We start from the raw sequence: 55,133 nt of genomic DNA on the forward strand, positions 1-55,133 counted from the left end.
CGAATTGCTCGACGATGGCTCCATCGAAATCACGTTTGCCTATCACAACGGCGATGAGGTCATCCTCAAGGCCGCGCGACATACTTCTTCAACAGCCTGCTAGCGCCAGATACGCACGTTCGCTCCGAAATGGCTCCCGGCTGCCGCCTTGCTAGTTGATGAAGTCGTAGTCAATCGTGGAAAGAGGGCATGATAGGACAGTCGAATTGTCGGTTGCTAACCCACGAATCCACATGTCGAACCGTCCGTTGTCTATTTTGAACTCATCATCCTCGTTCAGTAAGCCAACGCCATTCCGGGAATTACACAAAGTAAGGCAAGAGCTGAGATGAAACATTAGCTAGTTGTCACAGATCTTGCAATCTCGGAGTCGAGAAAAGTAAACGCACCCTGCCACGGATGCTTCGCGCATCGAGTAGAGCAGAAATATTCGCACGGCATCCCTCAGCCTTGTATCAGCCAACAGAAATCGCGCGCCGCCCACACGCGAACCGAGCATTCCGTCACTCTGAATCCCAGATGGAGGAAATTACCCGTGGCAGGTCATACCTCGTCGTGAGATGATCCTTAAACCTGCTCGGCGGACATCAAAGCAGCTGCCGTCGTCCGATACTCGGCTGAGAGGGCTCCGTTTTGGTGCTATTGGTCGACAGACCCATGGAAATATTTCAAGTCATCGCACAAGCAAGTTTCTTCATGATGACGCTGGCAATATATCGCAGTAAACTCCGGAGTCCAGGGATCATTGGGAGTTTGGCGAGAGACACGTGTGTAGCTAATTTGGTCGAAATTTCCAAGCGGAAGCGCACACCAGGAAGGGTTATTCTTTGTATCACAGACGCAATTGACTGTAACAGTGGGAAGTTCGGAGACAGTCAAAAAGGTCACTTCTGGTTCTCCTGCCATTGCAGGTTCCATAGCTGACGCCGGAGCTGGTGCTGGTGGTTCGAGAAGTTTGGCTCGGTAGGCTTCAATGATGCCAGAATTGACGCAGCCCCAGCGTGCCTGCTGGGCTCCGTCGCATCGTATATCATTTGTTCTCTTCAGCCATTTGGCGATGCGCGCGTTAATAGCATCGATGCGCAACGCTTCGCGTTGAGGTCCCAGCCGCGAAGTCAAAATCCTGATCTCTTTTTTACATGCTTCCGGATTAAAAGGACACGGCTTTGCCTTCGCCGCGGCAAGCCTCCGTTCCGTGGTGTTAAGAGTTTTCCAAGCTGGAACTTCGTCCTTCCTAACGGGCAGTAGAAGGCGAGCGTCGAGATCGTCCTTCCACAAATTTGTAATGTCGCATTTGCCGGGCTCAGCACTACAGGCTGCCCGCCGATTCCGTATCAAATTTAACTCAGACTGAATTGTAGATTCTGATTTTCTGAGGGTCTCCTCACTAACTCGCTCGTCCAGTATCTGGACATTCGAGCTGTCAATTACATCTCTCGTGATATGAATTAAGTCATCCAGCGCGGCTTCCTCTTGAGCGAGAAATACACTGTTGCCCCACTCAGATGGAAATATTTTTCCTTCCGGCCAATTAGAAAGCATATCATAACGTCGAAGGCTTACAAATATCGGAGTTTTGTCACCTGCAAGATAGGTTGCGACTTCAGTCGGGAAGCTTTTGAACCGCTGCTCCAGTTCCTCCAAAGTTATCGCCGATGCCGTGCGATCTGCACCAGTACGAGACTCAAGAATACTAAGCTTCTTCTTCTCAGAGTATTTTCGGATTGTTGAATTCACCGTCAACGACGCGCTCCCACCCACTACTCCCCCGTCAAAACCTCCTCCTATACTTCCAGAAACCGAGTTAAATTCATCCCGAGTTTTTATATCGAGTACAAGCCCGACCGATTGCACGCCTCCGAAAAGCACCGATGTTACATAACTGTCACCGCACGTTTCTAGAAATGACGACGGGTCTCTATTCAATAGGTCTAATGCGCTCTGCTTTAATCCGACATTTGGAATTTTGGCGTTGAGGTCGGTCGAAAAGGCCTCGGTGATCGGTTCAGGAGAGGGTAGTTCTGTATCAATGCTGGAGGCTGAATTTGTTAAGACGTTAGAGGCTACAATTACAAAATGGTTACCAACCACGTAAATCTTATCTTCGGACAACTTTAGTGTTTGCGACATGTTGTATGATGCGTTCCCGCTCGCACCATAATATTTTCCGCTAGCTGACGCCGAAATTCCTAACGTTTTCTCCAACGTGTTTTTTGTGCTGACGCGGAGAAATTCAGACTGTTGTGATGAATAGGGCTGCAACTTAGCTTGTGCCTCGACGCACTTCGCTATGAGCGCAGTTTCGCTAGAGGTAAGCCACCCGTTCGTAGGCTCTATCTGAGAAGATGGATCTGGATGGGTTATTCGCTCAATTGGTATGAAGGGACGGCTGTCCGCTTCATCTACTTTGTCCTGCGCATTTGTCGCAAACGGCGATATGCATGCAGCAACTATGAGCGACAATCTACAAACACTACGCATATCCGCGCCCCTCGATACGAGCAAAAGTAAATGTAAGTTCTTCCTAGGTAGGAACAATGTAATCGGCTTGCGCCCGACTTTGGCCGGAGCACATTCTATGCCACTTCGGGATGCATCGTTTGTAAATTAGCAGTTTCTGCTCGACATCTCCCGGTGTCAAGTGACTGTTGCGGAATCTTAATTCCGCTCAGCCGAACGCAAATACAAAGGCTATACGAGAAATCAGACTAGCGACTATGCGCGTCGGCTTCGTCTTCCTTGGATGGGCCGTTGGCTAAGCGTATGCGAAAGCCGGAGGTCCGCCTACACGTGTTTTTCTATTGGAAGGCCGCAATGTGAGAGCTTCTCGCGAGGTTGCTGGACGAAAAGAAGCCTCCACATTCGTCACGCAGGGTGCAGCTGCTGCACTCATCAACATACTCATTCTTCCAGTCGCTGATTGACCGTTTTGCGTACTGACGGATCGAACCGTCGAGTAAACAGAGCTGGTGATTATAGACCGAAACATTGATTCTGGCCGCAGCCAGATATTGCACCCCCGCCCGTAGCTCGCTTCGATAGTCGTATGGGTCCATCCAGAGCTTATCCATGTTTGCTCTAGTATACCCGGTGATCTCAAGCCCCATGAACGTCACGTGGTCGACGAAGGTCAGATTTCTGAAAATGAAGTCCGATAGGTCAGCAAGACCCTGATAGGTCTGCTTGTGAACGACAACTCGAATCTCAACCTCAGCCCCGACGGACTTCAGATTCATAATCCCGCGGATAGTCTCGTCAAAAGCGCCCTTGGACTGAACCACGTAATCGTGAACTTCAGGGTCGGCGGAATAGATCGGTATGCCAACGGACAGACGAGGATGCCCGATTGCTTGATAACGATGCGAGAAGGCCTTGTCCTTAAATGTTCGGCCGTTGGAAAGAATATGAACTGGCGTAGAAGGAAGGTGGTCACGTGCCGAGGACAAAATGTCAAAAAAGTCCTCCCCCACCAGCGTTGGCTCACCGCCGGTGATCCCAAGAAACGGGGTCGTTGCTGGCAGCAGGGGCAGCACTTCCAGGATTTCTCGCGCCAGCCACCGGTCATCAACGTCTTTGGGCGGCTGGGAGCACATCAAGCACAGGTGATTACACCGCTCCGTTACGAGGAAATAGTTCGCGTTGGCATTCTTTCTGAACAGGACGCGCACTGCCTTCCGATCCGGCACAAAGCGGATAACGTCTCCCTCGCTGAGGTAGTCGAACTCGTGGGGCAGAACGACTAGTCGTCGGTCTGAAAACAGTCGCTCAGCCTCCGGCCGATGCTCCTCAAAGGTGACAACCCACTGGCATTCAGAATGAAACCCCTGCCCCTTGAAAAGATACGCATCATGCTCCGGGTTAGGCGCTTGATCCGCTTGGCCCGCAACCAGCCTAAGAGCCACCCGATGCGCGAAGTCACCGACGTTTGCTGACGAGGCGAACCCACTCAGACGCAGCATACTAGTTCGCCCAGCTTAGAAACAGTTCCCGAGCGGTCACGTCGCTCTCCATCAGGCTGATTAGCCTCTTGAAGATCGACATGTTGCGATTGCAGAAACCAGATCGCGTTTTGAGGCCGACAAAATCGCCCTGTGTCGCCGTGTGGAATACTGGATCGGAACCACAGAACGGTTCGTAAGCGCACTCGGCGCACATTGGCACGGAGCCTGCAAAAGACTGCTCGATAGGATCTAGGAGAGCGTCGGACCCGAAAATCTCAGCGTAGGTGTTTTCGTGGACATTCCCGAGCAGAAATGTCTTGTCGCCCATTTCAGCCAACATTCGCGCTTCGTCGGATGCGTAGACGCTGGCGTCATAGTTGTAGACAACGCCGGAGATGCCGATACCTGCCGGGCTCATCAGGTCCACGTATCCCGGCTCGAAAGGCGTGAGCATCTTTGTAAGGATGGTGGCTGCGTAAAATTCCTTGAAAGGAGTGCCGTTCCGATTCAGTTCCAGGATGTAGTTCAGCCCGTCAAAATAGAAGTCGAGCCAGCGGTCTACATCATAGGCAGCGTATGACTTCGTCTTTACCGCAAAACCGTATGGAGAAAGTGGCCGAAGAAATATTCCGGGGAAATTTAGCCGGACGTATTCGTCAATGATCTCGCGCACAAGTGAAAGGCTGGCCTTCGTGGTCGTCATAAGTGCGCTCACGCGCTCATTGCCAAGAGCCAGTCTGCCCTTATTGATGCCTGCCACAGCCAACTCGTAGCTGTTCTTTCCCGGGCGTGGTCGATTGGCATTGTGAAGAGTGGCCGGTCCGTCGAGCGACGTGGAAATTAGAATGCTGTGCTCGCGACAGAACTCCAAGATTTCGTCCGTAATGACGGCGAGGTTCGTCGTGATGACGAACTGCAGCGACCGCCCGGCAACCTCGTTGATCTTTTCAGCCCGATGCACGACGTGTTGGATCAACGGGAAATTCAGAAGCGGCTCACCACCCTGGAACTCAATCTTAATAGCCGGGCTTGGAGATTGAAAAATGAGTCCCAAAGCCTTTTCGGCAGTCTCTTCGGACATATCGAACGCTGAACGATCTTCGCTTTGGCGGGATACCTGACAGTAAGGGCAGGAGTGCTCGCAACGCAGCGACACGACCATTATGTGGAGCGATGTGAAGTTCTCCAGTCTTTTTGCCTTGGTCCGGACCTTCAGCGCCAGCAGCTCCTTGCCGATATTGGAAGATGCATCAAAGAGGAACTGCCTGCTGCGCAGGCGGGAGTAGGCAGGGTGTGTGCTGGGGAGCTCGTGCTTGACAAACGAAGCCAGCACGGCGCGCGGCAATACCAGATATTCGCCCGCTTGGTTGGTTAGCACATACCGGTCGTCGTCCAATTGGGAAAAACGGAAGTATGCGAGCTGGTATGTGTCGTCCAACGGTCGTTGGAACTCAGTTGCCGGAGCAAACTTAGTCATCAGACTGCAGGCCCGATCTGGAAAATGCCAATGCCAGGATCGCGTTTCTAACCGTGGCGGTTTCGGCGGCGATGCTGCTACGCAAGTCCTGATCCAAGACCTCCAAGCGCAGCCGTTCTATGGCTGTCTCGGCCGCAGCTCGCGTTACTGCTTTGGTGAAGATAAGCGCGCAGACCGCAAAGCCATCCTCAAGTGTGATCTCGACCGCAGCGTTTCCCGTCACCCGGTAGGCAGCCCGCTTCACGCAGTCCAGGTCAAAGACTGAAAGATCAAACTTGGCTTGGGCGGCGGGGACGAGCTCGCTCTCGCCAGAACCGTCGGCCATCAGCAGTAGCTATAACCGGAGCAGTGAGACCCGTGGCTTGAATGGCTCGAATGGCTGGTGTGATAGGCCATAAGAACATCCGCACCCTGCGAACGGTCGAGGACCTCGCCGTAGCCAAGGCTAGCAGAAGCCGTTCCGGCTTGAGAAACGCCACTGGAGACCTGATCTAGTGGCTCAACAAGCACTGCGGCCTGAACTTGGGTGCCAAGAATCATAGTGGCCGACAAAGCCATCGGCGACAGAAAACTGCGCTTTGACATTTTGAATTCCCCCCTTTGCACTCGCATCATAGCAGAACTTACTTCTTGCAACAAGGATAGTAGCGAGCACGTATTGCGCCGTTGTGAAGGGAGCGAGCCTGAAGAAAACGGCAGATTGCCCCACAGGGGCAGAGGACTACCGAATATTTCTGACAGCGTGTATCGTCTCGCCATGACGACTCAGTTGCGCGGCCTTACTCCTGTAATTACCCAAACAAGGGGTCATTTCGGCCGAATATTATCGGAGGTTCTCTCTCCTTCACGGCCGCTTCATTCTCCGGAATTCTTAAGGGGCAGGCAGGAGCAACTTGATGGCATCGAGAAGGCGCTTTACTCGGCTGGCCGCCACGTCTTCATTCATGGATTCCGAGGTGTCGGAAAATCCTCTCTAGCCCAGACAGCCGCCTATGGAATGTCAACCGGCGGCATGGATCCGATTGTTATCGGATGCGACAAGAATTCAACCTTTGGCAGCGCCATGCGCGATATGTTCGATGAAGCTGTCAGCAAGAACCCAAGGATTGCTGCGACCATCACCGAGAACGGACTGGCATTTGGTAATCTAGGCGCCACTATCGGCAGAAAGATTACGACGCACGAAGGTCGCATCGCCGAACCGGGGTCGATCAACGAAGCGGTCCGTCTTACCAAATTTCTTTGCGAGAATTTCACGTCGAACCCCGTCGTTGTTATCGATGAGTTCGACCAGTTGCAGAGCCGAGAAGAGCAAGGGAATTTCGCCAATTTTATCAAGCAGATATCCGATAGACACATTCCGGCGCGCTTTATCTTCTGTGGGATCGGCGAAAGCGTCGATGCAATTATGGCGGCGCACGGCAGTGCAGATCGATACTTCCATACCGTCAAACTTGGTCAACTACCTTACGACGCCAGAAATGAAATTATCAGGATAGCAGCCCAGCGGCTGGGCATAGAGATCGATGACACGACCGTATATCGGATCGCGAAGATCTCTGATGGATTTCCACACTATGTGCACTTGCTGTCCGAAAAGCTCTTCTGGCGGGTGTATGAGGCCGAAAACGAGGGCAGGGTGACAGGGGACCTTTTCCAACTGGCGATGTCCGACGCAAGCGATGCGATGGAGATGAAGCTTAAACAGCCTTATGAGACCGCCACACGCAAGTACACGAACGATTACGAGAGCTTGCTATGGGCAGTCGCAGATGGACATGAGTTGCAACGTAGTAGCAGAGACATCTACGCCTCGTATGTTAGGATAATGAAGTCCCAAGAACTTGAGCCACTTCAGCGCGAAAAATTCAATGCGCGCATTAACAATCTAAAGAAGCCGAGTTATGCCGCTATCCTGTCGGCCACGCGGCAGGGGTGGTACGAGTTTTCGGAGAAAGTGATCCGTGGTTACGCAAGATTGCGTGCGGAGCAGAAGGATGTTCAGCTTGAAGTCGATCATCCGGCGTTGAAGAGCAAGCTCCGCTCGACGGCGGGCGCTCCTAGCATTTTTCGCGAATCTGGTTTTTGAAGCGGCTCGAACGTCCGCCTTCGCCAACCGCTCCATAATGCGCTTGGTTTCGTCCCGGTCTTTATCTTTGGGGTGCCGTGCATGGAGCGTGAACCGTCCTATAGGGACTTCCTATTCGAACACGAGACAGACGTGCATCTCGCATTCTACTCAGCAATAGGACGCGTATGCGTAGTGTGGTCGAACATTGAATTCCAAGTCGATATCAACACTCAGTCCCTGTACGATGTTCTTGGCGGAAATCGGTTAGCTAGCAGCCCACCATTTTCGTTCGACAAGAAGATGGATTTTTGGAAAGATTGCTTCAAAAAGCTGGCTTCCCTTTCCGACATGACCACCGCTACGATGCCGGAATCAATCACCCGATTAGTTGCCGATCTTAAGAAGGCTAGCAACGACCGAAACACCTTAATGCATACGCATTGGGGTAGCCTGCATGGTTCCAAGCCGCCACAAACGCTCTCAGGTAATTCTATCTCGCCCAAAAAAGGCACATATTTCATGAGAGGCTCAAAATCGAGTTCGGAAGGATCATGGACTTTACCGGCCATATCGACAATCTGAACGGAAGGGTTCTTGGCGTTACACTGATACTCTCTCAGGTCCGAAATCGCACAATATCCGAAAAATCTCAGCGATCTCCCGCTTCGGACTGAAACTGTCTGATTGTGCCCACTCGCTCTGCTCTATCGAAGGCGCTGCGTTCGAAGCGATAGCCGTAAGTCGATTGCGCAGGCTAACGAGGTGGTTGCGCTGCCTGTTGGTATAAATGTTGGTATGTTCTTGGAGGCGACTTCCACTACCTTTGATATAATTGGCAAATTTGCGATATATATGGGTTACTCCGGGCCCACCATTGGCTCCTGCTGCCATTGATTTAACTGCTGTTTTTGGTCTTTTTTGTCCCACCTTCTTCAACCCCGTCAAAAAGTGGGACATTTTCGTTCTCGTTTCGATCGTATACCAGCAGGGTTCGGGCTGACTGAGCCACTATCCGGCGGCGCGCCTTGCGGATGTAGTGGTCAGGCTGCTGATAGGTTGTCCAGCCATATATCGCTTTCAGCTGCTCGTGCGTGGCACCGTTTTCTGCAGCGACGGTGGCACCTGCCTTGCGCACTCCATGGGCGCTGCAGTTGGGAAGTCCGGCTTCATCGCACCATTGGCGCATTTTGTTCCCAAGGCCATTTTCCGAAAAGGGCCGGCCATACTCGGTAACGAGGAATGTGAGGTTGCCCACCGGTGCGCAGGAAAGCTCGGCCTCGAGTTCCGGCAGCAACGGCAATTCGACGATCACCGACTGGCTGCGCACCTTGCTTTTATCTGTCTTGCCCGGCTTGATCCGGATCCACTTCTCCCAGTTACCTGTATTCTTGTTGTGAACCTCTGTGATGTGTTGCCTGCCGAAGATTGCCGCATCGGACAGCCGCAGCCCCGTGAACATGAAAATTGCCAGTGCCATGCGAGCCATCGTCCCGCGCGGATGCCGGTTCTCATACTCGACGATCTCGGACACTTCCCAAGTGTGAAAACCTTCACCGTCGCCCGTGGTGAGGCGCTTTATCCCGTTTGCAGGGTTGACGTCGATAATCTCGGCATCCTTCGCCCATGCAAACATTGCGCTGATGGCCTTCGTTATGTTGTTCGCAGCTCCCGGAGCATCGGCCCGTGTGTCCCGGAGCTCTTTGACGTGAGCCCGTTTTATTGCTGCAAAGGGCAGGGTGCCCTTAGTCGGAAATTCGCGGTCGACAGGCCCGTGAAGCGGGTGTGGAAGCTTGCAAACAGCTTCCAGAATCGCCCGTCGGCGAAGCATGGTAGCTTCGCCAACTTCAGTGCCGCCCCGTCGGAAATACTCCTGGCACAGCCACAACAAGGTACCTCGCGATGCCGCCGGGCGCGGGGCAGGCGCGGGTAGGGTTCGTGTCCGGAGGTAAGGAATACCTTCCCGCGCACAGCGAACCTCCTCGTGAAACTCCGCGGATCCCGGCGCCTCGCGGAGACGGACCTTCTTTCTGCCTGGTGCACGGAAGTAGAGCCGGACATTGCCGTGTCGATCACGGTCTTCAACGACGCCTTTGAGATTGAATTTCACAGCGATGCTCGCAACATCCATTATTTGCGATCCCAAGGATTGTCGCTGAGGGACTCCCCGTCAAGCCTGCTGTTGCGATGGGGCAGACGCCGGAACGCCTCTGCCAGTTCCTCAACGTCCCAGACATAGCGCTCTTTGCTGGGCATTCGCGGCTGTGGCATGCGGCCGTCCGCTACCATCTGGTCGAACGTCGTCGGGCTAACGCCAATGGCCCCCGCTGCCTGTTCCCGATTGATGCCGAACAATGGTGGGGTAAGAACGCCGAGCGTACTTTTCACGCCTTTTCTCGCTGCACATCGCCTCGCGGGCCATACTTCGCTGTGGTGGCCAATTCGCTGAAAGGTCTCACGCTACCTCATACAAGGGATGCCGGGAACGGGTCGGACCGCTCGGTGCGGCAAAGGACGGCTGCGGCGTAAAAATAGGACAGGAGAGAGGCCGATCTCGTCCGCCTACTGCGCAGAGATCGCCTCGAAGGTCGATCTCAATCTTCCCGTCTGCTGCAGTAAGGATGATCTGCTGGAGGGGGGCCGGACCTGGCCAGAGTGAAAGTGTGGACTTGGTTTGCCGTGACGGGTTGAGGCTGGAGAAGAGGTCTCCCGCGCCCGTCGCGGAGAATCGCGATGTCCAGACATGAACGCAGCCGGCGCAGTGCGGACCGGGTGAGCCTTTATGACGAAATCACCGACAAGATCATCGCCGATCTGGAAGTTGGCCGCGTGCCATGGGTTCAGCCCTGGCGAGGGCCGACGGCGGAGACACCGCTGTGCCTTCCGACGAACGCCACTACTGGCCGCCGCTATTCCGGGATCAATGTGCTGCTTCTGTGGGGTGCCGTGATCGAGCACGCCTTTCCCTCCCAGAGCTGGCTCACCTTCCGCCAAGCCCTCACGCTCGGGGGCAATGTCCGCAAGGGCGAACACGGCACGACGGTCGTCTATGCCGATCGTTTCGTGTCCGAAGAGGAAAAGCAGCGCGCCCGGGAGACCGAAGAGGAAGCCCAAGCAATACCGTTCCTGAAGCGCTTCACGGTTTTCAATGTCGCTCAGTGCGAAGATCTGCCGGATGAGGTCGCGATCGTGGCGCCGCCCCCGGATCTCCACCTGGTCGAGCCGAGGGTCGAGGCCCTGATCCGCGCGACCGGAATCGACTTCCGCATCGGCGGCAACAGCGCTTTCTATATGCCGGCGCTCGACTATGTGCAGGTCCCGCCACCCCAGGATTTTTTCGAGCCTATCAACTGGCACCGCACGGCGCTGCACGAGCTTGGCCATGCTACCGGCCATGTGTCTCGTCTGGGCCGCGACTTGACCGGCAGCTTCGGGACAAAGAAGTACGCCTTCGAAGAGCTGGTCGCCGAGATCAACGCCGCCTTCTGCTGCGCGTCATTCGGCATCGCGCCCACTGTCAGGCACGCGGATTACATCGGGTCGTGGCTGGAGGTGCTGCGCGAGGACAATCGCGCCATCGTGCGCGCTGCCTCGCAGGCGAGCAAGGCGGCGGATTGGCTGCTCTCGTTCGTGCCCGATGGGGAAGCCGCCGCCAGCCACGATCAGACACGGGAGGCAGCATAGGCCGACGCGAGCATCGACATCGGGATTTTGGGAAACCAGCACAGCGCGCCCATCCGTTTGTGCTCGCCCACTTTTTCCAGGCTATGGCGTCGCCCTCCTAGAGTGAGAGGGCGGCGCTTTCATTTCGTGACGGGTTGGAGGTCGAGAGAGAGGCTTTCGGCCGCCCGTCGCGGAGTAGAATCCCATGGCAAGCGCCGTTCAGAAAATCACCCTTTCGCCCTCGCGCGACATCCCCTTCAACAAGCTCGTGCTCAGCCAGTCAAACGTCCGGCGCGTGAAGGCCGGCGTCTCGATCGAGGAACTGGCCGAGGACATTGTTCGCCGCGGTCTGTTGCAGGGCCTCAGCGTGCGCCCGGTCGTCGATCAGGCTGGCGCGGAGACCGGCATGTTCGAGATCCCCGCCGGCGGCCGGCGCTACCGGGCGCTGGAGCTGCTCGTGAAGCAGAAACGCTTCGCCAAGACGGCGCCGGTGCCCTGCATCGTTCGCGACAGCGGCATCGCCGAGGAGGATTCGCTGGCCGAGAACGTCCAGCGCGCGCCGCTGCACCCGCTCGATCAGTTCCGGGCGTTCCTGGCGCTGCGCGAGAAGGGGCAGTCCGAGGAAGAGATCGCGGCCGCCTTCTTCGTCTCAGTCAATGTCGTCAAGCAGCGGCTGAAGCTCGCCTCGGTCTCGCCGATGCTGCTCGACGTCTATGCCAAGGACGGTATGACGCTCGACCAGCTCATGGCCTTCACCGTGTCGAGCGACCATGGGCGGCAGGAACAGGTGTTCGAGCGACTGAAGGTCTCCTACGACAAGCAGCCCTACACCATCCGCCGGATGCTCACCGAAGGTGCCGTTCGCGCTACGGACAAGCGGGCGCAGTTCATCGGCCTGGACGCTTATGTCGCGGCCGGCGGAACGGTGCTGCGCGACCTGTTTCAAGGCGATGACGGCGGCTGGCTGCAGGATGTGTCTCTGGTAGACCAGATTGTGGCCGACAAGCTGAAGGTCGAATCCCAAACGATCGCCGCCGAAGGCTGGAAGTGGATCGAGGTCGCCCCCGATTTCCCCTACGGCCATGCTTTCGGCCTGCGCCAGCTCCGCGGCGAGACCGTCGCGCTCACGGCCGAGGAGGAAGCGACCCGCGATGCGCTCCAGGTCGAGTTCGATCGGCTATCCGATCAATATCAGAACGCCGGGGAATTGCCCGACGAGGTGGACGAGCGCCTGTCGGAGCTGGAAACCGGCCTGGAAGCTTTCGAGACCCGCCCTGTGGTGTTTGACGCGGCCGAGATCGCCCGCGCCGGCGCCTTCGTCAGCATAGGCCCTGATGGCCAGCTTCGTGTCGAGCGTGGCTACGTCCGGCCGGAAGACGAACTGCCGGTCGAGCCAGAGTCCAACTCGGCCGACGTCAGCGAAACCGAATGCGCCATGGCGGCCGGCTCTGGAGACGGGATTGTCACGGCCGAGCCCCCAGCCGAACCGGAGGAGGATGAGGGCCTTTCGCCCATCTCCGATCGGCTGATGACTGAGCTGACCTCGCATCGCACGCTGGGCCTGCGCCAAGCGCTGGGCGAGCGGCCGGACGTGGCCTTCCTCGCGGCACTGCACGTTCTCACACTGAAAGCCTTCTACCACTACGGCTCGGATAGTTGCCTCGAGCTTGACCTGAAGAGCGTCAGCTTCGGGACGCAAGCACCAGGGCTGAACGACAGCGCGTTGGCCGAGGCGATCCGCGCGCGGCACGAAAGCTGGGCCAAGGCTCTCCCGAAGGAGTCGGCCGACCTCTGGGACGCCCTGCGGGAGTGGGACGGCGACAGCCAGGCGGGGCTGTTCGCTCACATCGTCAGCCTCTCGGTCAATGCCGTGTATGAGCCTTGGAACCGACGGCCGCGAGCGTTCGCCCATGCCGATCAGCTCGTTCAGGCGGTCGATCTCGACATGGCGGCAGCAGGATGGAAGCCGAGCGTGGACAACTATCTCGGCCGGGTGACGAAGGCTCGTATTCTACAGGCTGTGGCGGAGGCAAAGGGCCAGCGCGCCGCTGATCGGATCGAGCATCTGAAGAAGGGCGACATGGCCAAGGAGGCGGAGACGCTCCTAGCCGACACGGCCTGGCTGCCCGAGCCGTTGCGCGCGCCAGGCAAGACATCGCCTGATGCTTCAGAAGCCGAAGCCGCGCCCACCGGCGAACAGACGACGGCGGACGGCGGCGAAACGGCCATGGCCGAATGCATCACATCGAACGACAATGATGCCGCTCACGATGCTCCTCCCGACGTCGCGGCCGAATGAAGGTCAACGACCTGCGAAACTGGCCCACCGGCAACGGTGGGCCTTTTTGTTTGAAGGAGCCCATCATGGCGGAAAGCCCACATGATCTGGCCCGTCGTCTCGCCGATCAAGCAGAGGCGGTATGCCATCATTACCTCTCCAGCGGTCGCCGCGAGGGCCGCTATTGGCTGGTAGGGGACGCGCGCAACACGCCCGGGCGCTCCTTGTATGTCCGGCTGAAGGATTCACCCAAGGCCCCGGCCGGCAAATGGACTGATGCCGCCACCGGCGAACATGGCGATCTCCTTGACGTGATCCGGGAGAGCTGCGGCCTGATCGAGTTCAAGGATGTCGCCGATGAAGCGCGGGCCTTTCTCAGCACGCCGCCCGAACCGAGGCCAAGGCGGACACCGCAAACTCCTGTACCGCATGGGTCGCCGGACGCAGCCCGGCGACTGTTCGGCATGTCAAAGCCGATCGCGGGCACGCTGGCAGCGTTGTACCTGCGCAAACGCGGCATCACGGATTTACGCGGGACCGGACACCTGCGCTTTCACCCGCGCTGCTACTATCGGCCCGATGAGCTTTCGCCCACCGAGACCTGGCCGGCGATGATCGCAGCCGTCACCGACCTTGGCGGCAAGATCACCGGGGCGCATCGGACCTGGCTCGATCCGCGACGCCTCGACAAGGCGCCGCTAGATACACCGCGCCGAGCGATGGGCGATCTGCTCGGCAACGCCGTCCGCTTCGGCACAGGCGGCGAAGTCATGGCGGCCGGCGAAGGCATCGAGACCGTTCTTTCGGTGCGACAGGTCTTGCCCTGCATGCCGATGCTGGCGGCGCTCTCGGCGGCCCATCTCGCCGCCGTCCTCTTCCCGGACACACTGCGCCGGCTCTATATCCTCCGCGACGACGATCCGGCGGGGACAAGCGCACGTGACAGCCTGGTCGAAAGAGCGAGTGCGGCCGGGATCGAGGCGATCGTCATCTCACCGCGGTGCGGCGACTTCAACGAAGATCTTCGAACCCTTGGCCTGGATGCACTCCGCAGCCGGAGCCGAATGCAAGTCAGCTCCCAGGACGTCGCCCGCTTCATGGCATTGACGGCATAGCCGGCAGGAGAACCGGGGGTGCGGGACGCCGCCCTACGTGGCAGATGCGTCAAACCGTCGAAGGGACCGCGCCTCGGCCTTGGAGGGCGATCGGCCCACAAGCCGACCAGCCAGGCAATGGCGGCGGCCGACTATTTTCCGGCGCGGCCGTAGGCCGCTTTCCATCGCGAGACAAAATAGCCGGCCTTAGTCATCAAGCCCTTCGCTCGCGCTCAGGGTGCCCGGCCGTCCGGCCCGTGTGGTTCGTCGCCATGAAGGCCGCGGCGGTCGCGGTCCAACCGACGGAGCATCCCATGCGCGAGCACGACGACTACGAACCGCATCACGAGTCCTCACCCACCGACCACCTCCTCAACGAACTTCAGCTCTACGGCTATCGCCCCTTCGCTGACGAGCCCGACCAGCGCCTGCTGCCGGACGGCAACGAGGTCGCAGGTGCGGTCGCGGACATCTTCGACGCCCTGATCGCAGCGCTGGCAGATACCCGCCTCGAACCTGACCTCGACGATCTCCTCTGGTCGACCGTCAATGTCTTTCACCGGGCAGCCGAGCGGATCGTGCGCGATTTGGACGGCAACGAGCAGGCACAGAAGCGCTCGCAAAGGGAGCAAGACGGCAGCGAGGTGAAATCCGTCGAGCTCGAGCGCCTCATCACCGAGGGCAAGACCCTCATCGAACGCCAGAACGCTTTCGAACTGATGCGAGACCAGGCCGCAGAGCACTTCGAGCGTCACACAGGTTCAAGCTGGCGTCCGCGCACCGGCTCCATGGTCAGCCATCGCAACCTGACCGCCGCGATGATCGACAGTCGTGACTTCCTCGCCGCGAAGAAGCGCGCAGAGACCGAAGTGATGCTGCCCGTCGGGCCCAAGATCGTCTTCTCGGGCGGTGATGCGCTGGACCACAAACTGATCTGGGCAAAGCTCGACCAGGTCCACGCCAAGCACCCGGACATGGTTCTCTTGCATGGCGGCTCACCCAAAGGGGCGGAACTGATCGCCGCCAAATGGGCTGACAGTCGCAAGGTGCCCCAGATCGCCTTCAAGCCCGACTGGACAAGGCACGCCAAGGCCGCACCCTTCAAGCGCAACGACCAGATGCTTGCCGTCATGCCGATCGGTGTCATCGTATTCCAAGGGAGTGGCATCCAGGACAATCTTGCAGACAAGGCCCGCAAACTGGGGATCCCGGTCTATCGCCTAGGGTCGGGTGGCGCGTGAGCGCCGCCCTCTGGGGACCGTTCCCGCTAATCGGCCGCACTTCGCGCCGCTGGAATTTGCAGCAAACTTGCATTTGCTGTATATTCCAACAATGTATGATTTCCAAGAGGAGCACCCATGCCCCGATCCGACAGCTTCTACTCGACGAGCGATCTGTCCCGTAAGTCTGGCGACATCATCGCCGAAGCGCTCCGGCATCCTGTTACGATCACCCAGCGCAATAAGCCGCGCCTGGTGCTGCTCAATATCGAAGACTATGAGCGGCTGCTGCGCCAATCCGACAATCGCATGTCCGGAACAATCGAGACGATGCCGGACGGCCTGTTCAGCGAATTCGAGGCCGCGGTCGACACGTATGCGAAAGATGACGAAGGCAGCCGGTCGTGAGTTACGACCTGATCCAGACGGCGAGCGTCATCCGCTATCCGTATCTGTGGGCACGGCAGGCGAATACGGGCGAAACCGAAGGGCGCAAGCAACGCCCCGTCGCCGTCGGCGTGCGCCTAAAACGACCCAATGGCGACCTGGTCGTGTTCTTTCCCATCACGACCAAGCAGCCCGAGCCGAGCCGTTTCAGCGCTGAGATTCCCGCAATAGAGAAGCGGCGAGCCGGCCTTGATCAGGATCTCCGGCTCTGGATCATTCTCGACGAGTTCAACACCGACATCGTCGGCCACTCGTTCTACCTCGAGCCCGATCCTCCGATTGGCCGCTTCAGCAAGGCATTCTTCCTCCCGCTGCTGCACGATTTCATTGCTCGCCGGAAATCCTTCACTGAAGTTAGCCGCTTCCGATAGCCCTTGCCCGGAACGAGCGGCTAGGCACTGCGCATCGCTGTTCAGCGTCGCTGGACAGGGGCGGACAAATCACGACGCAAACCACAACCGTTGTCGGCAAAATTCAGCAAAGCACACGTTGAGCGGCGCGTCGCCGGCAGGGGTTAACTCTGGATGCTGACGTCGGAACGATAACCGAGCGCCTGCCAGACATCGTCATACGACCGGGCGCGTCACGGCTTGGCGCTGCATGGTTCAGCGAGACGCGAGCGCCTGGGAGCAGCACCTGGGCGCAGGGCGATCGGCGTTGAGCTGGTTGCCGGTTGGCAGTCAGCAGTCAGTTCACAGGTCGCCATTGCGGATCGCCCTGATCCTGAGTTGGCCACCCCGAGCGCACCGAAGCGGTCTCATCGATGGGTGTATCTGGCCGAAGGTCGGCTGACGCCTCGATCGCCTTGAACGCAACGGCGCGTCACGACTTTCTTCCCCTGCCGGCTGCGCCGGCATTCCTCGCGAAACAACAAAGTCGCTCCCGCGCCATCCTTCGCTTCGCTCCGGCCCAAGGGTGCGCCGGCGATCGCCTCCGGCCTGTCGATCACCATCGAGACCGCAATGGTGCGGGCTCGAAAACAGACAGGATCAAGGAGAACCACCATGGCGACCATCGGCACCTTCAAGAAGTCCGGCAACAACGAGTTCACCGGGGAGATCGTCACCCTCGGCGTCCAGGCCAGGAACGTCCGCATCACTCCTGAAACCCGCGCCACCGGCGAGAACGCTCCGAGCCACCGGGTCTTTGTCGGTCGAGCCGAGATCGGCGCCGCCTGGGCCAAGCGCTCCAACGAGGGCCGCGAGTATCTGGGCCTCAAGCTCGATGATCCGAGCTTCAACACCCCGATCTTCGCCAACCTCTTCGACGACGAGGACGGCGAAGCCTACAGCCTGATCTGGTCCCGCCCGAGCCGCCGCAACGGCGAGTAGGCCGTCAATGAGCCCCGCCCGGTCGATCCGGGCGGGGCTCATTCTAATGGTTTGCAACAGACCAACTTTCGTCGGCGGTCGCAAATCGCCTGGGAGGCGCCGAAGCAATCTTTCGACGTACCTCCGAACGGGACAAAGGGTGCTGCTTGCTGACGGTCGTGGATACAGCCAAAGGTGATGCCGAGGCCGCATCGTGTGATGCCTGCAGCGGTGCTCTGCCAAGATAAGAACATCTGTAAAATGCGAGCCTTCCTCCATGCTGTCTTTGACGGGAGCAAGCCATGATCGAGCCGTTTGACGACATCGCTCCGACCGGTGATGAACTCACCGAATACGATCGAACACACGTCAAGCTCTACATGCGCCTGTTCGATGCCGACGCCGATGGCGCGGACTGGCGCGAGGTGGTCAAGGTGCTCTTCGGGATTGATCCAGCGCGCGAACCGCAGCGCGCAAAGAGCGTCTACGACAGCCACCTTGCGCGAGCCCGCTGGATGACACGGACGGGCTACCGCCATCTCTTGCGCCAAACCGATTAATCCGCAGTGATCGTATTTTCTATCCGGGGTGATGCCCAAAGAGCATCATGCGATGCCTCGAGAAGGTCTTCCGCCCACTGCCGCAACCGGGAATTGTCGCCGGCTCAACTTGCGCGTTAATGCAAGGAGTTGTTGCATGAAGCCCGACACGTCGCGTTGGCGAGACAGTCACAGTTACGACTTCTTCGATGAATTGCCGACCGAAGGTCTCGCCTGGGAATGCCTGCGTCGTTCTGAACCCTATCAGCAGCACTATGAGGCACTTACGAGCGCCGGCACCGAGACAGCGCCTTGCCGGCCAGAGGCCGAGCTGCTTTGGGGGTTGCGATTTCCCGGCGAGACCAGACCTGTCCGCCATGGCACAGGAAGTTCTATGGTCGCCTTGCGTCGATCCGGCCGTCGTGACCCTGATGCCCGCGCCGGATTTCCTGTCATCCATGGCGTCCGCGCCGCTCACTGGCCTCCGCGCGCACCGTGATAGTCCGGAAGGACGTCACACCGTCCACGACGGCGCGATCAGCTCTCAACTCGTCTTTCTTCCCAACACCGAACCGGGCGGGCCTGTTGCGGCCGTGATCCCGCTCGACGACCAAACGCTCGGGCGGATCGAAGCCCTTGTTCGTTTCTGGCGCGCCTGGCAAAGCCGGCCAGTGCCTCCAGACACTCGGATCACCGTGCAGCAACGCCGCCGCCTGCGTCTCATGATGCAAACCGCCGATGGCCGTGCGAGCGGCGCGAGCTACCGCGAAATCGCCATAGCGCTTTACGGCCAGACGCGCGTCGCCTCCCATCCATGGAAGACCTCTCCGTTGCGCGACGCGGTTGTCGGCCTCGTCAAAAACGGGACCGCCATGATTGGTGGCGGCTATCTGCAGCTCCTGCGTCATCGCCGCCGATTGTAGTTGTTCCGACGTCGCTCGGGGGGTGGGGATTTCAGCCCTCCCTATCTTCCCCATCCCCCGCGAAGGTTTCTCTCCGCCACCCTGGTTGCAGTCCGCCGCTGAAACCCAGCGGCCGCCAGCAAACCCACGGAGGCCCGATTCATGCGACCCGATCTCACCGTTTTGCCGCCGCGCTTCCTACGCACCAAGGAAGCCGCGGAGTTCCTCAGCCTGTCTGCCCGAACACTCGAGAAACACAGAACCTACGGAACCGGTCCCGCTTACCGCAAGCTGGGTGGCCGCGTTGTGTATGCCGTCGATGATCTTCAAGCATGGGCCGAGCGTGGCGCCGTCACCTCAACGTCCGACCCACGCGGCTCCGTCCTGCCGGCCAAGCGCCATTCGCCGACGCCGCCGGCACACGCCGGACGATATGCGCGCTGAGGATGCGCCTTCCCCGATGACAACGCGACACCAGACAATCTCGGAGCGCGGGCAACTGGCGCTTTTCAGGGCGCTCCCCGGCGATTTCGCGCCACGAGACGCACAGGACCTCATGGCCTACCCGTTCTTTTCCCTTTCGAAATCCCATCGCGTCACACCGATCGACTTTGCTGCCGGCAACATCTCGATCCGCGTCGAGGCCGTGGCGGATCACGGCATGGCGACCATATGGGATGCCTACATCCTCATTTGGGCGGCAAGCCAGATTATCGAGGCGCGGGACGCGGGGCTTCGCACCTCGCGCCTCATGGCGGCGACCCCATATGAAATCCTCACTTTCGTCGGCCGTGGCACCTCGCTGCGCGACTATCAGCGCCTCAAGGCCGCGCTGGACCGTCTCCAGTCGACGACCGTAAGCACTTCGATCCGCCAAGCGGCGGAAGGGCGTCGCCACCGCTTCTCCTGGATCAACGAATGGCAGGAGCGGACGGATCGACAAGGCAACCCTGCCGGGATCGAGCTCATCGTCCCGGACTGGTTTTACCGCGCCGTCGTGGACGACGCGCTCATCCTGAGCATCGATCGGGCCTATTTCGATCTGACCGGGGGGATCGAGCGCTGGCTCTACCGACTCGTACGCAAGCATGGCGGGCGCCAACGCGACGGCTGGCGCTTCGACTTCCGCCATCTTCATCTGAAGTCTGGCAGCCTGTCGCCTTTCAAGCGCTTCGCCTTCGATCTGCGCGACATCGTCCGACGCCAGCCGCTTCCCGGCTACGTCCTGTCATTGGAGATCGAAAGCGGCGGACGCGTCCTGCTCGCCTTCGAACCGTTGGCGGGGGGCGGACGGGCTGTGGATCCTCTCGTGCTATCGGGAACCCGAACTGTCGTGCCATCGGGAACCGGAGGCTCGTGCTATCAGGAACCGAAACACAGTCTAAGTCTGGGGATTCGAACGCGGAATCGCCCCCTTAACTTAGACTCTAACCAAGAATCTAACTTTGAAGCGCGCGCGGGCGATGTGCAAAAGCATGTTGGCAACGTGCATAGCGGCTTCGGGTTAACCTCGCCCCAGAACGCATCGGCGCCGGTCCCGAAACGTGACGGCAATTCCCAGCACGACGTCCCGCCACCGCGAAACCCGCTCGATGACAGATCGGGAGGCGCCGGATGATTGCGGCGCTTCCAAATAAGAAAAGCGCAGTCTTGCAAACGACAGGCGCGCTGCATCTCGCCAGCCGAGCGGTCGGAGCAGGGGAGCGGGTGATGCTCATCGATGCACAGCCCCACACCTCGGCGCTCGATTCGTCGCAGCAACGAACCCACGAAGGAGACTCCGCATGACCGGCCAAGCGACAGACCACATGCGCGGCCGTCCGTTGCCTAGCGGGCCAGCGCCCTTCACAGCGCTCGTGGATCTCATCTGGCGACAGAAACAAATCGAGCACTGGATCAGGTTCGGCCGCAAGAGCTACGAACAGCTCCTCGACCGCCACCGCAGCGTCGTCGGCTTTGCTCCGAACAGCATTTTCGGCTTCGTCCGCTGGGCCGCGAACGAGCACGGAACGATCATCTCGCGCATCGACATCGTGCGCGCGGTTTGCCGTGGAGAGCCGTTCCAGACGCTGCCGTTCGTGCGCCCCGGAGGCGAGATTCTGGTGAAGGCCGAAACCTGGCCGATGGTCGAGCGCGTGCTTCAACATATCGATTCGATCGAGACAGCTGGCATCGATCCAGCCGACGCCGATCCGGATCACTGGCGCCATGTCCACAACCGCCTGCGCGCCGGCGAGACCCCGTCCACCTACACGCCGTCGCGGCATGAAGCGTGGCTGATGCGCCGCAGGACGCAGCAATGATGCGATCCGGTCTCATCCTTTGCACCGCACTCGCGTTTGTGGCCGTAGCCTATCCGGCGATTGCCCCAACTCCCGCCAAGCTGATCTGGAACGCATCCGCGAGCGCACCAATCGGCTTCTATGCTGTCGACTTCAACCGCGCCTTCGAAGTCAGCGATCTTGTCGTCGTCAACGCACCCGAGCCGCTCGCCACCTTCCTGGCCGAGCGCGGTTACCTGCCAGAAGGCGTGCCGCTGGTTAAACACGTCCTCGCCGTCTCTGGTCAAACTGTCTGTCGAACTGGCCTGAAGATCACCGTCGATGGCATCGAGGCTGGCGTGGCGCTCGAACGCGATCGCGCCGGCCGGGAGCTGCCCGCCTGGCAGCGCTGCCAGCGTGTCACGACCGGCGAGCTCTTCCTCATGAATTGGCAGGTCCGCGACAGCCTCGATGGTCGCTATTTTGGCCTGACTTCCACCAACAGCATCATCGGCCGCGCCGTCCCATTGTGGACCGATGAGGACGGAGGCGGCCACTTCCAATGGCGCGCGCCTATGCGGTGAGCGCGCGCCCGCCGCGCGTCGTCCGCCGGCGCGCTTCATCTCCCACCGCATCACAAAGGAGCCGCCCATGGCACAGATCGGTCACTTCTCGCGCACTCCATCCGGCTACACCGGACGCGTCCGCACCCTCTCGCTCGACCTCGAACTGACCTTTGTTCCGGCCGAGAACGCCGATGTCGAAAACGCACCCGCCTACCGCATCCATCTCGGCGATGAAGACGGGCCTGAGATCGGCGCGGGCTGGAAGCACACGGGCGAGCGCGCCGGCGCGTTCATTTCCGTTGTGCTCGACGATCCTGTTCTTCCACAGCCCATTCGCGCGCGTTTATTCCAGTCGGACGAAGGCGGTCGTGATTGGGGCCTGCACTGGACGCGCCAGAAGAAGCGCGACGAGCAGGATTGAGCATGACCGATTCCTGCATCTGTCGTGCGCCAAAGCGGTGCGGCGTTGGTCGCCGCATCCCGCTCTTTCTTCTTGTCGGCCTGGCTTTCGGTGGCGCGCCGGATGTCGTTGTCACGGCGCTCGCACAGTCGACTGTGAGCACGCCGGCGCGCGGTGCCGTCGCCAGTCATATCGCCGAGGCATCGCAGCGCTTCGGCATTCCGCAGCGCTGGATTGTCGCCGTGCTCCAGGCAGAGAGCGCGGGCGATGTGCGCGCCGTCTCGTCCGCGGGCGCCATGGGGCTGATGCAGGTGATGCCCGGCACTTGGGCCGAGCTTCGCGTGCGTCACAGCCTCGGTCGCGATGCTTACGATCCGCACGACAACATCCTCGCAGGTACCGCCTATCTGCGCGAGCTGTGGGACCGCTACGGCAATGTTGCCGCCATGCTCGCCGCCTACAATGCCGGCCCTGCGCGCTACGATGAGCACCGCGCAACGGGCCGTCCGCTCCCGGCCGAAACGCGCACCTATGTCGCCAAGCTTGTGCCGGCGCTCGGTACCGGACGTCCAACAAAGGACTCGTCTGCCGTAGCCCCGGCGTCTGACTGGCGCAGCGCTTCCGTCTTTGCCGCACGCGGGCGCAATACCTCTCGCGCCGACCTACTGCAGCCTACCGGCCCAGCGGACGGTGATCGCTTTCCCGTTCCGTCGTCATCCGAAACCCTTGCTGGCGTGCAGTCAAACGGCCTGTTCGTGTTACGTACCGCCGTCGGAGGGCAGCCATGACCGGTAGGTGGTCAGTTCGCGCTTCGTCGTGGTCTGGCGCATCATGGAGCGCACACAGGGGAGGGGTGGGGCCATCAACCGGCCGAGGGCAAGATAAAAGCGCGCACATTGCGCCTCGGTTGGGTAGTTGTTTCTGCTCGATCTTCTGGCGCCTTGTGCACATTGTCCACATTCGGGGCAATGTGTGCGGCAACATCAAATCATTGTATTTGCCTGCTCTTTTCAACGTTGCGGAATATCGCCATGGACAATGAGCGCGAGTTCCGCATCCGCCCTGGCCGGATGCGCTCGACGCGCGCCCAGCAGGCCAGGCCGTTCATCGCCCAGGCGCTGGCCGCGGCGAAAAAGGCCGGCGGCGGCATCTCGCGCTCGGGCAGGATTGTGCCCAGCAACCGCTCCCGTTTTGGTCACGGTCAGCGTGCGAGCATCCAGGCCAATCGCTTCATCACATCGCGGTCGCGCGGCGCGGTGGTCAAAGCCCGCGTTGTCCGCCATTCCGTGCGCGCTGGCGTGCTTGGCGCACACCTCAGCTACCTGCGACGCGAGGGGGTAAGCCGGGACGGCGAGAAGGGTCGGCTGTTTGGGCCGAGGACGGAAGATGCAGATGCTGCGGCCTTCGCCGCGCGCACCGCGGAGGATCGGCACCATTTCCGCTTCATCGTTTCGCCCGACGACGCTCTCGACATGACGGACCTCAAGTCCTTTGCCCGCGATCTTGTCGGGCAGATGGAGAAGGATCTTGCCACACGGCTCGAATGGGTTGGGGTCGATCACTGGAACACCGCGCATCCGCATGTCCACCTGATCGTGCGTGGGGTTCGTGACGATGGCCAGGATCTGGTCATCTCGCGGGATTACATTAGGCAAGGGATGCGCGACCGGGCGCGCGACCTCATCACCCAGGAATTGGGGCTGCGCACTGATCTCGAGATCAGCCGCGCGCTCGAACATCAGGTCGAGTCCGAGCGGTGGACGCAACTTGACCGTCAACTCGCTCGCGATGCCCGCCACACCGGCTTCATCGATCTTGCCCCACAGGCCGACAGGCAACCGGACGCTTTCCATGCGATGAAGGTCGGCCGCCTGCGCAAGCTTGAAACACTCGGTCTCGCCGATCAGCTTGGCCCCGGCCAATGGCTGATCGACGACAAGGCCGAGGCGACATTGCGCGAACTCGGAGAGCGCGGCGACATCATCAAGCGCATGCACCGCGCGCTCAGCGCGCAATACATCGAGCGCGGTCCGGCCAGTTACGTCCTGGCAGCAGAACGCCTCGACACGCCCGTTGTCGGCCGGCTGGTCGACCGTGGGCTTGACGACGAGCTGATCGGCACAGCCTATGCCGTGGTTGACGGCGTCGACGGACGCACCCATCACATCAAACTGTCCGACCTGGAATCTGCTGGCGACAGCGCGCCGGGATCCATCGTCGAGCTGCGCCATTTCGATGATGCGCGCGGCCTGCGTCGGGCAGCGCTCGCCGTGCGCTCCGATCTTGCCGTCGATGAACAAATTGTTGCGTCAGGTGCGACCTGGCTCGACCGCCAGGCCATCGCTCGCGAGCCTGTGGCCCTAGCCGAGACCGGTTTCGGTGCCGAGGTCCGCGATGCCTTGACCCGGCGCGCCGAACACCTTGTCAGTCAGGGGCTGGCAGAGCGGCAGGGAAGGCGGGTCGTCTTCACGAGCAACCTGCTCGACACGCTCCGCCGCAAGGAACTGGAGACGATCGGCGACAAGCTCGCGATCGACACAGGGAAGCCCTTCAACCCAGTCACAGGCGGTGGCTATGTGGCTGGCACCTATCGCCAACGTTTCACGCTCGCCTCCGGCCGCTTCGCCATGATCGATGATGGTCTCGGTTTCCAGCTGGTTCCCTGGACACCCTCTCTCGAAAAGCATCTCGGCCAACATGTCTCCGGCGTTGCCCGCGATGGTGGAGGGGTCGAGTGGAGCTTTGGCCGCAAGCGGGCTCTCGGCCTGTGATAGTTAAAGAAAGGATCAAGCGATGTCGGCCACCAAAATACTCTGGGGTCAGATCCTCACTGTCTTCCTGATCGTCCTGCTAACAGTATGGGCTGCGACGCAATGGACCGCATGGAAGCTTGGGTTCCAGGCGCAGCTTGGCCCGCCCTGGTTCGATGTCGGCGGGCTGCCGGTCTATTATCCACCGGCGCTGTTGTGGTGGTGGTATTTTTATGACGCCTACGCTCCGGATATCTTCCTGGAGGGCGGCTTGATTGCCGTGTCCGGCGGGTTCCTTTCGATCATCGTCGCGATCGGCATGTCGGTGTGGCGGGCGCGCGAAGTCAAGAACGTGCAGACCTATGGCTCGGCGCGCTGGGCCGACCGGCGGGAGGTGGAGGCTGCGGGTCTCCTCGGCAGCGATGGGGTGGTGCTGGGTCGCTATGACCGCCACTATCTGCGCCACGATGGTCCTGAGCATGTGCTGTGCTTCGCCCCAACCCGATCGGGGAAAGGCGTCGGCCTGGTGGTGCCCTCCCTGCTTGCCTGGCCGGGCTCGGCAATCGTTCACGACATCAAGGGAGAAAACTGGCAACTCACCGCCGGCTTCCGCGCTCTGCACGGCCGCGTGCTGCTCTTCGATCCGACCAACTCGCAATCGTCCGCCTACAACCCGCTTCTGGAAGTCCGCCGCGGCGAATGGGAGGTCCGAGACGCCCAGAACATCGCCGACATTCTGGTCGACCCGGAAGGCAGCCTGGAGAAGCGCAATCATTGGGAAAAGACAAGTCACGCGCTGCTGGTCGGAGCGATCCTCCATGTTCTCTATGCAGAGCAGGACAAGACGCTCGCCGGCGTCGCCGCCTTCCTCTCCGATCCAAAGCGCCCGATCGAATCGACGCTTGCGGCCATGATGAAGACCGCGCATCTCGGAGGGGCTGGGCCGCATCCGGTCATCGCCAGTGCGGCGCGCGAACTGCTCAACAAATCCGACAACGAACGCTCAGGCGTCCTTTCCACAGCGATGTCCTTCCTCGGTCTCTATCGCGATCCGGTCGTCGCCGAGGCGACCCGCCATTGCGACTGGCGCATCGCCGACATCGTCGGCGGGAAGCGACCGGCAACGCTGTATCTCGTCGTTCCGCCTTCGGACATCAGTCGCACCAAACCGCTCATTCGCCTTATCCTCAATCAGATCGGCCGTCGTCTCACTGAGGATCTCCACACAAAGTCAAACCGCCACCGGCTGCTGTTGATGCTGGACGAGTTTCCCGCCCTTGGCCGCCTCGACTTCTTCGAGAGCGCGCTTGCCTTCATGGCCGGGTATGGACTGAAGGGCTTTCTCATCGCGCAGTCGCTCAATCAGATCGAGAAGGCTTACGGTCCAAACAACTCCATCCTCGACAACTGTCACGTGCGCGTCAGCTTTGCCACCAACGATGAAAGGACCGCCAAGCGGGTCTCGGACGCGCTCGGCACGGCAACCGAAATGCGTGCAATGAAGAACTATGCCGGCCATCGGCTCTCGCCCTGGCTCGGACATCTCATGGTGTCGCGCCAGGAGACCGCACGCCAGCTCCTCACCCCCGGCGAGATCATGCAGCTTCCGCCAGCCGATGAGATCGTAATGGTGGCGGGGGCGCCGCCAATCAGGGCGAAAAAGGTGCGCTACTACGAAGATGCGCGCTTTCGCGAGCGCATCCTGCCGACGCCAGAGTTGGATAGGGCTGCAGCAACCGATCGTGGCGACTGGAGCCAGCTGCCGCCACCGACCCGGCCTGAGCTCGCCGATGCTTCCGCTGTGAGCGGAAACAGCTATGGCGATCCATCGGAATCAGAGCGACGCCTGCAACCCGAGCTCGAGCGGGCAGGGGCCGTGGAAAAAGCAGTCTCAATCGACAATGAGTTCGAGATCGAGCCCGCCGACGACGGGGACGATGATGCCATCCGCAATCGACGCCTGACCCGGCTCATGCAGGGCATGGCGCGGCAGGTCTCACTCGACCCCGATGATGGAATGGAGCTGTAAGCGCATGACGGCTCGCAAAAGGAAAGTGCAGATCTCCGTTTATCTCGACCAGAGGATCATGGCGATGCTTGGCGACTATGCGGCGCGGCGCGATCAGCCCCAATCCATGATCGCAGAGGCCGCGATCGCCTCGTTCCTCTCGCCGGATGCTGATGAGCGTCGCGAGGCGGCAATTGCCAAACGCCTCGACCAGGTCGATCGGCGCCTGGCACGGCAGGAACGCGATATCGGCATCGCAGTCGAGACCCTGGCCGTGTTCGTCCGCTTCTGGCTCGCGACAACGCCGGCTTTGCCGGAGCCCGCCGCGCAAGCTGCGCGCGCCAAGGCCGCCGACCGGTACGATTCCTTCGTCACGGCCCTGGGCAGGCGCCTGGCGAAGGGACCGAAACTGCTGCACGAGACTTCCGAAGACGTGAATCCCGGTGACGACGTTGCAACGCAGTCTTAGCGTTTGGCATTCGCCCTGCCGCCTCTCGCCAGGGCTGGTGCAGGTATTCAAATGCGAGAGAGGGGTCGTCAGCCGTCGAGCCCGCCGGCTTGCGGGACCTCAAATGATGGCCAGAAGGTCAGCTGCGAACTCGTGCAGGAAACGCTCCGGAACGACGTCAGCCGGCGCTCTTCGAGTGATCTAGTCGCCCCAGGCTTCCCTATCCGTTCCACATCGTCGAGCGGAGAAGAGCCTGCACATGCTCAGGCAGGTCAAGCTCACCACGCGCCTCGATCTCTAGAAGATATCCGGCTTTGGACAAGCGATCGCTTTCCCTGACTGCAGCATAGGCACAGATAGCCAGCAGCGCCGTTTCCTCAGTTCGGCTAGCTCTGTCACGATCCTGGCTGTTGCCGCCCGTTTCGCGGACGGCCTTGCCGAAGGCTGTGTATGCTTTCTTGTGCGCCTCAATCAGCGCTCCCAGCTGGTTGGACGGCTCTCTGTCCCCACGTGGCGGGTCTGCGGCGAGGCCCTTTGTCCCAACAGTCGAGGCCAAGACGGCGCTGCCCGAACGGGTGAGCAGGACGCGGCGGTTGATCGTGGTCGTGGCGAACCTCCTCTTCCATCCGGGCAGGCTAGCTCAGGTCTCCTAAGCACCATGGCACCGTAACACAACGGTTCGCGCATTCATGTCAGGATGGATGACCTCACAGCGGCCTTACAGCCATTATGGTTGAAGCGATCGCGGTTGGTCCGACTTTGTCCAACTGCTTCCAGACCTCGGCCATGCTGCTTCGCCCATCGCACATCGGCACCTGCGATTCCCTAGGACGATCACCGGGTCGTTGCCGAATGAGGCAGGGAGCCCGCCGTTCTCCTGTATTTACACGCCATACTACGACGCGCCGATATACTTGTTGCAGCGGCGCAAAATACCACTCTCTTAATCATCCCCGACCGGGGACCGTCTGAATTGTTCCCGACCGAAACGGGGACAAAATGGCTGCTTCGCACAACGAGACCGAAGGACGAGCGCGCAGCTCGCGTATGCTGCGAACGGCGCTAGGGCCTGCCATCGGCCAATTCCTGGACGATCCCAAAATCGTCGAAGTGATGTTGAATCCGGACGGCCGGATCTGGGTCGATCGGTTCGCGGAAGGCCTGGCCGAGACTGACGAGATGATCTCAGTCGCCGACGGCGAGCGCATTGTGCGACTGGTCGCCCATCATGTCGGCGCGGAAGTGCACGGCCGCTCGCCACGGGTGTCGGCGGAGTTACCAGAAACTGGAGAGCGGTTCGAAGGGCTGCTGCCGCCCGTCGTCGCCGCGCCAGCCTTCGCAATCCGGAAACCTGCCGTCGCCGTCTTCACGCTCGCGAACTACGTGGCGGCAGGCATCATGACGACGGAACAGGCAGCGACCTTGCGCGCCGCCGTCGCCAGCCGTGCCAACATCCTCGTCGCCGGCGGGACATCCACGGGCAAGACGACGCTGACCAACGCCTTGCTCGCCGAGGTCGCGAAAGGATCTGATCGCGTCGTCATCATCGAGGACACGCGCGAACTGCAATGCGCGGCACCCAACCTCGTCGCCATGCGGACCAAGGACGGCGTCGCCACGCTCTCGGATCTGGTCCGCTCCTCGCTGCGCCTGCGGCCCGATCGCATCCCGATCGGCGAAGTCCGCGGCCCGGAGGCTCTCGACCTGCTCAAGGCTTGGGGCACAGGCCACCCCGGCGGCATCGGCACCATCCATGCCGGTTCCGCCCTTGGTGCGCTACGCCGTCTCGAGCAACTCATCCAGGAAGCCGTCATCACCGTACCGCGCGCGCTGATTGCCGAAACCATCGACCTCATCGCGGTGCTCGCCGGACGCGGCTCAGCCCGGCGGCTTGCCGAACTCGCGCGCGTCGAGGGGCTCGGCCCCGACGGCGATTATCGCATCATTCAAGCCGAACCTACCGTCACAGGAGACAATTCATGACCGCCGTCATTTCACGCGCCTACCGCAATGCCGTTGCCGCCGCCACAACCCTGGCCATCAGTGTCATCGTCGCTCCGGCCGCCCATGCGTCTGGCTCATCGATGCCGTGGGAACAGCCACTCGAGAAGATCCTGCAATCAATCGAGGGTCCTGTCTCCAAGATCATAGCCGTCATCATCATCATCGTGACGGGCCTCACGCTTGCCTTCGGCGATACTTCGGGCGGTTTTCGGCGGTTGATCCAGATTGTCTTTGGTTTGTCGATCGCCTTCGCGGCGTCCAGCTTCTTCCTGTCGTTCTTCTCGTTCGGCGGCGGAGCATTGATCTGATGGCAACCGCTTTCGAACAGCTCGACGCAATTCCGGGATGGGCCGTGCCCGTGCACAAGGCGCTAACCGAGCACATTCTGCTCGGGGGCGCACCGCGCTCCATTGCGATCCTGAACGGCACCCTCGCCGGCGCGGTCGGCCTCGGCCTGCGCCTCTGGCTGGTCGGTCTCGTCATCTGGGCGCTTGGCCACGCCACTGCGGTATGGGCCGCCAGACGCGATCCACTCTTTTTCGAAGTTGGCCGCCGGCATCTGCGCATGCCCGGTCACCTGTCGGTTTGAGGACGCCGCGATGATGAATCTTGCCGAATTTCGCCGCAGCGCCAGCCGCCTCGCCGACTATCTACCCTGGGCTGCCCTTGTCGCACCGGGCGTCGTGCTCAACAAGGATGGCAGCTTGCAGCGGACTGCGAAGTTTCGCGGGCCTGATCTCGACTCCGCCGTCGCGGCCGAACTGGTCGCGGTCGCCTCGCGCATCAACAACGCCTTCCGTCGCCTTGGCTCGGGCTGGTGCATCTTCGTCGAGGCTCAACGGCACGAGGCGGCAACCTATCCTGAAAGCCAGTTTCCGGATCCGGCGTCAGGTCTGGTCGACGCTGAGCGTAAGGCCGACTTCGAGGAGGGCGGCATCCATTTCGTGTCGAGCTACTTCCTCACCCTCCTCTATCTGCCGCCTGCCGAGGAAGCAGCGCGCACGGAAGGGTGGCTTTACGAGGGGCGCGAACAGTCCGGCGTGGATCCGCAGGAAGTCCTGCGCGCCTTTGTCGACCGCAGCGAGCGCGTGCTCCAGCTGCTCGATGGCTTCATGCCGGAATGCCATTGGCTCGACGACAGCCAGACGCTGACATATCTGCATTCGACCGTTTCAACGAAGCGTCATCGCGTGCGCATCCCCGAGACTCCGGTCTATCTCGATGCAGTGCTCGCGGACACGCCCCTGACAGGTGGGCTCGAACCACGCCTAGGTGACCAGCATCTTCGGGTGCTGACCATTGTCGGCTTTCCGACTGCGACGACGCCAGGCCTGCTCGACGATCTCAACCGACTGGCTTTTCCCTATCGGTGGACCACACGCGCCATCCTTCTCGACAAGGTCGACGCCGCGAAGCTGCTGACCAAGATCCGGCGGCAATGGTTCGCCAAGCGCAAGAGCATCGCGGCGATCCTGAAGGAGGTGATGACCAACGAGGCGTCCGTGCTTATGGACACGGACGCCTCCAACAAGGCTGCCGACGCCGACATGGCCTTGCAGGAACTCGGCGCCGATATGTCGGGCATGGCCTATGTGACCGCCACCATCGTGGCCTGGGATGCCGATCCGCGAGCAGCCGACGAGAAACTGCGGCTTGCCGAAAAGGTCATCCAGGGTCGCGACTTCACGGCCGTGGTCGAAACTGTCAACGCCGTCGACGCCTGGTTGGGCTCATTGCCTGGACATGCCTATGCCAACGTCCGCCAGCCGCCCCTGTCGACGCTCAATCTCGCCCACATGATTCCCCTCTCTGCCATGTGGGCGGGGCCGGAACGGGACGAGCATTTCGGTGGCCCGCCCTTGCTCTATGGCAAGACCGAAGGCTCGACCCCGTTCCGGTTGTCTCTGCACGTCGGCGACGTCGGCCACACTTTGGTGGTCGGCCCCACCGGCGCCGGCAAGTCCGTGCTGCTCGCGCTGATGGCCTTGCAGTTCCGCCGCTACCCGCAAAGCCAGGTCTTCACCTTCGACTTTGGCGGCTCGATCCGCGCCGCGACACTGGCCATGGGCGGTGACTGGCACGATCTCGGTGGGGGGCTCACCGAAGGCGCGCAGGCCTCCGTCTCCCTGCAGCCGCTCGCCCGCATCCACGATACCTATGAGCGCGCCTGGGCGGCTGACTGGATTGTTGCGATCCTGGCGCGCGAAGCCGTTCCCATTACCCCCGATGCCAAGGAGCATATCTGGACCGCGCTGACATCGCTTGCCTCGGCGCCGATCGCCGAGCGTACCATCACCGGCCTGAGCGTGCTGTTGCAGGCGAGGGCCTTAAAGCAGGCTCTGCGCTCATACTGCATTGGTGGCCCCTATGGCCGACTGCTCGACGCGGAAACCGAACATCTTGGCGCGGCATCCGTCCAGGCGTTCGAAATTGAGGGCCTGATCGGCACGGGAGCCGCGCCAGCCGTGCTGTCCTATCTGTTCCATCGCTTCGGTGACCGCCTCGACGGACGGCCGACGCTGCTCATCATCGACGAAGGTTGGCTGGCGCTCGATGATGAGGGCTTCGCGGGCCAGCTGCGCGAGTGGCTGAAGACGCTGCGCAAGAAGAATGCCAGCGTTGTCTTTGCGACCCAGTCCTTGTCCGATATCGACAATTCGGCAATCGCACCTGCGATCATCGAGAGCTGCCCAACCCGGCTGCTGTTGCCGAACGAGCGCGCGATCGAGCCGCAGATCACGGCCATCTATCGCCGCTTCGGCCTCAACGACCGCCAGATAGAAATCCTGGCACGCGCGACCCCCAAGCGCGACTATTACTGCCAGTCTCGGCGCGGCAACCGCCTCTTCGAACTTGGCCTGTCCGAGATCGGCCTCGCGCTCTGCGCCGCGTCGTCCAAGACGGACCAGGCCCTCATCGCCAGCATCGATGCCGAATACCGTCGCGACGACTTTCTCGCCGCTTGGTTGCGTGCGCGAAACGTTGGCTGGGCCGCCGATCTCATTCCAAACTTCATCCCCGGAGCCGAAAAGGAACCTCGATCATGAACACCTGTCTTTATCGCTCGCGCGCCCTTCTGCTTGCCGCCGTCATGGTTGCGTCGCCGCTGATGGTCGCGCCGTTGGTGGCGACTCCAGCGCATGCCTTGATCGTGTTTGATCCATCGAACTTCACGCAGAATGTGCTGACGGCAGCTAGATCGCTCCAGCAGATCACCAACCAGATCACTTCGTTGCAAAATCAGGCGCAGATGCTGATCAACCAGGGCCGCAACCTCGCAAGCCTACCGTTCTCATCGCTTCAGCAATTGCAGCAGTCGGTGCAGCGCACTCAGCAGCTACTCAACCAGGCGCAGAACATCGCCTTCGACGTCCAGAAGGTCGACCAGATGTTCCAGCAGAAATACGGCAGCGTCTCGCTCTCGGCCTCGGATGAGGCGCTCGTTGCCGATGCGCGCTCGCGCTGGCGCAACACGGTTGGCGGTCTTCAGGATGCGATGCGCGTCCAGGCAGGGGTCGTCGGAAACATCGAGACCAATCGCACGCAAATGGCGGCCCTGGTCAGTTCAAGCCAATCCGCCACAGGAGCGCTGCAGGCGGCGCAAGCCGGCAACCAACTCCTCGCGCTGCAGGCCCAGCAGCTCGCCGACCTCACGGCCGTTGTCGCCGCAAACGGCCGCGCTCAGGCATTGACCGATGCGGAACGTGCCGCGGCCGCCGAACAGGGTCGCGAACAGCGCCGCCGCTTCCTGACCCCAGGCTCCGGCTACCAGGCCGGCAATGCCCAGATGTTCAACCGCTGAGGCTTGGGACCATGGACGGCAAGATTGTGGCGCGCATCGTCGCCGTCATCTTCGTCACGATCGCCGTAACGGCGACCGCGCTGGAGATGACCCGGAAGCAGGAAAGTCCGGTCGGCACGGCAGCTGCCGTGCCGGCTCTGAAAGCGCCGGATCCACTGCGTGAGAGTCTTCGCCACTGCCAGGGGCTCGGGGAGGCTGCCTTGCGTGACAACGATTGCATGCGCTTGTGGGCAGAGCAGCGCGATCGCTTCCTCGGGTTCAAGGCACGATCTGGGAGCTTGACCTCCGAGTCGCTCACGCCGCAGTCGCCAGAGACGACTAAGCCGGAGACGCGATAGGCATGGGCAGCACCGGCATCATCGACCAATTCCTTGGTACTTTCACCCGCTATATCGACAGCGGTTTCGGCCTGCTTGGCGGCGAGGTCGCCTTCATCGCCACCACCTTGATCGTAATCGACGTGACGCTCGCCGCTCTCTTCTGGAGTTGGGGGGCCGATGACGACATCCTGGCGCGCCTCGTCAAGAAGACGCTGTTCGTTGGCGTCTTCGCCTACCTGATTTCCAACTGGAACAGCCTTGCCCGCATCGTCTTCGAAAGTTTTTCCGGTCTCGGCCTCAAGGCGAGCGGTACGGGTTTTTCAACTCAGGATCTGCTGCGCCCTGGCAAGGTCGCGCAAACCGGGCTCGACGCAGGACGACCGTTGCTTGAATCCATCTCCGGTCTGATGGGTTGGGTCTCCTTCTTCGAAAACTTCATTCAGATTGTCTGTCTGCTCTTTGCCTGGGCCCTGGTCCTGCTCGCCTTCTTCATCCTGGCGGTGCAGCTCTTCGTCACCCTGATCGAATTCAAACTTTCGACGCTGGCCGGCTTTGTGCTGATCCCCTTCGGCCTCTTCGGCAAGACAGCCTTCATGGCCGAGCGCGTGCTCGGCAACGTCATCTCGTCGGGCATCAAGGTGCTGGTGCTGGCTGTGGTGATCGGGATCGGCTCGACGCTGTTCGGCGAGTTCACTCAAGGCTTTGGTGGCGAAAACCCCACCATCGATCAGGCCATGGCGATCGTGCTGGCTGCATTGTCGCTTCTCGGTCTCGGCATCTTCGGCCCGGGCATTGCCAACGGCATCGTCTCCGGCGGGCCGCAGCTCGGTGCGGGTGCCGCCGTCGGCACAGGCCTGGCCGCAGGCGGCATGGTGCTTGCCACTGGCGGCGCCGCGGGCCTGGCAGCACGGGGCGGGTCCGCAGCTTTGTCCGCAGGGACCTCGATCGCGCGTGGTGGCTCGCATGTAGGCCTGTCTGGCCAAGGTGGTGCCACAGCTGCCGCTTCCGGCTTGGGCGGCGTGGCAAGCGCAGGTGTTTCGCAAAATGAATCGCCGCTCAGGCGCGCCGCCGCACGTGCCAGTGAATCTGTGCAATCGACCTTTGCCGCTGGTCCACGGTCCGCCACCGTGGGGATCGGTGAAATGGTGACAACGGAGACAGTCGCGGGCAATGCCGAACGCGCAAGCGGCCATTCCGTCTCTCGCGCCGCCGGGCTGGGCGAGCCGGCACACAATACCCCTGACTGGGCCAAACGCATGCAGCGGTCCCAGCGCCTGTCGCACGGCGTCCAGACCGCCGCCCACGCCGTCCGCGCTGGCGATGCCCACGGCAGCGGCAGTTCCGTTTCTCTCTCCGAAGGCAATTGACCCCATGAACATTTTTCGACGGCCGGCCGTCCATTACGGCAAGACACCTCAACCCGAGACCCCGTACCAGAAGGCCGCGCAGGTCTGGGACGAACGCATCGGCGCGGCTCGCGTGCAGGCCAGAAACTGGCGCTATATGGCCTTCGGATCGCTGATCCTATCGGCCGGCATGGCCGCCGCGCTTGTGTCGCAGTTATTGCGAGGGACCGTAGTCCCTTGGGTGGTGCAGGTCGACACGCTCGGACAGGCGCAGGCACTCGCGCCCGCCAATTCGGACTATAAACCAACCGACCCGCAAGTGGCCTGGCATCTCGCTCGCTTCATCGAACAGGTCCGCTCAATCCCGGCCGATCCAATCGTCGTGCGCCAAAACTGGCTGCGCGCTTATGAGTGGACCACTGACGAGGGCGCCGCGGCGCTCAACGAGTATGCCCGCATCAATGACCCCTTCTCGAGGGTCGGCAAGCAGCAAGTCTCGGTCGACGTCTCGTCGGTCATTCGCGCCTCTGCGGATTCCTTTCGCGTCGCCTGGGCGGAGCGCCACTATGAAAACGGCCAGCTCTCCACCACCGAACGATGGACCGCGATCCTGACAACCGTGATCCAGCCGCCTCGCGACGTCGACCGACTTCGGGCAAATCCGCTTGGCATCTACGTCAACGCCATCAACTGGTCGCGGGAGATGAACCAATGAATGGGCCTTCGCATGGTGTCGCAACATGTCCGTCTGGGTGGTCCGCCCTTGTTGCGGTGTTGCTTTCTGGTTCCGTGCTCGGCGGCTGCGCCACACCTCAGAAACCGCCGCAGATCCGCTACGATGCCTCCGTGCCGCCTTTGCCAGCTGCTCCGGTTGCCACTCCCGATGAGAAGCCCAAACCGTTGCACGTTCCACCGGGCTGGGTCCCGGCACATGGTGGCGCGGCCGGGGGCACCCCGGCGGCACGCATCGAGAACGCCAACGCGGCCGCGCGGGTCCAGCCACGGCGAGAAGGCTATTACAACGCCATTCAGATATACCCCTGGAGTGACGGAGCACTTTATCAGGTCTATGCCGCCCCCGGACAGATAACGGACATTGCGCTCGAGCCTGGCGAAAGCCTGACTGGTGAAGGTCCGATCGCGGCTGGCGACACCGCGCGCTGGATCATCGGCGACACTGAAAGCGGAGCGGGGGTCACCCGGCGCGTTCATGTGCTGGTCAAGCCTTCGCGCGCAGACATCAGCACCAATCTCGTCATCACCACCGACCGGCGTAGCTACATGATCGAGCTGCGATCGGGCGAGAAGCCGTATATGCCCGCCGTGGCCTGGGCCTATCCCGCGCCGCCGGCCGGACAATCGCGGCCGATCCCCGCGACGCCGGTTATTCCCGACGTTAGGGCACGCAATTACCGCTACGGCCTTACAGGCGACACGCCGCCTTGGAGGCCGGTCAGCGTCTATGACGACGGCAGGCGCGTCTATGTCGAGTTTCCACGCGGGATCGTGCAAGGCGAGATGCCGCCCATCTTCGTCATCGGCCCGGACGGTGAGGCTGAGATCGCCAACAGCCGCGTCTACCAGAACACGCTGATCGTCGACCGTCTCTTCGGCGCGGCCGAATTGCGGCTTGGCAGCGGCAAGCGGCAGCAGACCGTCAGGCTCGTCCGCACCGACGGGACCAGGAGGGTAACTAGGACGTCAAGCGTCAGTCCAACGCCGAGCGACACAAGCGCACTCCGGCAAAGGGGAGGAGAGGAGTCATGAACGAGAACGAACCCGGTGCTGCACCGATGCAGCTTCGCGCTGAGCCGCCGCGCGTTACCCGCCTGTCACGCAAGGTGCTCGCGGGCATCAGCCTGGTCGGATCGCTTGGCCTCGGCGGCGCGCTGATCTACGCGCTTCAGACGAGTGAAACAGACCCGCATGGCGACGAGCTCTACTCGACTTCCAACAGGCAGCCCGCCGACGGACTGGCCAGCCTGCCGCACGACTACACCGGCCCCGTTCTTGGGCCGCCTTTGCCTGGTGATCTTGGTCGGCCGATGCTCGATGCCCAGAACCAGGGGCAGCCGGTGGTGCCACCGACCATCGCACCCGCCACGGTCGACGAGGCTGAGCAACGTCGGCGGGCAGAGGACGAGGCTGCCCGAACGTCCCGTGTTTTCTTCCAGACAGATCGGGCGGCCTCGGCGGTGGCCGAAACGCTTGGAGGAGCAGGTTCCCAAAACATGGCTGGCCCTGACATTGCCGATCAGCCCGGCCAGTCGGCTGCGCAGGATCGTCAGCTGGCCTTCCTCAATGCGGCCGCCGATCGGCGCACCGTAGCGCCGGATCATGTCATGCCTCCCGCGTCGCCCTTTGTGCTTCAGGCCGGGGCCGTCATCCCCGCCGCACTCATAACCGGCATCCGCTCCGATCTGCCCGGTCAGATCACCGCGCAGGTGACGGAGAGCATCTATGACAGTCCGACCGGAAGGACGCTTTTGATTCCACAAGGCACGCGGGTCATTGGCCAGTACGACAATGGGATCGGCTTCGGCCAGCGCCGTGTGCTGCTGGTCTGGAGTAGACTGATCTTTCCAAACGGCCGCTCCATCGTTCTTGAGCGACAGCCTGGTGCTGATGCCCAAGGCTATGCCGGCCTTGAGGACGGCGTCGACTACCATTGGGCTGAATTGTTTAAGGCGGCTGCACTCACAACTATTCTGAGTGTCGGCGCGGAGACAGGGTCCTCTGGCCAGGAGAGCGACATCGTGCGGGCTCTTCGCAGCGGTGCCTCCGACAGCCTCAGCCAGGTCGGCCAACAAATCGTTCAGCGCCAGCTCAATGTCGCACCGACGCTGACAATAAGGCCGGGCTTTACCGTGCGCGTGGTCGTCACCCGCGATCTCGTTCTCGAACCCTATGGAGGTTGAGATGGCCAAGCTGAAACTCGGGCCGATTGCCGATGACAAGCCGGTTAAGGTCACGCTCGAATTGCCGGCGCGACTGCATCGCGACCTGTCCAGATATGCCGAGATACTCGGGCATGAATCGGGTCAGGCATTGGCCGACCCTCTGCGCCTGATCGTGCCAATGCTTGAGCGTTTCATTGCGACGGATCGAGGCTTTGCCAGGGCGAAGCAGGAGCGCAAGACCTGAATCCGGCTAAGACGCAAAGCAGGGGATCGCCTACATCAGCGGGGCCACTGTTTCCGGAACAGAGGCTGAAGTTGTTTTTGAACGCGACGCCGCTTCGGAAGACATCGCGGCAAAGACTGAGATGATCGCTTCAAGCGAAACATTCAATGCGTTGGTGAACGTCCTGCCCTTCTGCCAGATCGCAACGTAGTGATAGATGGCGGACGGCTCGACCGGTTTTACGCCCAGGCGAAACGCCGCATACTCGCGCGCTATGATCTCGTTGGTTATGGAGATACCAAGGCCCGCCGAAACATACCCCGCTTCGTGACCGTTGCAGTCGAATTCCACCAGTATGTCTGGTTCGACGCCGGCGAAACGCAAGGCATTGAAGTTCATTTGATGGGCGGCGAATTGCGGATCGATATCGACCATCGTCTCGCCTGCAAGGTCCTGGGCCTCGATGCGCGCCTGCCTTGCGAAACGATGATCGGGATGAAAGATGCATACGTTGCGTGCCGAGCCCAGCGGCGCCCATTCAAACAGGCGCGGATCAAGGGGCAGCCTTGAGATCCCGAGATCCGCCCGCCCGGCAAGTATGTGCTCCCCGATCTGATCGTAGCTTCCCGAAATCGATCGGACATTGGACGCGGTCTGCGAGTGAATGATCGCCACAACTTTGGGCAGGGTCACGAAACCGAAGACGGAGGGCGCGGCAATGGCAATCCGCTGCTTTTCATCGTTCTTCATCGCGAAGATCGACGATTCCAGTCGATCCAGGGACGTTATAGCGAGCTCGACGTTCCGCAGCAGTTCCCAGGCTTCCTGCAACGGAACGATGCGGTTCGAGGACCTTTTGAAGAGTGTGATGCCAAGTGTTGTCGCGAGCTGCTTCACATGCTGGCTGATCGCAGGCTGGCTTATCCCGAGGGCCATCGCCGCCCGTCTTGTCGAACCGGTCCGCAGCACCTCCCGGAAGACCTGCAACTGCCGGAGCTTCAGGCCGCCTTGCAGCAACTCCATCCTTTGCATTCCTTTTCCGACCGCGTGCTGGAGCCAAAGCGTGGGTGATTGCCGGCCGTAGGGATCAAACCGGCTAGCTCCAGGCTAGGCATCAGCTTGAACCTAACCCGATCATATAAGAATTAGTTATAGAGTAAATTATAAAAATGATAGATTGATCTGGATATATTGGAGTTTATGATATGCCAAAATCGCAAACTAACTTGAAATTACTGCTCGAGTAACCCGCAACCGTAGGTAAATATTTTAGATAGCAGCGCTGAACAAGCGACGATCTGCTTGAATTGCGAGCCGAAAAAGGGGCGTCATGAACGGTTTTACTGCTCAGTTTCTTTTCGCATTCACGGTGACGCTGAGCCTTGCGCTTATCAGCGGGTCTGTCGGTACAGTATTCGGGCTGTTGCTGGCCATTTCGAAAGGCTCGGCCTCGCCACGGCTAGGAAGGGTTGTGACGGCTTACACGACGGTGGTTCGTGGCGTGCCAGAACTTGTCATTATCCTGCTCATCTACTTTGGAGGCACCACGCTCGCCAGCATGGTCGTCGGCCGCTATGTGGAGGTGAATGCGTTCACCGCAGGGGTGATCGCGCTCTCGGTCGTGTTCAGCGGTTATGCGACGGAAGTGTTCCGGGGTGCGATTGCCGCCGTGCCCGCGGGCCAGACAGAGGCGGCGAAGGCGCTTGGGCTGAATGCCTGGCAGCGTTGGGCCTTCATCATCGGTCCGCAAATGGCGCGGCTGGCGCTGTCGGCATATGGGAATCTGTGGATCTCGCTTTTCAAAGATACCGCTCTGGTGTCCATTGTCGGCCTGACCGACATCATGCGCGTTGCCTTTGTCGGTGCGGGGTCCCTGCGTGCGCCGTTGACCTTCTATCTCGCGGCCTCAGCGCTTTATCTCAGCCTCACAACAGTGACGCTGGTGTCGATCCGGTTCGCGGAACGGCGTTACCCCGCTTTCGGTCGCTAGGGGAACTGCAGTGAACCTCCAGTTGATGCTTGAGGCGGTGGTGGTGCTCTCCTCAGGCGTGGCGCTCACCTTGATGCTGACCGCACTGTCGCTGATTGCGGGATTTCTACTGTCGGTGCCGCTGGCGTTCATCCGCGCCTTCGCCCGTCCCAGCCTGTCGCTCGCGGTCTTGGCCTACACCTATGTCTTTCGCGGCACACCCATGCTCGTTCAACTCTTCCTGCTCTATTATGGCCTCAGCCAGTTCGAGGCGGTCCGTGCCAGCGTCTTTTGGGTGATCCTGCGGGACCCTTTCTGGTGCGCCCTGCTGACATTTTCGCTGAACAGCGCGGCGCACACCACCGAGATCCTGTGTCGAGGTCTGCAGTCCGTGCCGCAGGGTCTCACCGAGGCCGCGGCGGCTCTCGGCCTAAAACGGCTGCAAACTGCCCGCCTTGTCACCTTTCCGATCGCGTTCAGGATTTCGCTTCCCGCTTACGGGAACGAAGTCGTGGGGATGATCAAGGGGTCGTCTCTCGCAAGCACCGTGACGCTTCTCGAGATCACCGGCATGGCGAGACAGATGGTTTCGGCTACCTTTGCCCCCTTCGAAATCTTCATCGTCGCCGGCGCGATCTACCTGTCGCTCACCTCGGTTGCCGTGAAAGCAACTCAATTGCTGGAACGGTGGCTTTCGACTGACGGTCCGCCTGGCGCACGACGCAGGCGGCGACCAAAGCCAGCGCTGTGCGAACCCGAGATCACGATACCCACGCCGTGACCGTGCAGCTTTCGCTGCATTCCCACCAACCAAAACGAAAGAGGTGCCTTATGCGCATACCCTTTGCCATGGCTGTTTTGCTCGCATCATTTATATCAATCTTCCCTGTCCGGGCCGAGGGCGAGCGCGCGCTATCGATCGCCACCGAAGGCGCTTCGCCGCCATGGGACGGAACCGATGCCAATGGCGAGCTCTATGGCTACGACGTCGATGTCGGACGCGAGCTGTGTCGCCGCATCGACATCAAATGCAGCTTTGTTGCGCAGGACTGGGACGGCATAATTCCGGCCCTGGTCGTCGGCAAGTTCGACGTCATCATGTCGGGCATGGCGATCACCGAGAAGCGCAAGCAGTCGATCGCATTTTCAGTCCCCTACGCCGGCGGCTTCAACCAGTTCGTCGTGCGCAAGGAACTGGGGCTCGACGCCGGCGACACCAAGCAGAGGGTCAACCTCTCGACAGTCGGGGAAAAGGAAAAAGCGGCCATCGAGCACGTTAGAACGACACTGAGCGGCAAGGCCATCGGGGTCCTGCGTTCGTCGAACTCGGAGGCTGTCTTGAAGGATCTCTTCGGCGATGTCGTGACCATCCGTAGCTACGACAGCCTGGACAATCTGAAGCTTGACCTAGCCGCCGGACGTGTTGACGGCGGGCTTGCCGACTTTTTCACATGGCGGGATTTCCTGGAGACCCCGGCTGGGTCAATAGCGGAGTTCTTCGGCCCGGAACTGAAGGGCGGCCTCTGGGGTCCGGGCGTAGGCGCGGGCATGCGCAAAGACGATACCGAGTTGCTCACCAAGTTCAACGCCGCCATCGACGCGGCCACCAAGGATGGGACGCTCACGGCGCTGAGTATCAAATGGTTCAAGACCGACATCGCACCGGCCGTTGCGAAATAGCTGCGCCACCGGCTTCGACATCGTGTGGCGCTGGCCGCGTGCCGGCGCCGAAATCCCAAATCCAAAAGGCGAGCTCCATGAAAGACCATTTTTGCGCGGTTGTGACCGGCCAATCCCTGATCACGCACGACATCCGCAATATCCAGGACGAACGGTTCGCCGAAATTGTCCGCTTCCTGGGGCAGGGCGACCTCGTCTTCACGAACTTCGAGTCGACGATCCTCGGAAAGCATGGTGGTTGGCCGACCAAGGGCAAGTATTTCGGCTATTCCGGGGCCGAGGTGCTGGATGCGTTGCAGGCAATCGGCTTCAACGCGCTTGCGCTGGCAAACAACCACGCTTTCGATCTCGGCCCAAACGGGGTGTTGAATACCCTGGACGAAGTCGAAGCGCGCGGGTTCCTGCATGCAGGGATTGGGACGGACGAGGCGGACGCGGCCAGACCGGGCCGCCGCCGGCTTGGGGCGCGCGAGGTCGCGCTTCTTGCCCTTGATGCAGGCCCAGGCCCGACCAACATGTATGCGGAGAACGCTACGGCTTTTCGTCCGGCGCGAGCTGGCGTCAACCGGCTTGTAACCACTCGAAAATTTGGGGTGCCGGACGGGCATTTTCGCAGACTGGCAAGGCTTGGAGAGCATCTGCAAAGCTCCCCCTTCGAACTCGCCAATCATGCGCAACCGGACGATCCGCCGGACGTCGTGAGCGGCAAGGAGATCAATTTCTACGGCACGGTGTTTGCGCAAGCTGCAAGCTTCGGTCGCATCGTCGAAGTCGACTCACAGAGCGCGACCATCCATTTGTCCGCTATCCGGCAGGCAGCGGCGCGAGGCGATTTCGTTGTCGCCTATCTGCACCATCACCATTGGGAACCAGGTTGGCAGGACGTGCCGCGATGGGTGCGGACCTTTGCCCGGTCCTGCATCGACGCCGGCGCCGACCTCTTCGTCAGCCACGGCGCTCCCGTGCTTCAAGCGCTGGAGATCTACGATGGCTCGCCGATCTTCTATGGCCTTGGCAACTTCTTTTTCCACGTGCACCCCGACGAAGACGAATGGGATCCGCCGGAAGTCTGGCAAAGCATCGTCGCCGCATGCCGCTATGACGTGAGCGGAGGCCTTGAAGGAGTGGATCTTCTGCCTGTCATCATCGGCGCGGACGCTCAGTCAATCGGATCGGCAACGGGCAGGTTGGTTCCCACGGTCGCGACCGGGAATGTGGCGCGAGATATTCTTGAGGGGTTTGCAACTCGTTCGCGGCTTTTCGGTAGTGATATCGCGGTCTCCGGATCGACCGGCCGCATCACTCTGCCCGTCGCGCGAAAATACGGCTGACGAGTTCTATTGATTGTCAGGCCGTCTTGCGCTCGGCCCGCGAGTAATCGTCGGCCGTTTCGTTTTTCGCGTCGTCCAATGCCAACTCGTCCCCTAATGCGGCGATGAGGGCTGAGATGCGGCCACGCACTCTGGGAGGAAGTTTCATCAGCCCTTCAATCAGGCGCCGGCCTTCCGCGCTGGCGATGAAGTTCAGCCGTTCATCCACGGGCAGGGGCTTCGCTTCCTCGCTTTTCTGGCCGTTACCCGGCAGGCCCTCGAAGAAGCGACTTACGGGGACGCCCAATGTGCTGGCGATCTCGTAGAGCATCGATGCGCTGACGCGGTTCCTGGCGTTCTCGTATTTCTGGAGCTGTTGAAAGCTGATGCCTATCGCCCGGGCAAGTTGGCCCTGCGAGACGTCCGACTGAACGCGGACCGTTGCGATCTGTTTACCGACATGCTGATCGGCGTGATGAGGACCACTCGCCTTCTTTGGTCTCGATCCAGTCTGAACGAGGATGGAGCGTTGCAGTTTCAACGATGCCTCCCGATGCTCCTCTGCTAACCCTATAAGGACTTGTCGCATCGCGCGGCTGGAGCTGCTGTCGACGCCACCTGAACGCCTAGTCGCTATTTAATATACCTTATAAGGTTCAAAATAACCCTATATGTGGCAAAGAAAATCGGCCTGCCGATTGTGGACTCATGGTCAGTCCACGACAGATTCGAGCCGCACGAGCTTTGCTTGGTTGGTCGCAGCAGGAGCTCGCTGACAAGGCAATTGTGTCGCTGAATGCGCTCACCCGATTGGAAAATGGCAAGGTCGATTCCCGGATCAGTACTTTGCAGGCCATCGAGGCGGCGCTGACAAAAGCGGGCGTCGAATTCTTATCTGCTGGTCAGAGGGGCGAGGGTGTGCGGCTCATCGATCCTCACGCTTGAATGTCCAGTTAGCGAGCTCGTCACGAACGCGTTGAATGAGCCGTTGCCGCAATCGACTTGCGGCTGATTTGGGTCACGTAAGCGGTCTATCTGCTTTTGGCGACATCATTATCGGAAGCAGCCGTTCGGCCCGCGCTTATTCCCAAGGCTAATTGGCCTTAAGCTGGATAGCTGCTGTTGAGCGTAAATGGACACGAAAGTCACTCGGCAGCCATTCCTCCAGGTCCTGGTTGAGGGAACTTGGTCGAACCTGGATCAGCATCTGGGTGCCCTCAGGGAGGAACTGGCCGAACTGCAAGATCAGGCCATTCCCGACCGTATCGCTCCGTTGTGCCGGGCAAATCGAAGATATCAATTCTCGTATCTTCCCCAGGGTCATTGTCGGCCATGTTTCCTCCCGGAGCTGGGTGCCGGTGATCAAGCCACATTATCGCCTGTCGCGTCTAGCAATGCCAAGACATCTGACCTTCGACCACACCAACGAAGACGGATCGACCCCTGCGAGTTCCGGCCCTTCGGCGCGGTCAGGCTAGTGGAGCAGTACAGGGCGCCGAAACGCAAGAAGCCCTACGGGACAAGCGACAGGCGCGCTCCACGAACGAGCGCGCGACAGCTTGGTGTCCCCTCATTTGCAAGGCGCTTTCACCGGCGGTTATCTGGCTGACACGAATATATGCCTGACAGGCCGGCAAGCTATTTGGTGGTTCGACGCAGCGCGCGGATAAAGACTATAAAGGCGCCAAAAGCAAACCCGCCCTGGGGCAACAACCGCACACCAGTTGTTGCCAAGAATTCCGCCTCCAGCGGGTCTGTTGGACCAAGCGGGCCGCCCTCAATATGCGCCCCCTCAGGGGGAGGTTGCCTCGCAGTCTTAAGCTCTGCAACTCGCGCGCCCAATTGGCTTAGCCGCGCTCGCAATTCGTTTTCGGTGAGATCTGTCCCCATTCATGAATTATCGCACCACTCAGGATCGGGCGCTAGGCGCTCCCCAGCCGTAGGGTGCCGGTCATCGACGTCCATTGACTGCCGAGCCGCCATGCGAGCCCGACCCTCGGTGGAGAGACTTGCTGCGTTAAGATGAACCGCCGCGCCGGTGGGTGTTACGGCAGTAAAAAAAGTCCCGCCGCACATGCCCCATGACGGCGGGATCCGATCAAATGGCTTCCACCAGGCTGGGGGGATGCGGGGGGTGGGCTTGCCCGGTTGCGCGCGGACCGTCAGAGACCATAGGCGCATCGGATGCAGCGCGTCCACCAATTGACGGTTGGATAGAACCTAGTTCAGCGCCGGCGGCTTGCCGCGTCTGAAACCTTCAGCGCCGCCGCGACGCCCATCATCACTGATTGCTCGGGGTGATCGAGAACGCGCAAGGTGCCCGCCTCGTCGCCACCCACGCCGCAGATCCGTAGGATCTGATAGTCGCCTTAAAAAGGCTCCGTGTCGCCATTCGCGAAGAAGTCGTATTCGGGGAAACACCTTTTCAGGAAGGCCTCGACTTCGCGCAAGGCCGGTTCGGACCGATGTCCCAACGGTGGCAGGATGATGAAGCTGTCGACCTCATCGCCTGCCGGCATGCCCGAAATATCGATGCCAGAATGCATCCGAGACCCCCCGGGAATGGATGTTCCATTTTCGTTAGATGATCACATAGCCAAGTCAAGCCACGGCGAAGGCAAAATCGCCGCACCTTTCGGCGCGTCAATACCTACTTCTTGGGGTGGAATTTCCCGGGCCGTCTGGCAGGCTCGCCAATAGGCGTCATTTGAGTTCAGAATCGCCCCTAGGGGGCTTGTTCGGCCTCGACCGCATCCGGAAGCGGGGCATTGAATTCGCGGGGATGCGCGTTCACAGTGTCACCTCTTGAAAAGAATTCGTGTCGCCGCAGTCGCGACGCGGCAAATTTTTGAAACCGAGGCCGGATTGCCGGCCCAAGAGCCAAGGAGGTCACTATGCTCGCGAAGCCGTTCGAACAGCCCGTCCGTGTATGGGTGGGGCTTGGTTTTCCACGGCAACTCAATACGGTCGTCGACGCCTATCAGTTCGCATCGGAATGGTGCGGAAACAGCCCAGAGCAGAAAGCCGCGATTCGCGCATGTAAGGCTGCCCTCACCGGTGACGTCGACGCCGAGACGGCGCGCGGCGTGTTTGTCGCCTTCGCGCGAAAGAAAGATATCCTTGTTGAGCATGGAGTCATCCCGCCCGTAAGCACCAAGGCGCGACCGACACACGTCTGATTGGGTATAGAGACTGCGGAGGTCGCAGTCATTCTGCGGCCTCCCTGAACTCAAGCTCGTCGGTCGGCAACCAACATCTTCTTCACGCCACCCTCGCAATGGATTGGCCTCACGCCGTCAGCCATCAGTTGCTTGCATCGGATGAACGCAAAAAGTCCGCTGCACCCTTATTAGCTAGACTGAATGGTATGTGATTTCGCGGGGCTGCTTGCACATTCGTGCGGGCTGTATGGATTGATTAGAACGGTAATTTGCGATCCCGCCTTGGCCGTGCACACAGGCACTAACCAGGGGCTGGTTTCGACACGGTAGACGGTGCCATCAAATTCGTATTTCAGCAGGTAGCGATCGGGGCCGTCACCGCCTTCAACACGATCCAAAACTTCAGCGGCGCACGGCACCCAGTCTTTTGTATGCTTACGCAGCCATCTGCTTTGAATGAACACAAACGCAAAGAATATTCCCCCGCAAATCAGGCAACCTACCAAAAAGCTTGGATCGAAGTTGCTCACTTTGGCTTGTGCCGCGTTTTCAAATCAAAGCGGTATGCGGAAAAGGCGAGCAGCGCTGGAAGACCGATTCCTGCAACAACAATCAGCGCGACGGGGCCAAACCACCGGTAGGCCAGAACCCCAACGAAGCTGAGGGTCATGGTTCCAATGAAATCACTAACAGGCACGGGCGTCATGGCCGATTTGCTGCAGAGTTTTAGTCGGCGGTCGAGGACGCCGCCAAGGATACATAGAGAGACGGTGTCCAAGGCGCTACTTGGGAAGCACTCAGTTCAGCGACCTGTGCGGCCATTTACCATTCCTTCACGTTATACGCACGTTCATACACGGACATATTGGCGTAGCTCCTACGTGCCCAAAGCCCCGGCGCATCGACCAGCACCGGGCTTTTGGGGGTTAACGAATGGTCCGCACCGCTGAGAGGATCAATTCGTCCAGATCGTACACTGAACTACTTGACCGGTTGGCTTGTCACGAACCCTTTTCGAAAACACGCGATGAAGGCCGATTGCACGTGCCCGAGGCTCATTCGACGCAACATACTCGGGACGCCCAACATACCAGCGCCAGATTGAACTCGCTCCGGCACGCTTCCAGGTAAATTTCGCTAAGTTGACCGGGCCATTGCGGCTGTATCGGCAGTCGATGGTCGCGGGCATTAATCCCTTCTTCTCCATCGCCCTGGTGACCCTAGAGGCACTGTGCTCGGTGAGCCAGCCGGCCTTTTCGCTGGTCGAAGCTGCAGTGCATTCTGCCAGGGATATGCTCAAGGTCAAAAGCCCCACGGCCAATGCGGTTCCTGCGGCTGATCGCCAAGTGCCAACCTGATTCTGTTTCATGCCCGTCCCCACAACTGAAAGTAGTTCAGGCTAGATGGGGAGACGGCGCGAGACAAGGGAGCGCGCCTCTTTCTCGGTTCGGCCGATCGCCTCTAGTAAGAAGCACGGGCCAACCGCATCGCCTTCAACGCCAAATCGTAGGTGATGGGCTTATCGCGCAGCCATGGGCCGAACTCGCCATGAGGCAGTGACGTCTTGGCAGCGAGCATCTTCTTCCGAGCGCGATCAGTTCCTCCCGGCGGCGCTGGCGCTTGGTGAAGCCGTGGCGGCTCAGACGGCGGATGGAGCCGATGGCGCGGATATGGCCTTCTTTCGGCTAACAGGTCTTGGGGATGATCTCGACGTCGAAACTCGCCACAGAGGACGTTGACTGCAGATCCGCAGGCTCCGGCCTTCTCGCGCAAAGCATCCGGCGGCACATGTCGGGGAGATGCCAGGTCACGTTGAATTTTCAAGCTCTGCGGCGGATGCTCGGATTTCACCCATGGCTTTGATAACAGCGTCCAACTCGCCGATGTCCATCGGGCAATATTGGTAGTTGCCGGGGGCGATCAGTGCCAAGACCACATACGGCCCTTCGCGTTCCGTCTTGAGTCGGAGTGAACCTTCACATTACCGATGCTGGCGATATCAGTATCGATTTGTCGGACGATCCTCCCGAAAGTTGCTCGCTTTATGGAACGAAAAGCTTTTTTGAAGAACATTTTTGGTGGACCTGTGTGTGGAGCGCTTCTTGCAGGGCCGCGAACGGGTGTGTCTTCGCTTCGAAGCTAGCGCCACTCGCCACCATCGAGGTGAATGTTCACTGGACCGTTCTTGACGCCCGGCGGCCAACACTTCCGGATCGACAGAGAGAGCCCGTCGGCGACGCTCTTGGCGACCTCAGAACGTGGACTGTAGGATGTGACGGTAATCGTCTCCAGCTTGCCGGCATTGCTTAGCACCACCTGAAAATCAGCTTTGAATCCCGGAATATCCGGGGTGGCCGCCGGCAATACCAAACATTTTGAGATTTGCCGTTCGAGCCGGCTCGTTTCACCTGCACGAGCGGTGACGGCGCAGATGATCAAAGCCAACGTCAAGAAAGCCCGCATTCTCGTCCCCTCAGGTTGGTCGAAGTTAACGGGAACAATCGGGGTGCGCAAACTTGTCGTGCAAAGCGGGCGAGGCAGCGATTGCCGTCCTTATCGCTATATCCCCGGCTCCATACGAGATCATAAACGCAAAATTCCCGCCCCACATGCCAGGACGGCGGGACCGATCGAGCGCGATGCAGGGTTGGGCTTGCCCGGTGCGCGCGGACCGCCCGGGAACCTTAGGCGATTACCGGCAATGCGTCCACCAACCCACTATCCGCCCGCGGCGTCGGTGTATCAGGCTCCAGCACCAGTATACCAGGAGCCGGCGCCAACCTATCGAACGCCGACTGTCACTCAGCCGGCTCCGGCGCCGCTGGTCGTCCTGCCTGGGACCGCGGCCAGGTTCAAGGAGATCGTCCTGCAGGTTCAGTTCGCCATGCTGGCGTTCGGTTACTACAATGGCGAATTGGACGGAAAAATGAGCCCTGAGATGCGATCCGGGCTCGTGAAAATGCAGTCAGACTACAATCTGAAGGTGACCGGCACCATTACGCCTGAGACGCTGAATGCGTTGCGCATCACAGCGGACTAGCGCCGCAAAAGTGACACATGTGAGCAAGCAAGAGTCAATTCAAGCAAAGGCCCATTCCGCATCGGTAGGCGCCACCATTCCTTGCCGTAGCCGCCTGTCAAGTTCCTGCCACGACGGGTCCGTTACGAAGCTGGTCATGCTTCCACATGCCTCAGCGAAGGGAGTATCGCCGAAGCGGTCGAGGAGGCCGCTTGTCACGCCGGTTTCGCCAACCAGGAACTGCTTGAAGGGATCGTCATCGCACTCGATGACTCGATGTCCCCAGGCTCCCGGTACGTCGTCGCCTGCCAGAGCCCGCCGAAGATCCTCATCCACGCCTGCGTCCTCAAGCGCCCTGCAGATGATGTAGCGCATCAAGGGGTAGTAGAGCGGCTGATAACTGCCTCCCAGCGCTCGCACGCCAGGCAGGATCGACAGAACCAGAAATATCAGCAGAAGATTGGGGATGAGGCTGCGGTCTGCCAGCCGTTCGAGAATGTCGGGCACCGTGAAGCGGGCCACCTTCATTCCGGTGGCGGGCTGGACGAGGTCTCCGCCGACCAACCGCAGCGGCAGGCGTTTGCCGTTTTCGTAGAACCAGAAAAAATCGGTACCACGTGCTAGCCAGCCGCTCCATGGACCGGCGGCCAGCCCATCGAGACCAGCAAGGATGTTGGATGCGATTTTGGGGTGTTCCAGCAGCCTTGTCCGTAGCCAGGAGCCTGCGTCTGAAAGATGGTCCGCCACCAAATCGGCAACATCCTCATCGTCGATCTGCAGGAAGGCAAAGCTGCTTCCAAACAGTTTCGGCCAGAGCATCAGGTTGGCTGCCTTGATGGCATGCGCCGGCCGCTCGAACGGCGTCCGTGGCAGAAGGCCGCGAAGCTGAGTGAGGGCGTCTCCCTCGGCGTTCGGCTCCGTCGGCATCAGCTCAAACCGGTAGGATCCCGGCCCGGTCAGGAGGCTGTATCCAATCATCCGGCTTCGGCTGAGACCGAAGACGTTCGTCGGCACTCCGTCAACGTTGAACCAGCCTGGCCCTTTGCGCGGCCTCTCAACGAGGCTTACCGTTGAGACGGCATAGGAAACGTAGGTCGAGCAAGCCTGCGCCGAGAGGCCCAGCAGGCTGAAGATATGTGTGTAATAGGCTTCTGGCTCCAGGAGCAGAAACAAATGTGGACCGGTCTGCAACACGCGGCGTTTTTCGAACTCCCCGCAGATTTGTGCGACGGCTTCGATCGACAGTCCGTTCCGCTCTCCAGCGTTCCTGATCGTGCCCAGCAGTTTGGCAAGCGAGCGGCTGCGAACTTCCGGTTCAGACTTCAGAGCTGGCGCCTTGAACACGCGAGACGCATAGTCCCGGACCGGGCGGGAATAATGGGATCGCATCCACGGGTAGAGCGCGGCGAACGCACCGAGCACGGCCTGCTTGGCGTCTGCGTCTGCTGCTAGCTCGTCCACCTCACGATTCACCCTTTCGCTGCGCGATGCCGAGGCTCAATGCGGGAATGCTGATAAGGAGCGCCACTCCGAAACTGAAGAAGATCGTTGAAGGAGAGACATTGCCGCCCAAACCGGTAATGATGCTGAACATAAGCAAGCCAAGCGCGACGGCGAGACTGTGCATGGCGCCTTTTGCCCTGCCCAACACATTATTGGGGACAGACGACTGCAATGTGACTTCAATGCTCACGCGGCCCAGATTGTAGAGACACCCGAGCATGGTGAAGCAAATAAGTGTCCACGGTGCGCGCAGAGCTATCAACGACATCAGCGCGAGCGCGGTTGAGCCCAAAAGCATGAGATGAAGTATAGGAGCACTTATCCCTCGTGTCAGCCTGATGAGAAGAACTGCGCCGATCAGGGAACCTGCCGACCATGCCGCCTCTAGGTGACCAAAATCCGCCGCAGTCCCCCTCTGCTCTTCGAACACGAAGCTCGATGCCATTGCCGTGACGAGCACCCCGCCTCCATAGAGAAGCGCGTAGGCGGCAAAGAGACGACACAGGTCGTTATCGACGTTTAGCGCCAGACCTCTGGTCACCGTGGCGCGCTGCGGCGCCGAGCTTGGCGGCACGGTGGAGAGCGAACTCGCCGAAACCAGGAAGAACAAGGCAAGTACGGCGAAAGCCGGGGCAGGGGGATGCCCGTCCAGCAAGGGTCCGGCAAGCAATGCGGCTCCGAGACTGCCGAACTGCATGATGAAAAAGACGGCGGAATTTGTGTTCACAAGATCGGTGCCACGCGCCAGGAGCGGGATCATGGCCTGCGAAGCAGTCAGCGCGATCCGGTCGCAAAATGCAAAGGCGACGGCCGACAGGCAAAGGGTTACAAACACGTCCAGGTAGGAAAGCGCGCAAGCTGTGCCGAGCACGATGGCAAAGCGGCCAAGGTCCGCCGCAATGGTCAGCTGCCGTCGGTCGAAGCGATCCGAAGCCAGGCCCGCCAGAGGGCTCGCGACGAATTCCGCGACACTGACGATCGCCAGCAGTATCGCAACGCCTGCGCTGCCCCGGCCGGCTTCGACGAGTGCCCAGGCGGAAGCGATGTAATAGCCGTTGCGTCCGACAGCAGCCGAGAAGGTACTGGCCAGAAACCCAAGCATTACCCGTGTCTGGGTGCCCGGTCTTTTATCGCTGGCAATTCGAATTGCATCTGACACGGGCGGTCCATCCAATGGCCCCTCGTCATAGCCTTTTCGGGGAATCCCGCTTAACAATCATGCTCGGTTTTTCAGATAGTTGCTCAAAAGAGCGGAGGTGTTGATTCAAATCCTGCACCGGCGTCGAAAATCGATCGGACTGAGGCCGAAGGCCCGCTTGAAAGCGATCGTGAAATGGCTTGAGCTGCCGAACCCGCATTCCAGCGCGATCTCTGTCGCGGACATGTTGGTCGATCGCAGCATCTCGGCTGAGCGGTCCAGACGACGCTGTGCGATGAACGCATGGGGCGTCAGGCCCGTCGACTGCTTGAAGGCCCTGCTGAAATGAAACCGGCTCACCCCGACCTCTTTTGCCAGGGCAGCCAGAGACGGTATTTCGTCCGGCGAGGATTCGATCATCGCGATGGCACGTCTGAGATCGAAGGACGACAAGCCGCCTTTTGCCGGCTCATGATGGCTGCCGTTCAGCCTGACCATTTGAACGAGCAGTTGCATGGCCTGGCTCTCAACCATTGTCACGCTGATCCGGTCGGGCTGCTTAAGTTCGATGACGATCCGCTGCAAGGCCATCTCGACGGTGGTGTCGCGAAATCCGATCGAAGGGGGCAGATCGCCAGAACGATGGCACGCCATGCCCCCCAACGCTTCGTCAGCGAACCCCTTCTCAATGGATACCAGCAAGTAGGCGGCTGTCGGATCTCCCTCGTCCCACCCCGTCCAATCACTGCCTGCAGGCATATGGATGATTGAACCGGCGCGTCGCGGCGAAAAGGAGATACGACGCCCGTCGATGAAGTCTTCCCCGCGGCTCGCCACGCCCTTCAGGTTCATCAGAAACATATGACCCGGGAAGGAGATGCCCGTTTCCTGGCGCCCTAGACCAGTCCTCTTGATCAAGTCCGCCCGCACGTTTCCCCAACTCTCATGTTGGTGTGCAAACGTTTGATACTGTGAGCGGCGTAACTTTTTTGGGTCGAGGCAAAGAATATCCACGCAGAGAGCAACCTTCGTACCAAAAGCAGCCCGCCCCTCTCGTGTTGTGCATAACCATGGGTTGCTGGACAAATCACAACTAACTCAGGATTGGTCGAAGATGTCACTTTAGTAAAAAAACGGCAATCGCATGAAAGCCGCCCGTATTTTCCCAGCCTACCAGTGCCTCGCCAAGATTCGAACAAGCTTGAAACATTAGGCCTCTCTTAAATTAGTGGCGTTTCCGCATCGAGCTCTTGGCATCTCACCAAAGCAATGGTGCGGGAGGCTTATTCCAATGCGCGGTCTCGACGATTTCCTGGCCGAATGCGATCAAGGTCCGCGGATCAATGAGCTTGCTGGCTTTTTTGCTTCAACGGCCGCGGGCAAAAGCGGGATGCCCGTCCGCAAGCCGGTGGCCGACGCCCGGCTTCTCCCTGGCGATGAACTCCTGCGCGATCTGGTAGATTTGCACGCCAATCGGCAAGGCTTCTTTGACCAGCACTATCACGGCAGCATTCCTTACAGATTGGAAGAGGAGTGCCGGATGGCCTACGCGGTGCTGAAATATGCCCGGTCCCGTGGCGCGCCGCTGTCGCTATACAGCCTTGGAACGGCTGAAGGAACGATGGCCAGGACGCTGTCCGAATTCTCCGGCGGGCAGATTGTCTCGCTGTCGTGCAGCCCGAATCCCGAGAACTACAAATCCTTCATGGCCTATGGCGAACCGCCCCATGCCGAGTTCTTCATCGGGCCGTTCCACCGGTTGACCAAGGACGTTCTCGGATCCGACCGGCGGCTGGCAAAGTTCACGCAAGGCTTCGACCTTATCCTGGAGGACACGACCTTTCAAATGTACTCGCCCAACAGACTGAAGCAGGTCGAGTTCGTGACCCAGCACCTCAAGAAGGGTGGCATCTTCGTGTTCGTCGAGAAGTTCCGGGCCGTCGATGAACGCGACTACCAACGTCGAGAGTACCAGAAGGACTACGGTTTCAAAGCGCGGTACTTCCCCCAGGAGGAGATTGACAGAAAGAAGACTGCCGTATTGGGAACCATGTTCAACAATGAGGCCACTTTGGAGGAGATGGCTCGCGCCGTACGCGCGCAGTTTAAGCGTCATGACGTGGAACAGCGGCAATTTCTGCAGTCTCGCGGCGAGCAACAGCAAGGAAAATCTCGATCTGTACGTGTCACAGATGCCAGGCCCCGCCATTCCGCACGAATATGTCTATGAGGCCGGCATATTCCCGGCTTCGACGATCGTGATGAAAGAGGTCCCGCTCTGACGACGCAACGCGATGCCCATTGCCGCAAGGCTTCGATGCAATCACGAGTGCCTGTCGCCTCGCCCTGCGCTCGAGTTGCTGCGCTGCCGGACGAGGCTGTTGATCTGCAGAGCGCGACCTGCTGCGGTGAACAGATCCGATCGCATCGTGGTGAGGCAGGGCTGATCCGCGAAAATATCCACGAAGTTCAAGCGCCATGACGCGGAACGGGAACGCCATCCAGTTGCTGACATACGCCTTTGCGGCGATGGATCATGGCAGCCTGCGTCAGGCGGCGAGAGTGCTGAGGGTCCAGGAATCCTCGGTCAGTCGCAACGTCGTCAAGCTCGAACAGCTTCTGGAAATGCAGCTCTTCGAACGCAATGTGCGCGGCGTTCGTTTGACCGAGACCGGCCGAACCTGGATCGAAATTGTGCGCGCTCACTACGAGGGGCTGCTGGAAGCCTTCGCTGAGCGGGTCCGAGATAACAACGATGCCAAGACGCTCCGGATTGGATTGTGCTGGGTGAAGGGAGGTAAGTTCCTTAAGCGCCTCATCGATCGTTTCGGAGACAAGTACCCGGACGTCAGCCTGACCATTGAAGATGTCCCATCCGGCCAATGCCTGGCAGCCATTCGCCGCAGGCACTTCGACATCGTATTCACGCACGATATTGGCTCGGCTGGATTCTGCAGCAGCGAAGTGTTTTGGCAAGAACGTCTCTTCGTGCTCCTGCCGTCGTCTCATGGTCTTGCCGAGAAGCCCTTCCTCACCTGGGCTGACCTTGCCGATATGTGCCTGCTCGTTCCGGTCGGGTTGGACGGACCGCCGTTGGATCTGCGCTTGCTCGAACGCATCACGGCCGACGGCGGCCCGGCCGTTCAAACATGCCGCGCCAACCAGGCTACCGTGATCTTTCAGGTGCAGCTGGGGCAAGGCGTCACTTTGGCCGAGGCGAGCTATGCCAGGACCGCTGCCATCGATTCCGCCCTGTGGAAACCGCTTGGCGGGAAAAACAGCGTCAGCCCGATCAGGGGCGTTTGGCTCGAATCGAATCCAAAGCGGGCTGTCCTGCGCCTGGTCGGGCTCGCCAGGAACATGGCTGCAGCAAGTCGAAGGCCGGG

60 protein-coding genes (1 of these 60 running past the window's edge) are annotated in these 55,133 nt (G+C 60.3%); 42 read left to right on the forward strand and 18 right to left on the reverse strand.

Annotated elements, in window-relative coordinates:
• Positions 1-639: 639 nt before the first annotated feature.
• The 4 genes from NKI79_RS12390 to NKI79_RS12405 all read right to left on the reverse strand — a co-directional run bounded on the left by NKI79_RS12390 (position 640) and on the right by NKI79_RS12405 (position 5,743).
• Positions 640-2,262 (reverse strand): hypothetical protein, encoded by a 1,623-nt coding sequence (locus NKI79_RS12390; RefSeq protein WP_352801834.1) that lies wholly within the window; start codon positions 2,260-2,262, stop codon positions 640-642.
• A 536-nt stretch (positions 2,263-2,798) separates the two neighbouring features.
• Positions 2,799-3,959 carry a His-Xaa-Ser system radical SAM maturase HxsC gene (gene hxsC / locus NKI79_RS12395; protein WP_352801835.1) on the reverse strand — a complete coding sequence of 387 codons (1,161 nt, stop codon included), beginning with the start codon at positions 3,957-3,959 and terminating at the stop codon, positions 2,799-2,801.
• Between the two features lies 1 nt (position 3,960).
• The gene (hxsB, locus tag NKI79_RS12400; protein ID WP_352801836.1) at positions 3,961-5,379 is read right to left on the reverse strand and encodes a His-Xaa-Ser system radical SAM maturase HxsB; all 1,419 of its coding nucleotides are present in this window, start codon (positions 5,377-5,379) and stop codon (positions 3,961-3,963) included.
• A gap of 31 nt (positions 5,380-5,410) precedes the next feature.
• A complete protein-coding gene (locus tag NKI79_RS12405) occupies positions 5,411-5,743 on the reverse strand; it encodes an HxsD-related protein (protein ID WP_352801837.1) in 333 nt (110 codons plus the stop codon).
• A gap of 216 nt (positions 5,744-5,959) precedes the next feature.
• Between NKI79_RS12405 and NKI79_RS12410 the strand changes: the two genes are divergently transcribed.
• Positions 5,960-7,507, forward strand: a complete 1,548-nt coding sequence (locus NKI79_RS12410) for an AAA family ATPase (RefSeq protein ID WP_352801838.1) — start codon at positions 5,960-5,962, stop codon at positions 7,505-7,507.
• 81 nt (positions 7,508-7,588) lie between these two features.
• Entirely contained in the window at positions 7,589-8,071 is a 483-nt protein-coding gene (locus NKI79_RS12415) for a hypothetical protein (RefSeq protein WP_352801839.1), read from the forward strand.
• A gap of 313 nt (positions 8,072-8,384) precedes the next feature.
• Here NKI79_RS12415 and NKI79_RS12420 read toward each other — a convergent pair whose 3' ends face one another.
• Positions 8,385-9,617, reverse strand: coding sequence for a tyrosine-type recombinase/integrase (locus NKI79_RS12420; protein ID WP_352801841.1), 1,233 nt, complete (start codon positions 9,615-9,617; stop codon positions 8,385-8,387).
• Positions 9,617-9,874: a helix-turn-helix transcriptional regulator gene (locus tag NKI79_RS12425; protein WP_352801842.1), complete on the reverse strand. Its 258-nt coding sequence runs from the start codon at positions 9,872-9,874 to the stop codon at positions 9,617-9,619. The genes NKI79_RS12420 and NKI79_RS12425 overlap by 1 nt, the downstream gene beginning before the upstream one ends.
• A gap of 345 nt (positions 9,875-10,219) precedes the next feature.
• On the opposite strand from NKI79_RS12425, the gene NKI79_RS12430 reads away from it, so the two are divergent.
• The 19 genes from NKI79_RS12430 to NKI79_RS12520 all read left to right on the forward strand — a co-directional run bounded on the left by NKI79_RS12430 (position 10,220) and on the right by NKI79_RS12520 (position 27,393).
• Positions 10,220-11,170, forward strand: a complete 951-nt coding sequence (locus NKI79_RS12430; RefSeq protein WP_352801844.1) for an ArdC family protein — start codon at positions 10,220-10,222, stop codon at positions 11,168-11,170.
• Between the two features lie 184 nt (positions 11,171-11,354).
• The gene (locus NKI79_RS12435; protein ID WP_352801846.1) at positions 11,355-13,448 is read left to right on the forward strand and encodes a ParB/RepB/Spo0J family partition protein; all 2,094 of its coding nucleotides are present in this window, start codon (positions 11,355-11,357) and stop codon (positions 13,446-13,448) included.
• 65 nt (positions 13,449-13,513) lie between these two features.
• Complete coding sequence (locus NKI79_RS12440) at positions 13,514-14,542, forward strand: DUF7146 domain-containing protein (RefSeq protein ID WP_352802084.1); 1,029 nt, start codon at positions 13,514-13,516, stop codon at positions 14,540-14,542.
• Positions 14,543-14,835: 293 nt separating this feature from the next.
• Positions 14,836-15,762: an SLOG family protein gene (locus tag NKI79_RS12445; protein WP_352801847.1), complete on the forward strand. Its 927-nt coding sequence runs from the start codon at positions 14,836-14,838 to the stop codon at positions 15,760-15,762.
• A 117-nt stretch (positions 15,763-15,879) separates the two neighbouring features.
• On the forward strand, positions 15,880-16,149 hold the full coding sequence (locus tag NKI79_RS12450; protein ID WP_149790724.1) for a type II toxin-antitoxin system prevent-host-death family antitoxin: 270 nt from the start codon (positions 15,880-15,882) through the stop codon (positions 16,147-16,149).
• Positions 16,146-16,559 carry a hypothetical protein gene (locus NKI79_RS12455; protein WP_352801849.1) on the forward strand — a complete coding sequence of 138 codons (414 nt, stop codon included), beginning with the start codon at positions 16,146-16,148 and terminating at the stop codon, positions 16,557-16,559. Before NKI79_RS12450 ends, NKI79_RS12455 begins: the two co-directional genes overlap by 4 nt.
• A 633-nt stretch (positions 16,560-17,192) precedes the next feature.
• Positions 17,193-17,519 (forward strand): DUF736 domain-containing protein, encoded by a 327-nt coding sequence (locus NKI79_RS12460; RefSeq protein WP_352801850.1) that lies wholly within the window; start codon positions 17,193-17,195, stop codon positions 17,517-17,519.
• 281 nt (positions 17,520-17,800) lie between these two features.
• Positions 17,801-18,058: a DNA -binding domain-containing protein gene (locus NKI79_RS12465; RefSeq protein WP_352801852.1), complete on the forward strand. Its 258-nt coding sequence runs from the start codon at positions 17,801-17,803 to the stop codon at positions 18,056-18,058.
• 136 nt (positions 18,059-18,194) lie between these two features.
• Entirely contained in the window at positions 18,195-18,536 is a 342-nt protein-coding gene (locus NKI79_RS12470; RefSeq protein ID WP_352801853.1) for a transcriptional regulator domain-containing protein, read from the forward strand.
• Positions 18,496-18,960: a DUF2285 domain-containing protein gene (locus tag NKI79_RS12475; RefSeq protein WP_352802085.1), complete on the forward strand. Its 465-nt coding sequence runs from the start codon at positions 18,496-18,498 to the stop codon at positions 18,958-18,960. Before NKI79_RS12470 ends, NKI79_RS12475 begins: the two co-directional genes overlap by 41 nt.
• A gap of 141 nt (positions 18,961-19,101) precedes the next feature.
• Positions 19,102-19,383 (forward strand): helix-turn-helix transcriptional regulator, encoded by a 282-nt coding sequence (locus NKI79_RS12480; protein WP_352801855.1) that lies wholly within the window; start codon positions 19,102-19,104, stop codon positions 19,381-19,383.
• A 16-nt stretch (positions 19,384-19,399) separates the two neighbouring features.
• Complete coding sequence (locus NKI79_RS12485) at positions 19,400-20,557, forward strand: replication initiator protein A (protein ID WP_352802087.1); 1,158 nt, start codon at positions 19,400-19,402, stop codon at positions 20,555-20,557.
• A 166-nt stretch (positions 20,558-20,723) separates the two neighbouring features.
• The gene (locus NKI79_RS12490) at positions 20,724-21,242 is read left to right on the forward strand and encodes a DUF2840 domain-containing protein (RefSeq protein WP_352801856.1); all 519 of its coding nucleotides are present in this window, start codon (positions 20,724-20,726) and stop codon (positions 21,240-21,242) included.
• Positions 21,239-21,784 (forward strand): S26 family signal peptidase, encoded by a 546-nt coding sequence (locus NKI79_RS12495; protein ID WP_352802088.1) that lies wholly within the window; start codon positions 21,239-21,241, stop codon positions 21,782-21,784. Before NKI79_RS12490 ends, NKI79_RS12495 begins: the two co-directional genes overlap by 4 nt.
• Positions 21,785-21,851: 67 nt before the next feature.
• Positions 21,852-22,187, forward strand: coding sequence for a DUF736 domain-containing protein (locus NKI79_RS12500; RefSeq protein ID WP_352801858.1), 336 nt, complete (start codon positions 21,852-21,854; stop codon positions 22,185-22,187).
• 2 nt (positions 22,188-22,189) lie between these two features.
• A complete protein-coding gene (locus NKI79_RS12505) occupies positions 22,190-22,954 on the forward strand; it encodes a lytic transglycosylase domain-containing protein (protein ID WP_352801860.1) in 765 nt (254 codons plus the stop codon).
• A 243-nt stretch (positions 22,955-23,197) separates the two neighbouring features.
• The gene (locus NKI79_RS12510) at positions 23,198-24,937 is read left to right on the forward strand and encodes a relaxase/mobilization nuclease domain-containing protein (protein WP_352801862.1); all 1,740 of its coding nucleotides are present in this window, start codon (positions 23,198-23,200) and stop codon (positions 24,935-24,937) included.
• Between the two features lie 22 nt (positions 24,938-24,959).
• The gene (locus NKI79_RS12515; RefSeq protein ID WP_352801864.1) at positions 24,960-26,945 is read left to right on the forward strand and encodes a conjugal transfer protein TraG; all 1,986 of its coding nucleotides are present in this window, start codon (positions 24,960-24,962) and stop codon (positions 26,943-26,945) included.
• A 4-nt stretch (positions 26,946-26,949) separates the two neighbouring features.
• Complete coding sequence (locus tag NKI79_RS12520) at positions 26,950-27,393, forward strand: CopG family transcriptional regulator (protein WP_352801866.1); 444 nt, start codon at positions 26,950-26,952, stop codon at positions 27,391-27,393.
• Positions 27,394-27,592: 199 nt separating this feature from the next.
• Here NKI79_RS12520 and NKI79_RS12525 read toward each other — a convergent pair whose 3' ends face one another.
• Positions 27,593-27,928 (reverse strand): hypothetical protein, encoded by a 336-nt coding sequence (locus NKI79_RS12525; protein WP_352801868.1) that lies wholly within the window; start codon positions 27,926-27,928, stop codon positions 27,593-27,595.
• 443 nt (positions 27,929-28,371) lie between these two features.
• On the opposite strand from NKI79_RS12525, the gene trbB reads away from it, so the two are divergent.
• Genes trbB through NKI79_RS12580 form a run of 11 tightly spaced genes read left to right on the forward strand, consistent with a single transcriptional unit; the run spans position 28,372 to position 37,988 of the window.
• Positions 28,372-29,355 carry a P-type conjugative transfer ATPase TrbB gene (gene trbB, locus NKI79_RS12530; protein WP_352801870.1) on the forward strand — a complete coding sequence of 328 codons (984 nt, stop codon included), beginning with the start codon at positions 28,372-28,374 and terminating at the stop codon, positions 29,353-29,355.
• Entirely contained in the window at positions 29,352-29,684 is a 333-nt protein-coding gene (locus tag NKI79_RS12535; RefSeq protein WP_352801872.1) for a TrbC/VirB2 family type IV secretion system protein, read from the forward strand. The genes trbB and NKI79_RS12535 overlap by 4 nt, the downstream gene beginning before the upstream one ends.
• Positions 29,684-29,965, forward strand: coding sequence for a VirB3 family type IV secretion system protein (locus NKI79_RS12540; RefSeq protein ID WP_352479122.1), 282 nt, complete (start codon positions 29,684-29,686; stop codon positions 29,963-29,965). The genes NKI79_RS12535 and NKI79_RS12540 overlap by 1 nt, the downstream gene beginning before the upstream one ends.
• A gap of 10 nt (positions 29,966-29,975) precedes the next feature.
• A complete protein-coding gene (gene trbE / locus NKI79_RS12545) occupies positions 29,976-32,423 on the forward strand; it encodes a conjugal transfer protein TrbE (RefSeq protein ID WP_352801874.1) in 2,448 nt (815 codons plus the stop codon).
• The gene (gene trbJ, locus NKI79_RS12550; protein WP_352801876.1) at positions 32,420-33,178 is read left to right on the forward strand and encodes a P-type conjugative transfer protein TrbJ; all 759 of its coding nucleotides are present in this window, start codon (positions 32,420-32,422) and stop codon (positions 33,176-33,178) included. The genes trbE and trbJ overlap by 4 nt, the downstream gene beginning before the upstream one ends.
• Before the next feature lie 11 nt (positions 33,179-33,189).
• Positions 33,190-33,516 (forward strand): putative entry exclusion protein TrbK-alt, encoded by a 327-nt coding sequence (gene trbK-alt / locus NKI79_RS12555; RefSeq protein ID WP_352801877.1) that lies wholly within the window; start codon positions 33,190-33,192, stop codon positions 33,514-33,516.
• A gap of 2 nt (positions 33,517-33,518) precedes the next feature.
• A complete protein-coding gene (gene trbL / locus NKI79_RS12560) occupies positions 33,519-34,865 on the forward strand; it encodes a P-type conjugative transfer protein TrbL (protein ID WP_352801878.1) in 1,347 nt (448 codons plus the stop codon).
• 4 nt (positions 34,866-34,869) lie between these two features.
• On the forward strand, positions 34,870-35,559 hold the full coding sequence (gene trbF, locus NKI79_RS12565) for a conjugal transfer protein TrbF (protein ID WP_352778633.1): 690 nt from the start codon (positions 34,870-34,872) through the stop codon (positions 35,557-35,559).
• Complete coding sequence (gene trbG, locus NKI79_RS12570; protein ID WP_352801879.1) at positions 35,556-36,611, forward strand: P-type conjugative transfer protein TrbG; 1,056 nt, start codon at positions 35,556-35,558, stop codon at positions 36,609-36,611. The genes trbF and trbG overlap by 4 nt, the downstream gene beginning before the upstream one ends.
• Positions 36,608-37,762 carry a TraB/TrbI/VirB10 family type IV secretion system protein gene (locus tag NKI79_RS12575; protein WP_352801881.1) on the forward strand — a complete coding sequence of 385 codons (1,155 nt, stop codon included), beginning with the start codon at positions 36,608-36,610 and terminating at the stop codon, positions 37,760-37,762. The genes trbG and NKI79_RS12575 overlap by 4 nt, the downstream gene beginning before the upstream one ends.
• Before the next feature lies 1 nt (position 37,763).
• The gene (locus tag NKI79_RS12580; RefSeq protein ID WP_352648075.1) at positions 37,764-37,988 is read left to right on the forward strand and encodes a DUF2274 domain-containing protein; all 225 of its coding nucleotides are present in this window, start codon (positions 37,764-37,766) and stop codon (positions 37,986-37,988) included.
• A gap of 30 nt (positions 37,989-38,018) precedes the next feature.
• Here NKI79_RS12580 and NKI79_RS12585 read toward each other — a convergent pair whose 3' ends face one another.
• Positions 38,019-38,990 carry a LysR family transcriptional regulator gene (locus NKI79_RS12585; RefSeq protein ID WP_352801882.1) on the reverse strand — a complete coding sequence of 324 codons (972 nt, stop codon included), beginning with the start codon at positions 38,988-38,990 and terminating at the stop codon, positions 38,019-38,021.
• Positions 38,991-39,297: 307 nt separating this feature from the next.
• Here NKI79_RS12585 and NKI79_RS12590 point away from each other — a divergent pair, with 307 nt between their 5' ends.
• The 4 genes from NKI79_RS12590 (at position 39,298) to NKI79_RS12605 (ending at position 42,947) form a co-directional block, all read left to right on the forward strand.
• Positions 39,298-39,957: an ABC transporter permease gene (locus NKI79_RS12590; RefSeq protein ID WP_352801884.1), complete on the forward strand. Its 660-nt coding sequence runs from the start codon at positions 39,298-39,300 to the stop codon at positions 39,955-39,957.
• 10 nt (positions 39,958-39,967) lie between these two features.
• Entirely contained in the window at positions 39,968-40,717 is a 750-nt protein-coding gene (locus tag NKI79_RS12595; protein ID WP_352801886.1) for an ABC transporter permease, read from the forward strand.
• Positions 40,718-40,767: 50 nt separating this feature from the next.
• Positions 40,768-41,616: a transporter substrate-binding domain-containing protein gene (locus NKI79_RS12600; RefSeq protein ID WP_502909813.1), complete on the forward strand. Its 849-nt coding sequence runs from the start codon at positions 40,768-40,770 to the stop codon at positions 41,614-41,616.
• Positions 41,617-41,693: 77 nt separating this feature from the next.
• Positions 41,694-42,947, forward strand: coding sequence for a CapA family protein (locus NKI79_RS12605; RefSeq protein ID WP_352802092.1), 1,254 nt, complete (start codon positions 41,694-41,696; stop codon positions 42,945-42,947).
• A 16-nt stretch (positions 42,948-42,963) separates the two neighbouring features.
• Here NKI79_RS12605 and NKI79_RS12610 read toward each other — a convergent pair whose 3' ends face one another.
• Positions 42,964-43,467, reverse strand: coding sequence for a helix-turn-helix domain-containing protein (locus NKI79_RS12610; RefSeq protein WP_352801888.1), 504 nt, complete (start codon positions 43,465-43,467; stop codon positions 42,964-42,966).
• A gap of 167 nt (positions 43,468-43,634) precedes the next feature.
• On the opposite strand from NKI79_RS12610, the gene NKI79_RS12615 reads away from it, so the two are divergent.
• Positions 43,635-43,871: a helix-turn-helix domain-containing protein gene (locus tag NKI79_RS12615; protein WP_352801890.1), complete on the forward strand. Its 237-nt coding sequence runs from the start codon at positions 43,635-43,637 to the stop codon at positions 43,869-43,871.
• A 148-nt stretch (positions 43,872-44,019) separates the two neighbouring features.
• On the opposite strand, the gene NKI79_RS12620 is transcribed toward NKI79_RS12615, so the two are convergent.
• Positions 44,020-44,292 (reverse strand): hypothetical protein, encoded by a 273-nt coding sequence (locus NKI79_RS12620; protein WP_352801892.1) that lies wholly within the window; start codon positions 44,290-44,292, stop codon positions 44,020-44,022.
• 1,003 nt (positions 44,293-45,295) lie between these two features.
• Positions 45,296-45,472, reverse strand: a complete 177-nt coding sequence (locus NKI79_RS12625) for a hypothetical protein (RefSeq protein WP_352801893.1) — start codon at positions 45,470-45,472, stop codon at positions 45,296-45,298.
• Between the two features lie 348 nt (positions 45,473-45,820).
• Between NKI79_RS12625 and NKI79_RS12630 the strand changes: the two genes are divergently transcribed.
• On the forward strand, positions 45,821-46,105 hold the full coding sequence (locus tag NKI79_RS12630; RefSeq protein ID WP_352801895.1) for a DUF982 domain-containing protein: 285 nt from the start codon (positions 45,821-45,823) through the stop codon (positions 46,103-46,105).
• 170 nt (positions 46,106-46,275) lie between these two features.
• On the opposite strand, the gene NKI79_RS12635 is transcribed toward NKI79_RS12630, so the two are convergent.
• Both NKI79_RS12635 and NKI79_RS12640 read right to left on the reverse strand, forming a co-directional pair.
• Positions 46,276-46,617: a hypothetical protein gene (locus NKI79_RS12635; RefSeq protein WP_352801897.1), complete on the reverse strand. Its 342-nt coding sequence runs from the start codon at positions 46,615-46,617 to the stop codon at positions 46,276-46,278.
• A complete protein-coding gene (locus NKI79_RS12640) occupies positions 46,614-46,793 on the reverse strand; it encodes a hypothetical protein (RefSeq protein WP_352801898.1) in 180 nt (59 codons plus the stop codon). The genes NKI79_RS12635 and NKI79_RS12640 overlap by 4 nt, the downstream gene beginning before the upstream one ends.
• Before the next feature lie 436 nt (positions 46,794-47,229).
• On the opposite strand from NKI79_RS12640, the gene NKI79_RS12645 reads away from it, so the two are divergent.
• Positions 47,230-47,445: a hypothetical protein gene (locus tag NKI79_RS12645; protein ID WP_352801900.1), complete on the forward strand. Its 216-nt coding sequence runs from the start codon at positions 47,230-47,232 to the stop codon at positions 47,443-47,445.
• Positions 47,446-47,894: 449 nt separating this feature from the next.
• Here the strand turns inward: NKI79_RS12645 and NKI79_RS12650 are convergent, their stop codons facing one another.
• Positions 47,895-48,017, reverse strand: a complete 123-nt coding sequence (locus tag NKI79_RS12650; protein WP_352801902.1) for a hypothetical protein — start codon at positions 48,015-48,017, stop codon at positions 47,895-47,897.
• Positions 48,018-48,226: 209 nt separating this feature from the next.
• Positions 48,227-48,532 (reverse strand): hypothetical protein, encoded by a 306-nt coding sequence (locus NKI79_RS12655; protein WP_352801904.1) that lies wholly within the window; start codon positions 48,530-48,532, stop codon positions 48,227-48,229.
• Between NKI79_RS12655 and NKI79_RS12660 the strand changes: the two genes are divergently transcribed.
• Positions 48,519-49,127 carry a peptidoglycan-binding domain-containing protein gene (locus NKI79_RS12660; protein ID WP_352801906.1) on the forward strand — a complete coding sequence of 203 codons (609 nt, stop codon included), beginning with the start codon at positions 48,519-48,521 and terminating at the stop codon, positions 49,125-49,127. The two genes, NKI79_RS12655 and NKI79_RS12660, sit on opposite strands and share 14 nt — an antisense overlap.
• A 39-nt stretch (positions 49,128-49,166) precedes the next feature.
• Here the strand turns inward: NKI79_RS12660 and NKI79_RS12665 are convergent, their stop codons facing one another.
• From NKI79_RS12665 to NKI79_RS12675, 3 genes are all read right to left on the reverse strand, one after another.
• Entirely contained in the window at positions 49,167-50,579 is a 1,413-nt protein-coding gene (locus NKI79_RS12665) for a hypothetical protein (protein ID WP_352801908.1), read from the reverse strand.
• The gene (locus tag NKI79_RS12670; RefSeq protein ID WP_352801910.1) at positions 50,569-51,711 is read right to left on the reverse strand and encodes an MFS transporter; all 1,143 of its coding nucleotides are present in this window, start codon (positions 51,709-51,711) and stop codon (positions 50,569-50,571) included. Before NKI79_RS12670 ends, NKI79_RS12665 begins: the two co-directional genes overlap by 11 nt.
• 162 nt (positions 51,712-51,873) lie before the next feature.
• A complete protein-coding gene (locus NKI79_RS12675; RefSeq protein WP_352801912.1) occupies positions 51,874-52,599 on the reverse strand; it encodes a helix-turn-helix domain-containing protein in 726 nt (241 codons plus the stop codon).
• Between the two features lie 439 nt (positions 52,600-53,038).
• On the opposite strand from NKI79_RS12675, the gene NKI79_RS12680 reads away from it, so the two are divergent.
• The gene (locus NKI79_RS12680) at positions 53,039-53,977 is read left to right on the forward strand and encodes a class I SAM-dependent methyltransferase (RefSeq protein WP_352801914.1); all 939 of its coding nucleotides are present in this window, start codon (positions 53,039-53,041) and stop codon (positions 53,975-53,977) included.
• A gap of 275 nt (positions 53,978-54,252) precedes the next feature.
• Positions 54,253-55,133, forward strand: partial view of a LysR family transcriptional regulator gene (locus NKI79_RS12685; protein ID WP_352801915.1) — the 5' portion only. 19 nt of this gene lie beyond the right edge of the window; 881 of the gene's 900 nt are visible here — the first part of the coding sequence; the start codon lies at positions 54,253-54,255; its stop codon lies beyond the right edge, outside the window.

It is taken from the genome of Mesorhizobium sp. M0340, assembly GCF_040321535.1.
Lineage (GTDB): Bacteria > Pseudomonadota > Alphaproteobacteria > Rhizobiales > Rhizobiaceae > Mesorhizobium.

What these genes read in the sequence shown, in the direction of transcription:
- hxsC (WP_352801835.1), bottom strand. Translation starts at nt 3,959, where the DNA reads ATGCTGCGTCTGAGTGGGTTCGCCTCGTCAGCAAACGTCGGTGACTTC.
- NKI79_RS12405 (WP_352801837.1), bottom strand. Translation starts at nt 5,743, where the DNA reads ATGGCCGACGGTTCTGGCGAGAGCGAGCTCGTCCCCGCCGCCCAAGCC.
- NKI79_RS12415 (WP_352801839.1), top strand. Translation starts at nt 7,589, where the DNA reads ATGGAGCGTGAACCGTCCTATAGGGACTTCCTATTCGAACACGAGACA.
- NKI79_RS12420 (WP_352801841.1), bottom strand. Translation starts at nt 9,617, where the DNA reads ATGGATGTTGCGAGCATCGCTGTGAAATTCAATCTCAAAGGCGTCGTT.
- NKI79_RS12430 (WP_352801844.1), top strand. Translation starts at nt 10,220, where the DNA reads ATGTCCAGACATGAACGCAGCCGGCGCAGTGCGGACCGGGTGAGCCTT.
- NKI79_RS12435 (WP_352801846.1), top strand. Translation starts at nt 11,355, where the DNA reads ATGGCAAGCGCCGTTCAGAAAATCACCCTTTCGCCCTCGCGCGACATC.
- NKI79_RS12440 (WP_352802084.1), top strand. Translation starts at nt 13,514, where the DNA reads ATGGCGGAAAGCCCACATGATCTGGCCCGTCGTCTCGCCGATCAAGCA.
- NKI79_RS12445 (WP_352801847.1), top strand. Translation starts at nt 14,836, where the DNA reads ATGCGCGAGCACGACGACTACGAACCGCATCACGAGTCCTCACCCACC.
- NKI79_RS12450 (WP_149790724.1), top strand. Translation starts at nt 15,880, where the DNA reads ATGCCCCGATCCGACAGCTTCTACTCGACGAGCGATCTGTCCCGTAAG.
- NKI79_RS12460 (WP_352801850.1), top strand. Translation starts at nt 17,193, where the DNA reads ATGGCGACCATCGGCACCTTCAAGAAGTCCGGCAACAACGAGTTCACC.
- NKI79_RS12465 (WP_352801852.1), top strand. Translation starts at nt 17,801, where the DNA reads ATGATCGAGCCGTTTGACGACATCGCTCCGACCGGTGATGAACTCACC.
- NKI79_RS12470 (WP_352801853.1), top strand. Translation starts at nt 18,195, where the DNA reads ATGAAGCCCGACACGTCGCGTTGGCGAGACAGTCACAGTTACGACTTC.
- NKI79_RS12475 (WP_352802085.1), top strand. Translation starts at nt 18,496, where the DNA reads ATGGCGTCCGCGCCGCTCACTGGCCTCCGCGCGCACCGTGATAGTCCG.
- NKI79_RS12480 (WP_352801855.1), top strand. Translation starts at nt 19,102, where the DNA reads ATGCGACCCGATCTCACCGTTTTGCCGCCGCGCTTCCTACGCACCAAG.
- NKI79_RS12485 (WP_352802087.1), top strand. Translation starts at nt 19,400, where the DNA reads ATGACAACGCGACACCAGACAATCTCGGAGCGCGGGCAACTGGCGCTT.
- NKI79_RS12490 (WP_352801856.1), top strand. Translation starts at nt 20,724, where the DNA reads ATGACCGGCCAAGCGACAGACCACATGCGCGGCCGTCCGTTGCCTAGC.
- NKI79_RS12495 (WP_352802088.1), top strand. Translation starts at nt 21,239, where the DNA reads ATGATGCGATCCGGTCTCATCCTTTGCACCGCACTCGCGTTTGTGGCC.
- NKI79_RS12500 (WP_352801858.1), top strand. Translation starts at nt 21,852, where the DNA reads ATGGCACAGATCGGTCACTTCTCGCGCACTCCATCCGGCTACACCGGA.
- NKI79_RS12505 (WP_352801860.1), top strand. Translation starts at nt 22,190, where the DNA reads ATGACCGATTCCTGCATCTGTCGTGCGCCAAAGCGGTGCGGCGTTGGT.
- NKI79_RS12510 (WP_352801862.1), top strand. Translation starts at nt 23,198, where the DNA reads ATGGACAATGAGCGCGAGTTCCGCATCCGCCCTGGCCGGATGCGCTCG.
- NKI79_RS12515 (WP_352801864.1), top strand. Translation starts at nt 24,960, where the DNA reads ATGTCGGCCACCAAAATACTCTGGGGTCAGATCCTCACTGTCTTCCTG.
- NKI79_RS12520 (WP_352801866.1), top strand. Translation starts at nt 26,950, where the DNA reads ATGACGGCTCGCAAAAGGAAAGTGCAGATCTCCGTTTATCTCGACCAG.
- trbB (WP_352801870.1), top strand. Translation starts at nt 28,372, where the DNA reads ATGGCTGCTTCGCACAACGAGACCGAAGGACGAGCGCGCAGCTCGCGT.
- NKI79_RS12535 (WP_352801872.1), top strand. Translation starts at nt 29,352, where the DNA reads ATGACCGCCGTCATTTCACGCGCCTACCGCAATGCCGTTGCCGCCGCC.
- NKI79_RS12540 (WP_352479122.1), top strand. Translation starts at nt 29,684, where the DNA reads ATGGCAACCGCTTTCGAACAGCTCGACGCAATTCCGGGATGGGCCGTG.
- trbE (WP_352801874.1), top strand. Translation starts at nt 29,976, where the DNA reads ATGATGAATCTTGCCGAATTTCGCCGCAGCGCCAGCCGCCTCGCCGAC.
- trbJ (WP_352801876.1), top strand. Translation starts at nt 32,420, where the DNA reads ATGAACACCTGTCTTTATCGCTCGCGCGCCCTTCTGCTTGCCGCCGTC.
- trbK-alt (WP_352801877.1), top strand. Translation starts at nt 33,190, where the DNA reads ATGGACGGCAAGATTGTGGCGCGCATCGTCGCCGTCATCTTCGTCACG.
- trbL (WP_352801878.1), top strand. Translation starts at nt 33,519, where the DNA reads ATGGGCAGCACCGGCATCATCGACCAATTCCTTGGTACTTTCACCCGC.
- trbF (WP_352778633.1), top strand. Translation starts at nt 34,870, where the DNA reads ATGAACATTTTTCGACGGCCGGCCGTCCATTACGGCAAGACACCTCAA.
- trbG (WP_352801879.1), top strand. Translation starts at nt 35,556, where the DNA reads ATGAATGGGCCTTCGCATGGTGTCGCAACATGTCCGTCTGGGTGGTCC.
- NKI79_RS12575 (WP_352801881.1), top strand. Translation starts at nt 36,608, where the DNA reads ATGAACGAGAACGAACCCGGTGCTGCACCGATGCAGCTTCGCGCTGAG.
- NKI79_RS12580 (WP_352648075.1), top strand. Translation starts at nt 37,764, where the DNA reads ATGGCCAAGCTGAAACTCGGGCCGATTGCCGATGACAAGCCGGTTAAG.
- NKI79_RS12585 (WP_352801882.1), bottom strand. Translation starts at nt 38,990, where the DNA reads ATGGAGTTGCTGCAAGGCGGCCTGAAGCTCCGGCAGTTGCAGGTCTTC.
- NKI79_RS12590 (WP_352801884.1), top strand. Translation starts at nt 39,298, where the DNA reads ATGAACGGTTTTACTGCTCAGTTTCTTTTCGCATTCACGGTGACGCTG.
- NKI79_RS12600 (WP_502909813.1), top strand. Translation starts at nt 40,768, where the DNA reads ATGCGCATACCCTTTGCCATGGCTGTTTTGCTCGCATCATTTATATCA.
- NKI79_RS12605 (WP_352802092.1), top strand. Translation starts at nt 41,694, where the DNA reads ATGAAAGACCATTTTTGCGCGGTTGTGACCGGCCAATCCCTGATCACG.
- NKI79_RS12615 (WP_352801890.1), top strand. Translation starts at nt 43,635, where the DNA reads ATGGTCAGTCCACGACAGATTCGAGCCGCACGAGCTTTGCTTGGTTGG.
- NKI79_RS12625 (WP_352801893.1), bottom strand. Translation starts at nt 45,472, where the DNA reads ATGCATTCTGGCATCGATATTTCGGGCATGCCGGCAGGCGATGAGGTC.
- NKI79_RS12630 (WP_352801895.1), top strand. Translation starts at nt 45,821, where the DNA reads ATGCTCGCGAAGCCGTTCGAACAGCCCGTCCGTGTATGGGTGGGGCTT.
- NKI79_RS12640 (WP_352801898.1), bottom strand. Translation starts at nt 46,793, where the DNA reads ATGACGCCCGTGCCTGTTAGTGATTTCATTGGAACCATGACCCTCAGC.
- NKI79_RS12660 (WP_352801906.1), top strand. Translation starts at nt 48,519, where the DNA reads ATGATCAAAGCCAACGTCAAGAAAGCCCGCATTCTCGTCCCCTCAGGT.
- NKI79_RS12670 (WP_352801910.1), bottom strand. Translation starts at nt 51,711, where the DNA reads ATGCTTGGGTTTCTGGCCAGTACCTTCTCGGCTGCTGTCGGACGCAAC.
- NKI79_RS12675 (WP_352801912.1), bottom strand. Translation starts at nt 52,599, where the DNA reads ATGAACCTGAAGGGCGTGGCGAGCCGCGGGGAAGACTTCATCGACGGG.
- NKI79_RS12680 (WP_352801914.1), top strand. Translation starts at nt 53,039, where the DNA reads ATGCGCGGTCTCGACGATTTCCTGGCCGAATGCGATCAAGGTCCGCGG.